This window comes from Nocardiopsis eucommiae (assembly GCF_965344335.1).
GTDB classification, from domain to species: Bacteria; Actinomycetota; Actinomycetes; order Streptosporangiales; family Streptosporangiaceae; genus Nocardiopsis; species Nocardiopsis eucommiae.
In genome coordinates this window covers 1-56,347 of the sequence record NZ_CBDRIY010000026.1, presented here as the reverse complement: position 1 = coordinate 56,347, position 56,347 = coordinate 1, and the positions used below count along the sequence as shown (strand labels likewise).

Below are 56,347 nucleotides of genomic sequence, written 5' to 3'. Positions count from 1 at the left end.
CCAGCAGGGGTAGGGCGTGAACGGCCCCGGAGCCACCGGGTCCACAGCAGGGCCTGGCCCACGGGCGCGGCCAGGGAGATGCCGAGCAGGGCCAGGGCGAACAGCCACTCGCGGGAGCCGTCCGGGCCGTACACGCGGTGCGCGGCACCCGCGTCCGTCGCGGGGACCGGCTCCCCCACCAGGCAGGTCCCGGCACCGGCGGCGTGCAGGTCGACGCTCCGGGGCGCACCACCGGAGTCCGGGACGAAGCTCCCGTGGCAGGCGCACGACGTGTGCCCGGGGTGCCGGACACAGGTGAGGTCGGCGGCGGTGAACACCCCCGGCGCCCCCTCGCCGCGCGCGGCCCTCAACCCCTGGTCGAGCGCGGACAGCCCCACGTGGGCCAGGGCCGCCGCCAGGAGCAGCAGGACCAGGGCGAACGGGACGGAGGGGCGCCGGGGCGCGTCCGTGACGGTGCTCGGCACGGTCATCCCTCCTCCCCGCGCGCGATCCGGAGGGCGAGCGGCACGGCCGTCGCGCACAGCGCCGCCGCGACCATCCACACCGCGCCGTAGCCGCCGGTCAGGTCCCGGGTGAGGCCGCCGAGGGCCGCCATGGCGCCCGCTCCCGCCTGGTGGGCCGCCCCCACCCACCCGAAGACGACCGCTCCGTCCACCCCGAAGATCCGGCGGCACAGCAGGATGGTCGGCGGCACGGTCGCCACGTCCAGGAGGCCGAAGACCACCACGAAGGCGACGATCGCGACCCCGGCCTCCGGGCCGAGGAGCGCGGGCAGCGCCACCAACAGCAGCGCGCGGCCGCCGTAGTAGAGGGCCAGCAGGTGGCGGGGGTCGACCCGGTCGGTGAGCCAGCCGGACAGCACGGTGCCCGCCAGGGAGAACACACCGACCAGCGAGACCAGCGCGGCGGCCGTCGTCACCGCCATGCCGTGGTCCCGAGCGGCGGGGACGAAGTGGGTCCACAGGAGTCCGTTGGTGCTGGCCCCGCACACCGCGAACGTCGCCGCGACCACCCAGAACCGGCGGTCCCGCACCGACGCGAACAGGACCCGGACCGTGCGCCGCGCGGCCCCGCGCTCCGGCTCGGGCCTGGGCACGTCCTCCGTGGCGCCGTAGGGGCGCAGCCCCAGGTCGGCGGGGTGGTCGCGCAGGACCAGGGCCACGAGGAGCGCCGTCGCGGCGGCGGTCAGGGTCAACGTCACCACGGCCGGACGCCACCCCTGGTGGTCCACGATCCACGCCAGCGCGGGCAGGAAGACCAGCTGACCGAAGGCGCTCGCCCCGGTCAGCGCGCCGACCACCAGGCCGCGCCGCTCCGTGAACCAGCGGTGCGTGACGGTCGCGGCGAAGGTCATCGCCAGCGAGCCGGTGCCCGCGCCGACGAGCAGCCCCCAGAGGAGGGTCAGTTGCCAGGGCGCGGTCATCACCGTGGTCAGCCCGGCGCCGACCACGACCGCGCCGAGCGCGGCCACGGCGACCCGGCGGAGGCCGAAGCGGTCCATCAGCGCCGCCGCGAACGGCGCCACCAGCCCGTAGAGGAGCATGTTGACCGAGGCGGCCAGCCCGATCGCGCCGCGCGACCACCGGTACTCGGTGTGCAGGGGTTCCACGAGGAGCCCCGGTACGGCCGCGAAGGACGCGGCGGCCACGATGGTCAGCCCCGCCACGAGGGCGATCACCCAGGCACGGTGGACGGGGGCGTGTCGGCGCGGGGTCCGGGCGGTGCGCGGACGGCGGGATGGGTCGGTCCTGGAAGCCATGACACCAGGCTCGCGTTCCAGATCGGAGCCGGACAGTGACCCGAAGGACAACAACCGAAAGAATCAGGCCATAGGATCGCGGCATGAGCGTCTTCGTCCGCCCCGGCCGCCACCGCGTGGCCGTGTTCGTCCGGCACGGGGTGCTGCCCATGGAGGCCGGGATCGTCCACCGCCTGTTCGGCCGGGCCCGAGGAGCGGACGGCCAGCCGCTCTACGAGGTGGTCACCTGCGCCCTGGAGGCCGGGGTGGTCACCACCGACACCGACCTCACCCTCAACGTCCGCCACGGCCCCGAGGCCCTCGACGACGCGGACACCGTGGTCCTGCCCGCGGCCGAGGAGGACTACGCCGAGCGACCGCACGACCCGATCCGTCCCGAACTGGCCGCCGCCCTCGCCCGCGTCGGAGCGCGCGCGAGGGTGGCCTCCGTCTGCTCGGCGGCGTTCGTGCTCGCCGCCGTGGGCCTCCTGGACGGCTGCCGGGTCACCACGCACTGGATGTCCGCCGGGTCCTTCCGCGCGATGTACCCGCACGTCGAACTCGACCCGGACGTGCTCTTCACCGACAACGGACGGGTGCTGACCTCCGCCGGGGTCGCCTCCGGCACCGACCTGTGCCTGCACATGGTCCGCACCGACCACGGCGCCTCCGTGGCCAACGAGGTGGCCCGCAACACCGTGGTGCCACCGCACAGGGACGGCGGCCAGGCCCAGTACGTCCGGCTGCCCGTGCCCGACCCGGAGCGGTCCGCCACCGCCCGCGCCCGCGCCTGGGCCCAGGAGCACCTGCACCTCCAGCCCCGTTTGGCCGACCTCGCGGAGCGGGAGTCGATGAGCGTGCGCACGTTCACGCGCCGGTTCCGGGAGGAGACCGGCCTGTCCCCGGGCCGGTGGATCGCCCTGCGCAGACTGGACCTGGCACGCGAGCTCCTGGAGGGGACGGACCTGCCGGTGGAGCGGGTCGCCGACCGCGCCGGGTTCGGCACCGCCGTCTCGCTGCGCCAGCACATGCACGCCGAACTCGGGGTCTCGCCCCGCGCCTACCGCCGCACCTTCCGGGGCCCTGGCACGGCTCCCGCGCACCCCTGAGGCCCGGGGCTCCGCCCACCCGGAGCCGCCGTCTTCGGGGCTGATTCGCGAAGACGTGCGGGGTTGCCGACGAGAGTGGGCATGATGCCGACATGGATCGACTCCTGCCCCCGACATGGCGTCCCGCCAGCGAAGCCGAACTCGAGGCCGCCCTGAACGAGGGCGCGTTCACCGAGACCCCCAAACGCGAGGCGAAGCAACAACTCCGCGGCTCCAAGGACCAGGCCAAGGACATGGCGTCCTTCGCGATCGACGGCGGGCTGATCGTGGTCGGCGTGCGGGAGGTCAAGACCGAGGGACGGTTCGAGCTCGCTCCCGTCGAGTGGGTCGACCAGATCCTGGAGACCCCGGCCCGGATCGCCGCGTCCTCCTGCGACCCGCCGCTCCAGGTGTCCGTCGAGTGGCTGGAGAGCGAGCGGCCCGGCCACGGGTACCTGCTCATCGAGGTGCCCGCCTCCCCGCTCGCCCCGCACATGGCGGGCGGCGCGTACTACGGGCGCGGCGACCGGGAGAAACGGCGCCTGCCCGACACCGAGGTGGAACGGCTCATCCGGGCCAGGGACACCTCGCTGGACGTGGTGCGCACCGCGCTGCGCGAACAGGTGGAGAAGGACCCGTTCCCGGAGGGGGCGCTGGCGCACCTGCACGTGGTCGCGCTGCCCTCGCGGCGCATCCCGGGCATGTTCAAGGCCTGGACCGCCGCCGAGGACGCGCGGCCGCTCCTGTTCGACCTGGTCCGGGACGGGGTCTCGCGGCTGACCCGGGAACGGGCCGGTGCGGCCGCCCGGGTGTCGCCGGTCTTCGGGGAGCTCGTCTCCGGCTTCCGCACCGCGGGCGGCGTGGGGATCGCCAGCCAGCTGTCCACGTCGTCGATGGTGGTACGGGAGGAACGGGACCTGCGCCTCGTCGTCCGTGAACGCGGTGAGGTGTCCCTGTACTGCGGGCGGGCGGCCGACCGGAGCGACGGCCGGTACCTGTTCTTCGACGGCGCCCTGGCCTTCCGGGTGCGGGCCTTCCTGGACCTGCTCGCGAGCCTGTCCGAGGACGCCGGGTACGGGGGCAGCTGGGACGTGGGGGTGGCGGTCACCAACACCCACGGGGTGTCCTCGTGGGACGGGGAGCGCGCCTCCTCACCGGGCACGGAGTACGACGCCGAGCGCTACGAGCAGGTCACCCGTGTCCCGCAGCTGGAGCTGGAGAAGCCCGGCAGCGCCACCGACCGCCTCGTGGGGGAGCTGCTGCGGTCCCTGGGCAACGCCTCGGCCCACACGGACCTCCTCGCTGATCCGGAGTGACCGGGGGTAGTGACATTCGTGGTGCGAAGTCATGACACTCCGTCACTGTCGGTCGGCCCGGACACGGTGAATCCTGGACGTGGACGCGCAGGCAGGGTCCGGCCCCCGGCACCCGGCCTCCCGAGACCAACGAGAGGAACGACATGGCCCCGCTCGCCACGGACCCCACCGAGACCACGTCCGACACCGTTGAGGAGAGGACCCCCGCCGCACCGCCCGTCGACCTCAGGCAGGAGGTGCTGAAGGGGGTCGGCGGTCCGGTCGGGATGCTGTGCTCCGTCCTGCCGGTCGTGGTCTTCGCGGTGCTCGTCCCCTTCCTCTCCCTGCTGGCCGCGATCGGGGGCGCGGTCGCGGTCGCCCTGGCACTGGCCGTGTTCCGGCTGTGGCGCGGTGAGAAGCTCATGCCCGCGCTGGGCGGGGTCTTCGGCGTCGCCGTGGCCGGTGGCCTGGCCGCCGCGACCGGGTCGGCCAACGACTTCTTCCTGATCGGGATCTGGGCGTCCCTGGTCGGGGCGGTCGTCCTGTTCGTCTCGCTCGTCGCCCGCCGACCGCTGACCGGGGTGGTCTGGAACGCCGTCCACGGAGGCGGCCACGCCTGGCGCGAGGACCGCTCCACACTGCTGGTGCACGACCTCGCCACCGCTGCGGTGACGCTCATGTTCGCGGGCCGGTTCGCCGTACGGCAGTGGCTCTACGTCGCCGACTCCACGACCGGGCTCGCGATCGCGGACACCGTGACGGGCCTCCCGCTGACGGCGCTGGCCGTCGTCGTGGTCGTCTGGGCGTTCCGCCGCTCCACCCGGCGTCTCCGTGGCCCCGGGACGCGGGCCTGACCGGACGCCGTTCAGACCTCCGACAGGGGCAGGGCGCGGGTGGCGGTGATGGTGGGCAGCGCCCCCGGGGAGGACCGCCGGACCTGCCCGTGCACGGCGAGCAGCTCCGAACCGAACACCGCGCCGGCGGAGCGCCGCTGGGCCTCGGAGAACAGGACCACCTCGATGACCCCGCTGCGGTCCTCGATGCTGGTGAAGACCACGCGCTTGCCCGAACGGGTGGGCGGGGTCTGGGTGCAGACCCGCACCCCGGCCACCAGGACCCGGGCACCGTCCGGGAAACGGTGCAGGTCCCTGGCCAGGACCAGGTTCCGGGTGGAGGCCAGCCTGGCGAAGTCCTCCGCGTGGGCGTCCAGCCGGTGCCCGGAGAGCTCGTAGCCGAGCGCGCGCAGCTCCTCGTTGACGCGGTCGGCGTGGGTCATCGGGGCGGCCACCCCGGCGGGCACGGTCTCGGGGGTCTCGTCCAGGGAGAGCTGCCCGGGGGCGTCCCCGTGCCGGTGCTGGGCCTGGGCCAGGGAGTGCGCGTGCACGAGGACGTCGCGCCGGTCCGGGGCGCCCGGGGCGCCGGTGACCCCGGCCAGGGAGTCCAGCCCCCCGGCCAGGACGAGGTTGTCCAGCGCCTCACGGGACAGCGACCCCCGCGCGAGGAGGTCCCGCAGACCGGTGAAGGGGCGCCGCGCCAGCAGGTGGTCGAGTTCGGCCCCGGTGACGGCGCCGAGGTCGGCCAGGGCCGGGCGCAGCCCCCAGCGCTCCCCGACCGGTTCCAGCCCCCAGTGCCGCTGGGAGGCGTTCAGGTCCAGGCCGAGTACCCGCACCCCCATGCGGCGGGCGTCGTTGAGGAGCACCCGGCGCGGGTACATGCCGGGGTCGTGGGTCATCACCCCGGCGAAGAACGCGGCGGGGAAGTGCCGCTTGAGCCAGGCGCTCTGGTACGTGGGCAGGGCGAACGCGGCCGCGTGGGCCTTGCAGAAGCCGAAGTTGCCGAACGCGGCCACCAGCCGCCAGGTGTCCTCGACGGTCCGGGCGTCGTACCCGCGCTCGGACATCAGGGAACGCACCTGCGTCTCCACCTCGCGACGGCCCTCCTCGGTGCCCAGGGCGCGCCGCATGGCCTCGGCGCGGTCCAGCCCGCACCCGGTCATGGTGTCGACGGCGTGCAGGAGCTGCTCGTGGAAGAGCAGCGCCCCGCCGGTCTCGGCCAGCACCGGCGCGAGGTCGGGGTGGGGGAGCCGGGGTGGCTCGGAGCCCTCCCGCGCCCCGAGGTAGGCCGCGACCATGTCGGTGCCCATGGGCCCGGGGCGGAACAGGGAGATGTCCGCGATGAGGTCGGGCACCCCGTCCGGGCGCAGCCTGGAGACCAGTTCCCGCTGCCCGGGGGACTCGATCTGGAAGCAGCCGAGGGTGTTCGAGGCCGCGACCATGTGCGCGGTGGCGGGGTCCCCGTCCGGGAGGGCCTCCAGGTCCGGGCGCCGCCCCGAGGTGCGGTCGATCTCGTCCAGGGTGTGCGCCAGGGCCGACTGCATACGCACCCCGAGGACGTCCAGCTTGAGCAGCCCGAGGTGTTCCACGTCCTCCTTGTCCGCCTGGACCATCGGGTACCCGGCGCCGGAGGGCTGGGTGGGGACCCGGTCGCCCATGGCGTGGTCCGACAGCACCAGCCCGCACGGGTGCATGGCCACGTGCCGGGGCAGGCCCGACAACCGCTCCGCGAGGGAGAAGAGCCTGCGCACGTGCTCGCTGTCCAGGCCGTCCAGGCTCCGCAGCTCCGGGAGCTCGCGCGCGGTCTCGCTGATGCGGGAGGCCCGCACCCGGGGGAAGACCGAGGCGATGCGGTCCACCTCCACCGAGGGCAGCGACAGCGCCGCCCCGGCGTCCCGCAGGGCGCTGCGGGCACGGTAGGTCTCCATCATGGCCACGGTCGCGCTGGCCCCGGGGTGGGAGGCGATGACCGCGTCGTAGGCCTCCAGCCGCCGGTCGGACTCCACGTCCAGGTCGATGTCGGGCAGTCCGGGGCGGCTCGGAGTGCAGAACCGTTCGAACAGCAGGCCGTGCTCCAGGGGGTTGATCGCGGAGATGCCCAGCAGGTGCACGACGAGGCTGCCCACCGCCGAACCCCGGGCGAAGCAGCGGATCTGCTTGTCCCGGATGGCCTGGGCGGCGTCGGCCACGGTCAGGAAGTAGCTCTCCAGCCCCAGACGGCCGATGACCTCCAGCTCGTGCCGGACCCGTTCGTCGACGCGGCGGTCCCCCTCCAACCCCAGCAGGGAGGCGCCCCCGGTGACCCGGCCGCGCAGGTCGGCGGCGGCCTGAGGGCGTTCCGGCAGGTGCAGGCGGCCCCAACCCAGGTCGGCGACGGGATCCAGCGCGCAGGAGCTGCCCAGGGCGAGGGTGTGCGCGACCAGACGGCGGGCGCGCGTACGGTCCCCGCCGCACACACCGACCGCGATCCGGAACATCTCCTCACCGGTGGCCAGGTGGGCGCTCTCGGTGCGCGGCGCGGGACGGTAGCCGCCGGGAGCGTGCTGGCGGATGCGGTCCAGGGCGAGGGCCACCCCCGCCGACTCGGAGGTGGGGTAGCGCACGGCGTTGGTCAGCACGGCCAGGAGGTGCTCCTCGTCGGCCAGACGCACCATGTCCCGGGCGGTGCGGCGCTGCCCGGAGGCGCCGTGGTCGTGCGGGGCCAGGGCGAGCTCCACACCCACCCCCCGCCAGGCGGTCACCAGGGTCCGGGCGTGCAGGGGGCGGTCCTGCGCGACGGCGCGCCCCACGTCGGAGTCGGGTCCCAACAGGACCACCAGACCCTCGTGGTGCTCGGCCAGCTGCTCGGGGAGCACGGCCACGGGACCGGGCGCGCGGTGGACGGCGGTGACCAGGCGGCACAGGCTGGTCCAGCCCCGCGCGCCCCGGGCCAGCACCACGATCCGTCCCCCCTCGGGGGAGGCGAGGGCGAGGTCCGTGCCCAGGGCGGGGCGCACCCCGGCCTGTTCACAGGTCCGGATGTGCTCGGCGACACCGAAGAGCCCGTCCCGGTCGGTGAGGGCCACCACGGGTTGGCCGTCGAGCGCGGCGCGCTCGACCAACGCGGCGGGAGGGGCGGTGCCGTGCCGGAAGGAGAACGACGAGGCGGCGCGCAGGTGCGTGAACACCGGTTCTCCCCTCTCTGCGTGTGTTCACAGCCGGAGGGGGAAGACACTGCGATCGAAACCTTGTTCGATAACTGTAGCCTGAACTGGGTGAACGATAAGTCAAGAGACTCCCGGAGGCGAACCTGGAAGGATGTCCGCGACAGCGAACGTCCCGTGAGACCGGAGGTCCCGGCATGGCCAGCAAGTTCACCGAGCTCGCGATCGACTGTGCCGACCCGCACCTGCTCGCCCGGTTCTGGTGCGCGGCCCTCGACTACGAGGTGAAGGACGACGACGAGGAGGAGGGGTTCGTCGCCATCGGCGCCCCCGGCGAGGCCGGGGCGGCCGGGGCGGGCCCGGTGGCCCCGGTACTGACCTTCGCGCGCGTGCCCGAGGGCAAGACCGTCAAGAACAGGCTGCACATCGACGTCAACCCCACCGACAGGGAGCAGGACCAGGAGGTTCGGCGGCTGCTCGACCTGGGCGCCCGGCGCGCCGACGTGCCCGGGGACGGCTTCAGCTGGGTCGTGCTCCTCGACCCGGAGGGCAACGAGTTCTGCGTCCTCTCGACCCGCCGTCCCTGAGACACGCGTCGGCCCTTCCCACGCCGTGTGGAAAGGGCCGACGGTTCGATGTCGTCCTCAGGCGGTCGGGGTCTCACCGCCCAGGGGAGCGCAGACTCCTGAGGGTGCCGCGGACGGAGTCCTTCCACCCCGCGGTGCGCGTGAGGGCGCGTCCCTTGAACATTTCGAAACGGCCCCGGTTGCGCAGCCGGTTGTTTCCGGTCGCCCTTCCGGCCATCTCCTTGACCCTGCCCGTGACCTGGGTGGTCCTGCCCCTGAGTTTCTCCGACTGGCCCATGAAGCCCTCCTCCTTGTGGGGATCGGTGGCGTCGCTGCCCGTCTGTACAAGCATTACTGCCACTTTTCGAGGGCCTTATTCATGATGGGCGGAAACAATCTCGGGTGGCATGGAACACACGCGCTTCGACGGGTTCCGGATGACGGTCCGTGATCTCCGTGGAAAGGGCTCGGAGAACGGACGACAAAGGCGGGGTCGCCGACCACACGATCCGGGTGCGCGTGCTCCGGGCCACGCGAGGGGACGGGGCCGGAAAGTGCCTCCGGACCCGGTCCCACGTCACCGTCGTCTAGGACCGTCCACCCAGGTGGCGGGCCAGGAAGCGTGCGAGCGTGCCGTACAGCTCGACGTTGCTGTCCGTGTTGACGAACCAGTGGCCCTCGGACTCGTTCAGCAGGTACTCGACCTCCGCGCCCCGGGCTCGGAGCGCGTCGACCACGCGGTCGGAGTGGCGGCGGTGGACGCGGACGTCGTTGGCACCGTGGACCAGCAGCACCGGCGCGGTGATGTCGTCGACCCGGCTGATGGGCGAGCGGGCGAGCATCTCGGCCTCCTGACGGGGGTCGTCCGGATCCCCGATGTAGCGCAGGTAGCTGTTCTCGACACTGCGACGGGCGAACGGGACGACCGACCGGACCAGGTCGACGAGATCCGACATCCCGGTGTAGCTCACCGCCGCCGCGAACCGGTCGGGGGTGAACGCGGCCCCGACGAGCGCCGCGTAGCCCCCGTAGGAGCAGCCGTAGACGGCGACCCGGTCCGGATCCGTGTGGCCCTGGTCGACCGCCCAGTCGAGCGCGTCGATCAGGTCGTCGTGCATGCGCCCGGCGAACTGCCCGATCGCGGCCTGGGTGTGGGCCTTGCCGTAACCGGTGGAGCCGCGGAAGTCGACCTGGAGGACCGCGTAGCCGCGGTTGGCCAGGAACTGGACCTCCGGGTCGTAGCCCCAGCTGTCCCGGTACCACGGTCCACCGTGCACCAGCAGCACGGTGGGCAGACCGCGCGGCTCGACCCCGACCGGCAGGGTGAGGTGGCAGGGCAGGGGCAGGCCGTCGCGGGCAGTCAGCGTGATCGGGGCGACCGGGGCGAGCCGGTCCGGGTCCAGGTGCGGGAACGGCCGGAACAGGCGGCGCGTCTCCCCGGTCAGGTGGTCGTGGAACCAGGTGACGCCGGGGTCGCGGTCGTGGGTGAAGTCCACCACCCAGCGCCGGGCCGTGGCGTCGCAGGACACGTGGGCCAGGTCCCCGTCGGAGAGCTCCTGGAGCCGGGACAGCACCGTGGCGAAGTACGGGTCGAGCGCGTGGATCTCCTGACGCGCACCGAGGTAGCGGGCTCCGAGGAGGTCCCCGGTGCCCGGGTGCAGGATGAGCGAGGACGGGAAGCGCGGATCCGCCTCGGGACGGGGGGTGTCCAGGTCGAACACGGGGTGGCTGTCCACCTCGGTCTCCGCACCGGTGCCCAGGTCGACCCGGACGAGGCGGGTGCGGTCCGATCCGCGTGCGGAACCGGTCCAGAGCCCTTCGCCGTCGGGGGTGAGCGCGGCGGGCAGGAGCCCGAAGGGCGCGTCGGTGCCGGAGAACCGTGCGATCGGGCGCCGGTCGCCTCCGGACCACTCCGAGAGCACGTGGTCGCCGCCCTCCTCCATGGTGAAGGCGAGCAACCGGTCCGGGGCGCGCAGCCAGCCCACGACGTCGCCGGGGTTCTCCGCCACGCCGGTCAGTTCGCCGGTGTCCAGATCGAGTTCGAAGAGGTCGATCAGGTCGGGGCGGCGCATATTGAGCTGGACGTGGGCCGTTCCGGGCCGATCCGGCGGGAGCTGAGTGCCGAGCAGCCGGACGCCCCCGTAGGGGGTCAGGTCCACCGGGGGCTCCTCGGGCCGGGCCATGTCGACACGGTGCAGGTGCCAGTTCTCGTCGCCGTCGGCGTCCTGCTGGAACAGCAGGTAGCGGCCGTCGGTGCTCCAGAAGAAGCTCTCGATGCTGCGCCGGGTGTCGGAGGTGACGCGCCGGACCCCCGGGGCGTCGGGGTTGTCCCAGTCCGAGTCCAGGTCACGGACGAACACGTTGAGCCGTTCCCGCCACGGGGCGAGGTAGGCGACCCTCGTGCCCTCCGGGGACAGGACGGCGCGGCTCCGGGACGGCGGGCCGAAGAAGTCCTCGACGGCCAACGGCTTCGGTGGGGTGGTCATGGCGGATCCCTGCGGTCGGGTGAGTGCGGACACCACCCAGTCCAGACCCCGACGTCGCGTCCGACTCAAGCCCTCCCGGAGTGACCCGGGTCACTTTCGGGGCTGGCCAGTCGAAGCTGGAGCTGGCGCAGCACGCGCCGCTGCACGGGCCCGAGGTTCTGCTCGTTCAGCTGTTCCAGGAGCTCTGAGGCCCGGGAGTCCAGCTGGGGCAGGTTCGCGAGTTCGGCCATGATCGGTTCGACGTGCGCGAGGAGTGCGTCGACCACGGACGCGACCTCGTCGTCGGGGGAGTCGGGTCCCAGCGCGTAGAAGCGCGCCGTGACGTGCGGGGGCACGGTCAGACCGCCGAACAGGGAGCGGAACGCCGCAGGGCCGAGCAGGTGCGCGGCCAGGACCAGCTGCTCGTGTTCGTGCCGGGCCATGTCCGTCGGCGTCCCGGCCTCGGGGGCGGGGTGCCACTCCGAGAGCTCCGGGGGCAGGTCCGGCGGGGTGCCGCCACGTCGCAGCGCGGCGATGTCGGCCCGGCGACGGGTGAGCCGTTCGATCTCCGCCGAGGCCCGGTCGTCGAGCTCGTCCAGGAGCTCCTCCGCGGCCGTGGGGTCGTCCAGCACCGAGGGCAGGACGGACAGGGGAACACCCAGCGAGGCCAGCCTCGTGACGCGCAGGAGGCGGACGAGGTGGCCCACCTCGTAGCGTCGGTAGCCCCCGCTCGATCGCGGCGGCTCGGGCAGCAGCCCGATCTGGTGGTAGTGCCGCAGCGTGCGGACGGTGACCCCGGCCAGCGCGGCGAGCTCGCTACTCAGCAACGGTCGGCTCCTTCGGCTTCCCCCGGGCCCCGAACACACGAGGACCTCCGTCAACCAACCAGAAACGTCCTCCCCGGTTCAAGGCCGCCACGTGGAGGCGGTGTTCACCCGTTCCTGGACCATGCTCGCGTTCTCCCGCCTGTTCGCGGTCAAGGGACCACGGCGCGGTGGGGCGGCGCGCCACCGCTCTCCCGGAGGCTCGGGTGTTCACCAGACCCGCGTGCACCGCCTTCCTCTCCCCGTCCTCGCACTCAACGGAACCGAGTGGTGGCGGCGGTGAGTGGCCGTGACCGGACGCCGCGACCGCCCGCCGCTGCGGTAGAGTTGTCCCGGCGACGGCCGGGGGCAGCCTCCAGGTCGAAGCGCGGGCCTCTAGCTCAATTGGCAGAGCAACGGACTTTTAATCCGTGGGTTCAGGGTTCGAGCCCCTGGGGGCCTACCGACAAACCTCGGGCCGAGCGTAGGTGTCCCGCTCGAACCCGGGGTTTTCCATTACCCGGGGCCTGTCAGAGGTGAATTGGCGCCGCGCCGTGGCCAGAACTCCCGTCCCGCGCGGAGGACTACTCGTCGTCCTGGGGCGTGTAGAGCATGATCCAGTGGTCACGCTCGGGATCATGGAGCATCTCGATCTCGAATCGGGCCCACCCGTGGGTCGGGTGGCGCATTTGTTTCATCTCGGATCTCGAAACGCTGACTTCCCCGTTCTCCCAATGGTCGCGAAAGCTCTGGCTGGTCGCGGTGAGCTCGGCGAACAACGAGCGAAGGTAGTCGTCATCGGGGTACCGGCCGAGCGCCGTGCGGAGTTCGGAGGCCGCGACCCGCAGGAACCGCTCCCCACCGTCGCCTCCGAGCAAGTCCGACAGCACGGTGGTCGTGAAGGCCTGGTGGGCGATGTTGCGCCCGAACCGACCGACGCCGGTCAGGGGGCCGAGCAGCTCCTCCGCGGCCTTGTTGCGTGCCAGGAGATCGAGTCGTCCGTCATGCACGGTGACCGGCATCGTGTCGTCGAGGCCACGCAGCAGACGCAGCAACCCGGGTCGAATGACCGAGGCGGGAGAGGGCGGCTCCGGCGGGGGCTCACCACCCAGCCGGAAGAGGTGGTCGCGTTCGGCGTCGGAGAGACCGAACGCCCGTGCCAACGAGGTGAGCGTCTCGCGCGACGGACGGGGCACCCTCCCCTGTTCGAGGCGTGTGTAGTACTCCACTGAGATACCCGCGATATCGGAGACCTCCTGGCGGCGAAGCCCCGGAACCCGCCGACGGGACGCCCGCACACTGCCCCGCGGCTCCGGCGGGCCCATCGCGGCCCTGCGCCGCCTCAGGTACTCCCCGAACCCGGTCCGATCGCTGCTCGACATACCGCCCATTGTCCCCGTCGTTCCGCCCTGTGTGGCGGTACAGCATGGCCCTGCCCGTACCAGCCTCAACGCGGCCTTCCTCCCCGGTTCGGTGCCCCGCATCATCGAGAGCGCGCCCGGTTCACACGGAACCCGCTCCTGAGTGGAACACCCTGATCGGAAATTCTCATGAATGACGAGACACGAGCACCCGCCACCCACACCGGGCTCGGCATCGCCCGGGAGTTCGTCCGCGCCGTCGAGGCCAAGGACATCGAAGCCGTGGCCCGAACCCTGGCCGACGACGCACGGCAGTTGTTCATGCACACCCGAAGTGCCACGACCCCCGACGGCGTCGCGGACGTCATCGCTGGTCGCACACGGGGCTTCTGCGTCGCGGACATGAAGGGCAAGAGGGAGGTTCTCGCTTACACGCGCGCCATTTTCGACAAGTTCACACCGCTCCTGTGGCGCGACCACACATGGCGCGTCTCACCCGACGGCGGCGAGCTGTTCTTCCACGGCATCGGCGACATGGTCGTCGCACGCACGGGCCAGCCCTACCGCAACACCTACGTGATCCGGTTCGACATCGAGAAAGGCCGGATCGTTCTCATGGCCGAGTACGGAAACGCCTTTATGTACGCCGGTCTGGGTGTCCGCCCCAACGGGGCCGAGTTCCGGGGCCTGCTGCGCGCGATGGGACGTATGGTCTCGCCACGGCTCTCTTCCCGGTCGGGCCGATGATCCTCCCGTCCTGAGCTCGGTGTCCCCCGCCCCAAGGAGGCCCTCGACCTTCAGCCCACACCCCTGACCAGCAAAGGCGCCGCCGCCGGGAGAAAACTCCTCCAAGGAAAGAAACCGTGTTGTCCCAGATCAGGTTCGGATTCCGCGCTCCAGGCAGAGGAATTGCCCGGAGCGGGGGCCTTTCGAGGCTGGAGAGTGGGCACAGGAGTGTCGGTGCCGATCGCTTCTACGAGAACTGACGACCTCCTGTAGATTTGACTCGAGTACCAGGATCACCGTGGGCCAGAGAGGAACGGCTGCTCCCTCACAGCGTCCGTCGGCGACGACGCGTCTCCATCCCCGACCAGCACCGCTGGAATGGCGAGTTCCACTCGAAGGACGAGGAAGAACGATCATGGCACGTATCAGCAGAGACAACTTCCACGGCGGGTACCGGGTCACCGGGCTGGAGCACGACATCGCCAGGGCGAGAGCGAACGCCCAGTACGAGCAGGATATGAGCGACATCGGTGGACGGGTGGTCAACGCCCCAGGCGACGCTTTTGTGGGCGCCGTACGAACGACCGGAGGCATTGCCGCCGGTGGTGTCGGTTTCGGCGTCAGAATGGTACGGGATCTGCGCTTCCGCTACATCATGCAGGCGGTGCTCCACTTCCCCATGGCGTTCATCGTGGTGCTCTTCCTCGCCAACACGAGGATGTCCCTGGCGTTCGGGCAGGGCGCCCTTGTCGCGTTGGCCGTGGCCGTGGTGTGGACCGCTGTGTACATCGTCCTGCGCACGCGTCCGAAGCTGCGCCGACTGAACCAGTACTGAGGTCCGGGGAGTCCCTCCGGATCGGCGCGGGGAGTACCGCGCCCGACGTGGAGCGTCCCAGTTCCTGGGCCGGTCCGCGGACCGCTCTTCGGGAGCGTTTTGGCGTGGGAGTTGTCGTCTTTCCTGCGCGGAAATCTCCTAGTGGCGAGAAGAGTGCCATCGGCGGCGATGAGCGCCGTGGAATATCGCTGGGAACAGAGCGAGCAGGCCCACGGGAATCCAATCCCGAACCCGCCGATCACAGGTCCGCTTCTCTGCCGTTGAGCCAGGGCCTCGTGGTGTGCCCCGAGCGCCGGCGGAACGTCACACGGGGCGACATGCCGGACACCGCAGGAGTCGTGGAGCAGTGGACTCGCCTGCTCGCCGCGTGGGTGGGGGCGCCTCGGCGGTCGCGCCCCCGGTCGCAGGGGGTGAGATGATCACCGGGCGTCGGCGGGCCGTGTCCCCGGGCGAACCCGGAGGGGTGCGTCCCTGAGGGGCCCTGGGGTGCGCGAAGATACACCTGAGGAAATATTGCGCGGGCTGCAAATGTTGTCCGTGTAACGGGAGGACCTATGGGGCTGCGAGAACGCAAGAAGCTGGCCACGAGCCGGGCTCTGCGGGAGGCCGCCGTGCGCCTCACCCTGGAGCGCGGTCTGGAGAACGTGACCGTGGAGGCGATCTCCGCCGAGGCCGAGGTCTCGCCCCGGACCTTCTTCAACTACTTCGCCACCAAGGAGGACGCGCTCCTCGACGGCGTCCCCGTCTCCCTCGACGAGGAGGCGCGCGCGGCGTTCGTGGCCGGAGGCCCCACCGGCGTGTTCACCGAGGACCTCGGCTCGCTGTTGATGGCCTCCCTCCTCGTCTCCGGCGACCTCGGCAGACAGCGCGCCGACATCGCCCTGCGCAGACAGCTCGTGGACCGCGAACCCCACCTCCTGCCCGGCCTGCTCGGCCGCTTCCACGACGTCGAGCGGAGCGTGGCCGCCGCGATGGCCGAACGCGAGGGGGTGCCCGCCGACGACACGCGCTCCCAGGTGGCGGCGGCCGCCGCCATGTCCGCCATGCGGCACGCCATGAGGGCGGTTCCGGAGCAGGACGAGGACGGGATCGACGCGTTGCGGGTCCACCTCGGAGCGGCCTTCCGGACGCTGGGTGAGGTCTTCGCCCCCGAGCGCTGATGTGCCCCACGTCTCGGGAACGCACCGGAGGCGGGTGCCGTCGGACCCTTCGGGGGCGGAAGTCAGGGACCACCCAGGGCTGTCCCCGATGGGAATCGTCGGCACCAGAGGGCAAGGTGGAGGTATGAACGAGAACTTCGCCACCAAGCGACTCCAGCGCAGCGAGACCGACCGCTTCCTGACCGGCGTCTGCGGGGGCATCGCCGCCTACACCGGTGTGGACTCCACGATCATCCGGATCGTCTTCGTGGTCCTGGCCCTGCTGGGTATGGCCGGTATCCCGATCTACGTCCTGGCCTGGCTGCTCATGCCGGCCGAGAGCGAGCGGCGTTCGCTGCTGGAGCAGATCATCCGTAACTTCCAGGGAAAGTCGAGTGAGAACTGATGTGGACCCTGCGCGCGCACCCGGGCTGGCAGCGGCGTGAGCTGTGTGCCCCACGGGACGAACGAGAGACCGACCAGGCCTGCGAACAGCCCGCGGAGCACCGCGCCGAACGCTAGGCGGACTCCGACTCGGTGGCCTCCATCCGCTCCGCGACCTCCCGGGACATCCGTGCCCACGGGACCGCGAGGCAGATCGCGGAGAGCAGGGCGAGCAGCCCCGCACCGGCGATGACCGTGCTGGTGCTGGTGAGCTCCACGAAGTAGCTGGACAGCAGGATGCCGATGCCCTGCGCGGCCTGGAGCCCTGAGGCGACCAGGCCGAAGGCCAGACCACGGCCCTCCTTGGGCACACAGAGGACGAAGGCCGCGTTGGCCACGAACTGATAGGAACCGGCAGCCCCGCAGAGGGTCAGGGCGGTGATCATCATCCACAGCGGCATCGGGAACACCCAGAGCAGCAGCGGCACGCAGGTGAGGATCGCCAGCGGGCCGAGCAGACGGGTGCGGGTCGGCGGGGGTATCAGCCGGGTGAGGACGAAACCGCCCACGAGCGCACCGATCGACTGGCCCGCCATGATGAACCCGGCCGCGGCGGGCCCCGCGCCCGCTTCGGTGGCCATGGGGTTGGCCAGCCCGTAGGGGATCGAGTACAGACCCGCGAGCCAGGCGAGCATCGCCAGGACGCGCAGCTTGGGGTCGCCGAAGACGAGCTTGGCGCCGTCCCTGGTCATCACCAGGAGGCCGGGGCGCTTCTCGCCGCCCTGCTCGCGCACCGGAGCGGGGCGGGCCCTCACGCCGAACCTCAGGATCAGCGCGGACAGGACGAAGAGCACTCCCGTGGACATCAGGGTGACGTTGGGGCTGACGAACGTGACGATCACACCGCCCGCGATCAGCCCGAGGAGCATCCCGATCTGCGCCGTCAGCTGGATGATCGCGGTACTGGCCACGTAGCGCTCACCCTGGACGATCTGGCTGAGCAGGGCCGCCCGCGCGGCGGCGAACGGGATCGACGGCAGGATCGAGACGAACAGCAGCGCCCAGACCGCCCAGACCGGCATGCCGGGTATGCCGACGACGACGATGACCACGGCCCTGATCACGTCGCAGGCCACCATCACCTGGCGGCGCGGCAGTATGTCCGCGAGCCCTGAGAAGAGCGGACCGGCGAGGATCGGCGGCAGGAACATCACGGCCAGCGTGATCCCGGCGGCGAAGGCCGAGTCCGTCAGTTGGTACACCAGGACGCTGGAAGTGATGTTCAGCAGGTTGGTGCCGATCATCGACAGTGCGTGGGCCAACCACATGGAACGGAACTCGGCTATCGCCATGACGTCGCGGTAACTGCTACGCCATTTGTTGTCCTGCCCCTTCGGAGATTCGTGGTCTCCGCCGTCAGCGGCCCTGTCGAGGCTCGGATTGCCCACCAGGCACTCCCTTACTGTCACAGGGGTGAATCACGCTGTGTCGTGCCCCCATGACCAACGGTTCCGGAAGAGCGTCGGGCTGGCAAGCGGGTTGGGGGAATTCGTGTCTGATTCGTTGCTCCGAGTAATGTCTCCCGATGTGATTCGGTATCGCCCCCGGAGCCTGCTGTCCGGATCGTTTTCCCAGGTGGGTGCCGATGTGGGGGAGTGTCGTGCGCTCTCCGGGGGTTCCGGTCGGGAGGGCGCTTCCGTTACTCGCCGGAATGGTGTCACGAATGTCTCGGATGCCGGAATTTATGGGATCTTCGGATCTCTATTTCTCCGGAATATCGCTCTGGGTGAGCGGATCAGCCCCAGCCGAGTTCGGTGAGGCGGGCGTCGTCGATGCCGAAGTGGTGCGCGATCTCGTGGATGACGGTGATCAGCACCTCCTCCACCACCTGGTCGGGGGTCTCGCACATCGCGCAGATGTTGCGCCGGTAGATGAAGATCTGGTCCGGGAGCACCCCGAAGTAGGAGTCCCCGCGCTCGGTCAGCGGGATCCCCTCGTACAGGCCGAGCAGGCCCTCCGGGGACTCCTCCGCCACCGTGATCACCACGTTGTCCATGAGTCGGGCCAGCTCCGGCGGGATCTGGTCCAGGGCGTCGGCCACCAGTTCCTCGAAGTCCCTGCGTGTCAGTTCAACCACGCCTGCCATTGTGCTGCCTTCACGGTGTGGCGAGGAAGAGACATAACACTCTGGACGGGAGGAAACATTGGGAACGGCTTCAGTCAACGGCATGATGGTGGTGTGTTGTCTTGGGGAGAGATCCGCGCGTACGACTACCGGGGGGCCCTCGAACGGTCCCGTGCGACCCTTCGCCGGTGGCGAGCCGGGCGTGCGTGGCGGTGGAGCTGTGTCGTCGTCGCGGGACTGGTCGGTGGCTGGCTCGGGCTGGCCCTCGGCGGCCAGGTGGTCACACCGATCGGCCCGGCCGACGTCACCTTCTCCCTGAGCCCCCAGTGGCACGGTGAGACCGTCGTCAACGTCGCGCCGCTGGGCCAGCTGGCGTTCGACACCCACACGGCGCCCCTGAGACTCGAGGCGACCATCACCGACATCCGGCTCTCGGCGGCCGAGGAGATGTTCGCGGACCCCGACGCCATCAACCGCATGGCCGCGGGGATCGGCGCCGACCTCACGAGCGGTGTGACCGCCCTGCTGCTGCGCTCCCTGCTCGTGGCGACCCTCGGCGCGGCCCTGATGGGCCTGCTGCTGTTCCGCAGCGGCTGGCGCGCCCTGGCGAGCGGCGCCACCTCGCTGCTCGTCCTCGTGGGCTTCGGCGGCCTGGCGGGGCTCACCTTCAACCCGAGCGCCATCGCGGAGCCGCGCTACACGGGCCTCATCGCGGGCGCCCCCCAGGTGGTGGGCAGCGCCGACGACGTCGTCAGCCGGTTCAGCGAGTACCAGGAGCAACTGGCCGGTCTCGTCGGCAACGTGTCGATGATCTACGAGGCCACGTCCTCGCTGCCGGTCTACGACGACGACGAGTCCGTCATCCGGGTGCTGCACGTGTCCGACATCCAGCTCAACCCGGCGTCGTGGAGCATCATCGCCACACTCCAGGAGCAGTACGGGGTGGACGTGATCGTGGACTCGGGCGACCTCACCGACCGCGGCAGCGCGGCGGAGGACGTCTTCGCGGAGGAGATCGGGAAGCTGGACGTGCCCTACGTGTGGGTGCGCGGCCAGCACGACTCCATGGGAACCCAGCGCGCGGTGGCGGCCCAGCCCAACGCGGTGGTCCTGGACGGGGACGTCGAGGAGGTCGGCGGCCTCACCTTCTACGGGGCGGGCGACCCCCGGTTCACCCCGGACGCCACCCGGCTCAACCCCGACGCGGCGGGGGTCGCCGCGCTGGGTGAGGAGCAGGCGGCGTCGGTCCGGGGCGGCGGAGAGGACGTGGACGTCGCGATCCTGCACACCCGGACCCAGGCGCGGCCGTTCGACGGAGTGGTGCCGTTGGTCCTGGCGGGCAACGAGCACCTGCGCTCCACCGAGCTCACGGACCTGGGCACCAGGTTCCTCGTCCAGGGTTCCACCGGCGGCGCCGGGCTGCGTGGCCTGGATCACGGTTCCGGTCGGCCGACCCCGTACCAGGCGTCGGTCCTGTACTTCGACGCCGAGACCGGTCGCCTCCAGGCCCGTGACGACATCGACCTCGGAGGGATCGGGCTCACGTCGGCGCAGGTCGAGCGGCACATCGAGGCCGACCCCGACCGGCGGATCGGTGAACCGGAGGACGAGGACGAGGAGGCGACGCCCACGGAGGGGGCCTCGTAGCCCCACGTCGTCGCAGGTCATGAAGGGTTTGGGTCGCTCGGGACATTCGCTTTGGTGTTGGTGGGAATCTCCCCTATGCTTAGGCTGTCTACACGGGCCCCCATCGTCTAGCGGCCCAGGACGCCGCCCTTTCAAGGCGGTAGCGCGGGTTCGAATCCCGTTGGGGGTACGAAGCGGTTCAGAGCACTGTCGGGCGTCTGGCAGAATGAGAACCGCAGCGACACACCGGGCCGCGAGGCCGGGTGTGACAACTGAACAAGGTCCTGTGGAGCAGTTAGGAGTGCTCGCCACCCTGTCAAGGTGGAGGCCGCGGGTTCAAATCCCGTCAGGACCGCGTGCGTCGCCGAGGGAATCGGCGCCGCGGCTAGGTAGCTCAGTTGGTACGAGCGTCCGCCTGAAAAGCGGAAGGTCGGCGGTTCGACCCCGCCCCTAGCCACAATCTCAAGACATGCAAAAGGCCCCGCCACCTGTGGAAACAGGTGGCGGGGCCTTTTCGTGCGTCGGTGGTTGTCGGTGGCCGGTGGTGGGCTTCGGTGGGGCCTACGGCCAATACGCGGCCACGTTCAGGAACGGCGCAGGGCCTCCTCGATCTGGCGCTCGGCGCGGCCCTCCTCCCCGACGAGACACTTCACGTGAATCCCCCTGAACTCGGCCACGCCGTGCCCCGACCACGGGCCGGGTGTCACCAGGTGACGCCGTGCCAGCTCACGTGGTGGTCGGTGTGGTCGGAGTCCTTCGTGCACCAGTAGGTGGTGCCGTCGCGCAGCAGGAAGCGGTCGCAGGCGATCCCGGTGGCGCGGTCCTCGGCCAGGGCCTCCAGCAGGTGCTCCGGACTCTCGGAGAGACGCCCCGGCTCCCCGAAGCTCTCCAGACCGTCCAGGAGGACCTCCTGGCGGGTCCGGTGCGGGGCCGGGTCCCGGGCCGCGAGGATCACCAGGGCGGTGGCGTTGTCGGTGCTCTCCGCCTCGCGGGCGGCGTCCACCAGGACCCGCGCCAGGGTGTCGGGGTCGTGCGCGTGGTCGGCCACCAGCTCGGCCATCAACCGTTCGTCCACGTAGTCGTGGACGCCGTCGCAGGTGAACAGCGTGAGGTCGGCGGAGGGCGCGATGGTGGTGCCGATGTCGTCGACCCCCGCTGTGGCCACCGAGGTGGTGACCGCGTGGTCGCACGTTCGGGCGAGGTCCTCCGAGGCCCACCGGTCGCGCAGCTCCTGGCCGCGCGTGTGGTCCCGCGTGTGCTGGCGCAGACCCTGGCCGGGGCTCCAGGTCCAGACACGGCAGTCACCGACCCACGCGATGTCTATGGGGTCGTCGGGGGCGTCCTGGCGGGCGTGGGCCATCACGCAGTCGGCTCCGGGGTGGGCGCGGGTGATCGCCCGTGCGGCGGCCAGGACGGCGTCCACGGCCTCCCCGGGCGCCGAGGTGGCGGTGTCGGCGGCGAGCTGCGCGGCCAGCGCGGTGTCGGGGTGGTCACCGAACCCGTCCGCCACCGCGGCCCGCCATCCGTCGGAGGCGGACTCGACCTGGTGGGCACAGGCGTCCTGTTGGCTCGGACGAGGGCCCTGGTCGGTGTCGGTGGCGATGACGGGGGAACTCATGCGCGCTCCTTCAACCGGTTCGGGTGGACCTCACCCCAGGACGAGGGGACCTGGGAAGATGCTCGCAGACGGGGGTTTGGTTCGCGGACGAAGGTCACGAACGGATGAGAGCCGGTCCCGTGACGGGATTGTCGGGTAGTGTCCGTTGACGTGAACCACGCGACCGCCGCAGACGGAACCCGAATCTGGTACGACGTCCACGGTGCGGGGGAGCCCCTGGTACTGATCCACGGGCAGTCCCTCGACCACGAGATGTGGGACGGGGTGTACGAGGACCTCGCCGAGCGCCACCGTGTGGTGCGCGTGGACCTCAGGGGCACCGGTGGCAGCGACGCCCCGCTGGACCGGCCGTACAGCATGGACCTGCTGGCCCGTGACGTCCTCGCGGTCCTGGACGACCTCGGGGTCGGGCGCGCGCACGTCTACGGTTTCTCCATGGGCGGCAAGGTCGCCCAGACCCTCGCCGCGATCGCCCCCGAGCGGGTCGGCGCCCTGGTGCTCGGTTCCACGGCCCCCGGCGGGGAGCACGAGGTGGAGCGCCCTCGGCACGCCTCCCTCGCGTTGCGCAAGGCCAGCGGTGACGAGGGGCGCGGGCTGATCGGTCCGTTGTTCTACACACCGGACTGGGCGCGGGAACACCCGGAGACGGTCACCCGCGTGCTGCCCCGCAACCCGCTGCGCGCGCAGCGCCGCCACTACGAGGCCAGTCTCAGGCACGACGGCTGGGACCTGCTCCCCCTGATCCAGGCGCCGACGCTGGTGGTGCACGGCGAGGACGACGAGCTCACCCCGGTGGGCAACGCCGAGCTGCTCGCCGAGCGAATCACCGGGGCGGAACTGCTGGTCCTGCCCGGGGCCCGTCACGGCTACCTGCACGAGGCCGCGCCGAAGGCCACCGAGGCCGTCCTGGCCTTCCTCGCCGCGCACCCCCTGGAGTCCCGGGAGGTGTGAGGGTCATCCCGGGTCCCTGTTCCGCTGTGCCTGTATGAGGGCGCTGACTGACTCCTGGGTGGGCTCCAGACCGAGGATGCGCAGTGCCGCCATCATGCGGAGGTTGTCGCCCTGTGTCGGGTCGTTGAGCGACGAGGTGATGTCCATGACCCGGTCGATCGCCTCCTCCAGTCTCAGCTCGTCGTGCACCTTCTGAGCCTGATCCGCGAGGTGCTTCCGGGACCTGTGGGAGTGAAGCGCCAGAGCCGTGCCCAGGGAGAGTATGGTGCCGCCCGTGACGCTTGAGGCGAGGACGGCGGTCACGGAACCCGCCCCGGTGGTGGAGAGTAGCGCGAGGATCAGGCTGAGCACCACGCCGATGGCGATGACCAACGCGCCCGTGCCCATGACCACCATGCTCATGCGGAACGAGTCGTCCGCGTGACGCAGCGCCTGTTCGTTGACGCTGACCAGGAAGTCCTGGGCGCGTCGTCGCTGATCCGGGCGTCCAGCGGGCGATCTCGTCTGGGGCAGGGCACCGCCCATCGCGGGAGCGTGGTTGATGACCTGGTAGAAGTTCCCCTGGATGTCACCGCTCACCTGGTTGTGGACGGTGTGACCCGGCCCTTGGAGCTGGTGCCCCTCGGGCCGTTGGGTGAGGTCGTTCTCCGGTAGGTCTTCGGGAGGGTTCTCGCTGTCCACGGTTCGTCTCCGCACGAAAGCCAAGGGGGGTCCCTTCCATCCTCGCTCAGGGAAGCGGTGGACGCCAGGGTTCGCGGACTCCGGGGTCAGGCGGGTGGGAACTCTGTGCGGAGCCGGTCCAGCTGGCGGCGGTCCCGCTTGGTGGGGCGGCCCGCGCCACGGTCCCGGCGGATCACCGGCGCGGTGGCCTGGGGCGGCTGCGCGGGGGTGCGGTCCACGTAGCAGCGGGCCGCGATCGGGGCGCCGACCCTCTTCACGATGACGTGGCTCACGTCGACGACGCGGGTGGTGCCGTGCAGGCGCACCCGGATCTGGTCGCCGACCTTCACCACCGTGGCCGGTTTCGCGGGGCGGTCGTTGACGCGCACGTGCCCTCCGCGACAGGCCTGAGCGGCGTCGGCGCGGGTCTTGGTGAGGCGTACCGCCCACAGCCAACGGTCGACCCGCGTGGAGTCGGGGCCGGAGGGAAGGGGGGCGGACGAGTCGCTCACGCGGTGGTCCTCTCACGGGTTGGGGTGCGTCGTGAGCCACTCTAGGTCGACCCCGGTACGAAGTGCTCCAAAGTCGCGCTAGAGTTGTTCTTGCAACGAGGTCCTGTGGAGCAGTTAGGAGTGCTCGCCACCCTGTCAAGGTGGAGGCCGCGGGTTCAAATCCCGTCAGGACCGCATCATCGAAGGCCCGGTGTCCCAGACACCGGGCCTTCGTCGTTGTCTGGGTGACAGGGGGGACAGTTGTGAGCTACCGGTACGCCACCGAGCGTACGGACCACTCGGCCTTGGCGAGCGGGCAGGTGTTGCGGTCCGCGCCCGGCTACCCGGGTTTCCCCGTGAGACTGGCGAGTGAGCTCCTCCAGCGGGCCATGGTGCACGTGGAGGGCGACCGGGTGCGGCTGTGGGACCCCTGCTGCGGCAGCGGGTACCTGGTGGCCGTGCTGGGGCTGCTCCACCGCGACCGGCTCACGCACGTGCGCGCCACGGACGTGGACGGGGACGCGGTGGCCATCGCCGCCCGCAACCTGGAGCTGCTGACCGCCGAGGGCCTGGCCGAACGGGAGCGCGAGCTGCGCCGTTCGGCAAGGGACTTCGGCCGGGTGGCGTTCGTGGAACGGGCCGAGTCCGCCCGCGACCTGGCCGCCGGGCTGGCCGCCATGGGCGGGGACCTCCCGCACGAGTCCGGGGTGGTCGACGTCTTCACGGCCACCGATCCGGTCGACGCCGACCTCGTGATCACGGATGTCCCCTACGGGGAGATGACCCACTGGGAGGGGAACGTCCCCGACGACCCGATCAGGGCGCTGCTCGCCTCGATGGGGCGGACCCTGCCCCGGAGCGCGGTGGTGGTCGTGACGGCGCGGACCCGCCGGGTGCCGCTGCCCGAGGGCGTGCGGGCGCTGGAACGGGTGAAGGTCGGCAACCGGTCGGCGGTCCTGGTCCGTGCCCGGGACCTCGCGGCGCTGTGAGCGCCGTGAACCTCAGGTGACGTCCCGGAAGGCCCGCGTGGTGTACAGGGCCACGATCAGCGCGACCACGGCGAGCAGGACGAAGCCCAGCGTGTACGCGCCCGTGGCCTGGTACACCACGCCCATGAGCAGCGGCGGGAAGTAGCCGCCCAGGCCACCGGCGGCGCCCACCAGACCGGTGACCGTACCCACGCGGGACGGGTCCACGAGCTTGGCGACCAGGGCGAACACCGCGCCGGTGCCCAGCCCCAGGGTCAGCGCGATCAGCACGAACGACAGCCCCGCCGGGAACTCCGCCGGGGGGTGCAGCGCGAGGACGACGGCGAACGCGCACGTGCCGAAGAAGGAGATCAGACAGACCTTCACCGGTCCGATCCGGTCCGACAGCACACCGCCGACCGGACGGGCGACGACCGCCGCCACGGCGAACCCGGCGGTGCGCATGCCCGCGTCGGTCTGCGCGAAGTCGTAGGCCGTGGTCAGCAGGGTCGGCAGGTAGGTGGAGAAGGCGACGAAGCCGCCGAAAACGAGCGCGTAGAGCGCCGAGGCCTGCCAGGTGGCGCGGAGGGCCAGTGCCTCGCGCAGGCGGGGAAGGGCGGGCTCGGTCCGCGGACTCCACTCGGGTGAGTTCCGGGCGAACAGCCACATGACCGCGCCCATCGCGGCGAGGGCCACGCACATGAGCAGGTGGGTGGTGAGCACGCCCATGGCCTCGACCAGGCGCGGGGTCAGGAAGGCCGACAGCGCCGTGCCGCCCATGCCCGCGCCGAACACGCCCGTGGCGAACCCGCGTCGCCCGGCCTGGTACCAGGCGTTGACGAACGGGATGCCGATGGCGAAGGAGGTGCCCGCGATCCCCAGGAAGAAGCCCCAGACCAGCAGCATCGGGTACGAGTTCGCGGACAGCCCGACCAGGAGGGTCGGCACGATGCTGAGCAGGCAGATGGCCGTGAACATCACCCGGCCGCCGTAGCGGTCGGTCAGGGTGCCCACCGGGATGCGCCCCAGCGAGCCGACCAGCACGGGGAAGGCCACCAGGATCGACGTCTGCGTGGGCGTCAGGCCCAGGTCCTCGCTGTAGCTCCGTGACAGCGGGCCGATCAGGTTCCAGGCCCAGAAGGTCAGCGCGAACGCCGCCGTGGCCAGGGCGAGGTTGCCGCCCGCGGTTCCGGAACGGGTCGTCCGCTCCCCAGCTTCCGCACGCATTACGGCTCCTTCGTCAGTCGGTCTGACGGCGATTGTCGCCTCTTGCGGTGTGGGAAACGTGACATCCGTGCCGGAACAGGCATATTCATTAACGGAATGTGGTCGGAGCTGGGCTTTCTCCCCGCGCTCCGGGCAACGGGCGGGCAAACGAGGTGTTTTCCTTATGGCGGCACGGAGTAAACGCACGGGAGCGGGCGACAGCCTTCTCCGTTTGGGAAACTACCTGACCCGTTCGGAGCCTCTCGACGGGGACCGTGCCCAGGTCAGGCACGGTGGACGCCAGGGTGACGTGTTCTATCGGGACCGGTGGAGCCACGACCGGGTGGTGCGTTCCACCCACGGGGTGAACTGCACGGGATCCTGTTCCTGGGATGTTTATGTCAAAGACGGAATCATCACCTGGGAAACTCAGGCGACGGATTATCCATCGGTCGGTCCGGACCGCCCCGAGTACGAACCCCGGGGGTGCCCGCGCGGCGCAGCCTTTTCCTGGTACACCTATTCTCCGACCCGGGTGCGCTATCCCTACGCGCGCGGCGTTCTCGTGGAGATGTACCGGGAGGCCCGCGAGCGGCTGGGTGACCCGGTCCTCGCGTGGGAGGAGATCACCACCGACCCCGAGCGGCGCCGCCGCTACCAGCGGGCGCGGGGCAAGGGTGGGCTGGTCCGCACCACCTGGGAGGAGGCCCTGGAGATTGCGGCGGCCGCGCACGTCCTGACCATCAGGGAGTACGGTCCCGACCGGATCGCCGGATTCTCCCCGATCCCCGCGATGTCGATGGTCTCGCACGGTGTGGGCGCCCGGTTCGTCAACCTGCTCGGCGGCTCGATGCTGTCGTTCTACGACTGGTACGCGGACCTGCCGGTGGCCTCCCCGCAGGTGTTCGGCGACCAGACCGACGTCCCCGAGTCCGGGGACTGGTGGGACGCCGCCTACCTCGTGCTGTGGGGTTCCAACGTCCCGGTGACCCGCACTCCGGACGCCCACTGGATGGCCGAGGCCCGCTACCGGGGCCAGAAGGTCGTGGTGGTCGCCCCGGACTTCAACGACGCCGCCAAGTTCGCCGACGAGTGGCTGGCGCCGCACCCGGGCACGGACGGCGCCCTGGCGATGGCCATGGGGCACGTGATCCTCAGGGAGCGCTTCGTCGAACGGCCCACGCCGCGCTTCACCGAGTACGCGCGCACCTACACGGACCTGCCCTTCCTCGTGACCCTGGACCGGCGGGACGGCCGGTTCGTGCCCGGCAAGTTCCTCACCGCCTCGGATCTGCCGGGCAACACGGACGAGGCCAACCCCGACTGGAAGCCCGTCTTCTGGCCGGAGGGGGAGGACGCGCCGGTCGCCCCCAACGGCACCGTCGGCCACCGCTGGGGAGCGGACGGCGAGGGGAAGTGGAACCTGGACCTGGAGGGCCGCGTCCCCGAACTCACCTTCTACGCCGAGGGCGCCGAGGCGGCGGAGATCTCCCTGCCCCGCTTCGACACCCCCGACGGCACGGCCGAGGTCGACACCCGGGGCGTGCCCGTCCGCAGGGTGGGTGACCGCCTGGTGACCACCGTGTTCGACCTGGTCCTGGCCCAGTACGGGGTGTCCCGCCCCGGTCTGCCCGGTGTCTGGCCGGACGGGTACGACGACCCGGGCGCCGCCTGCACCCCGGCCTGGCAGGAGGCCCTGACCTCCGTCCCCGCCGACCGCGCCGTGCGCATCGCCCGCGAGTTCGCCGACACCGCCGAGGCCAGCGGCGGCCGGGCCATGATCGTGCTGGGCGCAGGGACCAACCAGTGGTTCCACGGGGAGAACGCCTACCGCGCCTTCCTCTCCCTGCTGCTGCTCACCGGCTGCCAGGGGGTCAACGGCGGCGGATGGGCGCACTACGTGGGCCAGGAGAAGTGCCGTACGGCCACCGGCTGGGCCGCCTACGCCTCGGGCATGGACTGGTCGCGCCCGCCGCGCTTCATGGCCGGGACCTCCTACTGGTACTCCCACACCGACCAGTGGCGCTACGACACCTACCGGGCCGACGCCCTCATGTCCCCCCTCGGGCCCGGGCGGGTCCGCGGGCAGCACACCGCCGACCTCGTGGCGGCCTCGGCCCGGATGGGCTGGATGCCGTCCTACCCGACCTTCAACCGCAACCCGATCCAGCTCGGCAAGGAGGCGGTCGAACGGGACCGGGACCCCGCCGAGTACGTGGCCGACCAGCTCCAGGACGGCACGCTGCGGTTCGCCGCCGAGGACCCGGACGACCCGAAGAACTGGCCCCGCACCCTCACGCTGTGGCGGTCCAACCTGTTCGGTTCCTCCGCCAAGGGCAACGAGTACTTCCTGAAGCACCTGCTGGGCACGCACTCCAACCTGCGGTCGGAGCCCGCCGGACCGGACGACCGGCCCGAGGACGTGACCTGGCGGGATGAGGTCCCCGAGGGCAAACTCGACCTGCTGCTCACCCTGGACTTCCGGATGACCAGCTCCACGCTGCTGTCCGACATCGTGCTGCCCGCCGCCACCTGGTACGAGAAGCACGACCTCTCCACCACGGACATGCACCCCTTCGTGCACGCCTTCAACCCGGCGATCGACCCCCCGTGGGAGACCCGCACCGACTTCGACACCTTCCACGCGCTGGCGAAGGTGTTCAGCGAACTGGCCGCGGACCATCTGGGCGAGGTCACCGACCTGGTCGCGGTGCCCCACCAGCACGACACCGAGGGGGAGCTCGCCCAGCCGCACGGGGTGCCGACGGACTGGAAGGCGGCGGGGGAGCGGCCGGTCCCCGGGAGGACCATGCCGAACATCGTCCCGGTCCGCCGGAACTACTCGGCGGTGGCCCAGAAGCTCGCTGCGCTCGGCCCGCTGGCCGAGGGGAAGGGGCTCCCCGTCAAGGGTGTGTCGTTCACCCCGGACGAGGAGGTCGAGTGGCTGCGCCAGCGCAACGGCACCGTGCGCGGCGGGGTCGCTGACGGCCGCCCCTCCCTGGACACCGACGTCAAGGCCTGCGAGATGATCCTCGCCCTGTCCGGCACCAGCAACGGACGCCTCGCCGCGCAGGGGTTCGAACGCCTGGCCGCGCGCACCGGCACCGACATGGACGAGCTGATCCACCACGCCGAGGGGCGCCGGGTGGTCTTCGACGACGCGCGGCACGGCCCGACCCCGGTGGGAAGCAGCCCCGAGTGGTCCGGCAAGGAGGCCGCCGACCGCCGGTACTCGCCATTCACCATCAACGTCGAGCACGACAAGCCCTGGCACACGCTCACCGGTCGCCAGCACTTCTACCTGGACCACGACTGGATGCACGAGTTCGGTGAGGCCCTGCCGGTCTACCGGCCCCCGCTGGACATGGGCCGCCTGTTCGGGGAGCCCCGGATCGGCCCGACCGGACAGCGCGAGGTGGTCGTGCGCTACCTGACCCCGCACTCCAAGTGGTCGATCCACTCCGAGTACCAGGACAACCTGCTCATGCAGACCCTGTCCCGGGGCGGCCCCACGATCTGGATGAGCGTGGCCGACGCCGAGGCGATCGAGGCGGCCGACAACGACTGGGTCGAGGCGGTCAACCGGAACGGGGTCGTCGCCGCGCGCCTGGTGGTCTCGCACCGCATGCCGACCGGCACGGTGTACATGCACCACGCCCAGGAGCGGACCATCGACGTGCCGAAGACGGAGACCACCGGACGTCGCGGCGGCATCCACAACTCGCTCACCCGCCTGCTGGTCAAGCCGACCCACCTGATCGGCGGCTACGCCCAGTTCACCTACGCCTTCAACTACCTCGGCCCGACCGGGAACCAGCGCGACGAGGTCACGGTCGTGCGCAAGCGGACGACGGAGGTGCGGTACTGATGACGGAGCGGAGCCGGGAGCGGACGGGCGGAGCCACCCGGGACTCGGAAGGGAGGCCGATCGGCAGGGTCATGGCGCAGGTCGCCATGGTCATGAACCTCGACAAGTGCATCGGGTGCCACACCTGCTCGGTCACCTGCAAGCAGGCGTGGACCAACCGGAGCGGTGTCGAGTACGCGTGGTTCAACAACGTCGAGACCCGGCCCGGCCAGGGGTACCCCCGCACCTACGAGGACCAGGAGCGGTGGAAGGGCGGCTGGGTCCGTCGCCCCGACGGTCGGCTCGTGCCGCGCGCGGGCGGGCGGATCAAGCGGCTCGCGACCATCTTCGCCAACCCGGTCATGCCCTCCATCCAGGACTACTACGAACCCTGGACCTACGACTACGAGACCCTGACCAACGCGCCCCTGGGCGACGACTTCCCCGTGGCCAGCCCGCGTTCGGCGCTCACCGGCAAGCCCATGCGGGTGAGCTGGAGCGCCAACTGGGACGACGACCTGGGCGGCGGCCCCGAACTCGCCTCCCAGGACCCGATCGTGCGCAGGCTCGGGGACAAGGTGAAGCTCTCCTTCGAGGAGACCTTCATGTTCTACCTGCCGCGCATCTGCGAGCACTGCCTCAACCCCACCTGCGTGGCCGCCTGCCCGAGCGGGGCGCTGTACAAGCGGGTCGAGGACGGCATCGTGCTCGTGGACCAGGACCGCTGCCGGGGCTGGCGCATGTGCGTCACCGCCTGCCCGTACAAGAAGATCTACTTCAACCACAGGACGGGCAAGGCCGAGAAGTGCACCTTCTGCTACCCGCGCGTGGAGGTGGGCATGCCCACCATCTGCTCGGAGACGTGCGTGGGGCGCCTGCGGTACCTGGGGGTCGTGCTCTACGACGCCGACCGGGTGGGTGAGGCCGCGGCCGTCGAGGACGAGCGGGACCTCTACGAGGCGCAGCTGGACGTGTTCCTCGACCCCGCCGACCCGGCCGTGCGCGCGGCCGCCCGGCGCGACGGCGTCCCCGACCGCTGGGTGGAGTCCGCCGACAGGTCCCCGATCCTCGCCCTGGCCAAGCGCTTCCGAGTGGCCCTGCCGCTGCATCCGGAGTTCCGGACGATGCCGATGGTCTGGTACGTCCCGCCGCTGTCGCCGGTGGTGGACGCGCTCACCAGGACCGGCCACGACGGCGAGGAGGCCGACCACCTGTTCGGGGCCATCGACGCCCTGCGCATCCCGATCGAGTACCTGGCCGAACTGTTCACGGCGGGGGACACCGCGCCCGTGGACCTCGTGCTGCGGCGGTTGGCGGCCATGCGGTCGTACATGCGCCGGATCAACCTCGGCCAGGAGCGCGACGAGTCCATCGCCGAGGCGGTCGGGATGACCGGGGCGGAGATCGAGGACATGTACCGGCTGCTGGCGCTGGCCAGGTACGACGAGCGCTACGTGGTGCCGACGGCCTTCGGCGTGGACGAGGCCGACAAGGGGGTCATCGAGGAGGTCGGGTGCAGTCTCGACTTCGACGGCGGCCCGGGGATGGGCGGGATGGGCGACGTCCCCTTCGGGGAGGCCTCCGGGCGCCCGGACGCCGCCACCGTGGAGACCTTCCACGCCCTGCGCGACCGCCAGACCAGCGAGGGCGGGCCCGAGGGGTCCGCGACCGACGGCCGCGTCAACCTGCTGAACTGGGACGGCAACGGTCGTCCCGGAGGACTCTTCCCACCCCGACGGGGTGGCGGTACCGACGACGGCGGCGGGCGGGGCGCGGACCCCGGGCCGCCCGAAGGGGGTCGACCATGAGCACCAACACCAACACCGACGGCACGGGGGGCGTCTCCGGCGAGGGCCTCGGCGCCCGCCCGGTGATCCCGAGCCAGGACGGCCGCGACCCGGACGGCCCGGGGCGCACGGGCTGGCTCGGCGCCGGCCGGGAGGCACGCAGGGCGCACGCCCGGGCGGTCACCCACCAGGCGGCGTCCGTCCTGCTCGGCTACCCGGACGCCCTCTTCTTCGAACGGCTCCCGCTGGCCGCGCGCGCCGTCGCCGAACTGCCGAAGGGCCAGCCCCGGACCCTCCTGCTGGAGTTCTGCGAACACGCCTCCAGCACGCCCGAACTGGAACTGGCCGAACACTACGTGGACGTGTTCGACCTGCGCCGCCGCCGCGCGCTCCACATGACCTACTACACCGACGGCGACACCCGGCGCCGGGGCCACGCGCTGGCCGAGATCAAGCGGGTCTACCGCGAGGCGGGGTGGCGGGTGCACGCCCGCGAGCTGCCGGACCACCTGGCGGTCATGCTGGAGTTCGCGGCCCGGGGGGACGCCGAGGCCGGGCAGGAGCTGCTGGTTGACTTCCGCTCGGGCCTGGACCTGCTCTCCCGGTCCCTGGAGGAGCACGGCACGCCCTACGCGCGGGTGGTCGACGCGGTCCGGCACACGCTGCCGGCGCCCCGCCGCGCGGACGAGGAGCGCGTGCGCCTGCTGGCCCAGCAGGGGCCTCCCGCCGAGGACGTGGGCATGGAGCCCTACGGCGCGCGCCCCCGGGTCCCGCTGCCCCTGACCGACGTGACCAGGCGACCGCGGTGAGCTCCGGGTCGACGGGGCCGGTCGACCTCGTCCTGTGGGGCGTGCTGCCGTACGTGGTGCTGGTGCTCGTGGTGGGAGGGCTGGTGTGGCGCTACCGCTACGACCGGTTCGGCTGGACCACCCGTTCCTCGGAGCTGTACGAGTCCCGCCTGCTGCGGATCGGCAGCCCGCTCTTCCACTTCGGCCTGCTCGTGGTGATCGTCGGGCACGTGGTGGGCCTGCTGGTCCCGGACACGTGGACCAGGGCGCTGGGCGTCTCCGACACCGCGTACCACGTCGTCGCGCTGTCGATGGGGATCGTGGCGGGCGTGTGCACGCTCGCCGGGATCACCCTGCTCATCTGGCGCAGGCGCACCACCGGACCGGTCTTCAGCGCCACCACCCGCAACGACAAGCTCATGTACGTGGTCCTGGTGCTGGCCATCGTGACCGGCCTGGGCATGACCGTCTACTTCGCCGGGGTGGCGCTCGCGGGCGGGCACTCCGGCGACTACCGGGAGACGGTGTCGCCGTGGTTCCGGTCGATCTGGATCCTGCGACCGGACGTGGCCGCGATGGCGGCCGCCGAGGCTCCCTACAAGCTGCACGCGCTCATGGGCCTGGCCCTGTTCGCGCTGCTGCCGTTCACCCGGCTCGTGCACGCGTTCAGCGCGCCGATCGGCTACCTGTTCCGTCCCTACGTCCTCTACCGCACGCGTGACCCGCACTCGCCCGCCTCCGGACAGGCGGTGCGTACCGCCCGCCGGGGCTGGTGAACCGGCCGGTCCACGACGCGCCCGGGCGCCGCGCGAACGCGCCGCCACGTGACCAGACCAGGAGAACCGTCACCATGGAGCTGTTCCCCGCGTTGCCGCTCGACGAGTGGTACGACACCAAGCAGACCCTGCACCGCTTCGAGCAGATCGTCGGCAAGGTCCGGCTGGCCCACAGTCCCCGCCGCAACCACTGGTGGCACGTGCCCTTCCACCTGACCGGCACGGGCGTGACGTCCCGCCCGATGGGGCTGGTGGACGGCAACCCGGTCTTCACGGTGGACTTCGACTTCGTCCGTCACGAGCTGGTGGCGTCGAACCTGGAGGGGCACACCGCGAGCTTCCCGCTCCAGGGGCACACCGTGTCCTCGTTCTACCTCCAGTTCCAGTCGGCCCTGGACAGCCTGGGCGTGGACGGCAGCGTCCCGCTGGCCACCCCCTTCGACCTCCCGGACACCGGCCGCCCCTTCGCGGAGGACGTCCAGCACGCCACCTACGTGCCCGAGCACGCCAACCGGTACTGGCGGATCCTGAGCCAGGTGAACCTCGTGCTGGAGGAGTTCGCGTCCTCCTTCTCCGGCAAGACCAGCCCGGTGCACCACTTCTGGCACACGTTCGACATCGCCGTCACCCGCTTCTCACCGCACCCGATCGACCAGCCGAGGCAGGCGGGCGCACTGGTGCGCGAGGCCTACTCGCGCGAGGTGGTCAGCTTCGGTTTCTGGTTCGGTGACGACGACGTCCCCGAACCCTGCTTCTACGCCTACGCGGCCCCCGAACCGGAGGGGCTCACCCAGGAGCCGCTCAGCCCCGTCGAGGCGGAGTGGCGGCCCAGCGGCCACGGACACCTGGCACTGCTGCGCTACGCCGACGCCCGTGAGCACCCCGATCCCCGTGCGGCGGTCCTCGGGTTCCTGGAGAGCGCCTACCGGGCCGGGGCGGGGAGGCTGGGGTGGGACATCGACGCCCTGGCGTGCCCCGGCGGCGTCACCGACCCCCACCTCGGGGGGCACTGAACCCCGGAGGGGTGTGCGTGGGCGGGTCCGGCAGGGAACATGACATCCTGTGGGGCCCACGACGCGCGCGCCACGCGCGTGCGACACGCACGAGTCAGGGGAAGTGGCCATGGAGTTGTCCGTCGTCGACGTGCCGGAACGATCGCGCTACGAGGTGAGCGCCGACGGCAGGGTGGTCGGCTTCTCCGCCTACCACCTCATCTCCGAGGGGGTCCTGGCCCTGCCGCACGTGGAGGTGGAGTCCGCCGTCGAGGGGCGGGGGGTGGCCAGCGAGCTGATGCGCCGGTCCCTGGACGAGATCCGGGAGCGGGGGCTGCGGATCGTGCCCGTCTGCCCCTTCGCCCGCGCCTTCCTCGAGCGCAACCCGGAGTACGCGGACCTCGTTCACGAGGGGTGACGCGGTCGGGACGACCGAATAACGGAAGAGTCACCATCCGGGTACAGTGCGCTCCGGATGGTGTTCCGTGCCCGTTTCGGGGCATGGGTCGGCGGTTGTCCCTGTTTGGAGCGAAGGAGCCCCACCGCCGTGCTACTGGCAGACGCAGTACCCACCCTCGACGCCCGCGTCACGGACGCGATCGGCACCTTCAACGACGACTTCTTCTGGGCGTGGGTCCTGATCCCGCTCCTGATCGTGGTGAGCGTGTACATCACCGTCCGGAGCGGGCTCGTGCAGTTCCGACTGTTCCCGGAGATGTTCCGGGTGCTGAAGAGCAAGCCCGAGGTCGCGCCCGACGGCAAGAAGGCGGTCTCCTCGCTCCAGGCCTTCTTCATCTCGGCCGCGGCCCGGATCGGCACGGGCAACATCATCGGCGTCTCGATCGCCATCTCCCTGGGAGGTCCCGGAGCGGTCTTCTGGATGTGGGCGATGGCGCTGGTGGTCTGTGGCGCGAGCTTCGTGGAGTCCACGCTCGCGCAGCTGTACAAGGTCCGCCACTCGGCGGGGTACCGGGGCGGGCCCGCCTACTACATCGAGCGCGGCCTGGGGCAGCGCTGGCTCGCCGTGGTCTTCGCGATCATCCTCATCATCACCTTCCCGATGGTGTTCAACGCGGTGCAGAGCAACACCATCACCAACACGATCGCCAACTCCGCCGGTGAGCTCGGTGCCGAGACCAACCTGCTGTTCTCCGCGATCGTGGGTGCCCTGCTGGTGGTCCTCACCGCCCTGGTGATCTTCGGCGGCGTCCGACGGATCGCCAACACCGCGCAGGCGCTCATCCCCTTCTTCGCCGGGCTGTACATCGTCATCGGTCTGATCGTCATGGCGCTGAACTGGCAGCTCGTGCCGGGCATGTTCGCCTCGATCATCCAGAACGCGTTCGGCCTGGGCGAGTTCGCGGCGGCCGCTCTGGGTGTGGTGATCATCCAGGGCGTGCGGCGGGGCATGTTCTCCAACGAGGCCGGTCTCGGTTCCGCGCCGAACGCGGCGGCCAGCGCCTCGGTCTCGCACCCGGTCAAGCAGGGCCTGGTGCAGACCCTCGGCGTCTACCTGGACACCCTGGTGGTCTGCTCGGTGACCGCCTTCATCGTCCTGCTCGGCTACCAGGGGACGCTCGACGGCACCCTGGAGGGCGACCTCACCCAGATGGCCCTGATGTCCATGCTCGGGCCCTGGGCGCTGCACCTCATGACCCTCATCATCTTCCTGGTCGCGTTCACCTCGGTGCTCGGCAACTACTACTACGGCGAGTCCAACATCGAGTACCTGACCGGCAACGGGAACGTGCTGTTCGGCTACAAGGTCGTCTTCCTCGTCGCCACCTTCCTGGGGTCGCTGGGTTCGATCGACCTGATCTGGACCCTGGCGGACACCACGATGGGCATGATGGCGCTGGTCAACCTGATCGCCATCACCCCGCTGACGGTGATCGCCTGCCGTCTGCTCAAGGACTACACGGACCAGCGCAAGCAGGGCCTGGACCCGGTCTTCACCAGGGACCGGATGCCGGACGTGCGCGGGGTGGAGTGCTGGGAGCCGGCCGAGGACGCCGAGGTCCGGGAGAAGGAGGGGCTCTCCTCCTGACCGAGGGCCGACGGGGGCGCGTCCGAGCGGTTCGGGCGTGCCCCCGTGTGCTTCCCAGGGGTCCCCGACGGCTCAGGCGGCGCTGGGTTCACTTCCGAAAGCACACAAATCCCTAACGGTAGGAGCTTTCAGGCATCCGTGTTCTTTCGGTCACCGCGGATCATCGCTAGTGTGCTGGATCACAGTTGTGGCGGTCAGAGTTGTGTCTCGCGAGGGAGTCCGATGTCCATCGTCTCAATCGAGCCCGCCACCGCCGAGCGGTGGGATGACCTGGAGAACCTGTTCGGACCGACCGGAGCGTACGGGCACTGTTGGTGCACGTTCTTCCGAAGACGCGCCAAGGACCACACGGCGAGCGTGTCCTGCGACCGGTCCACGCGGGGTCTGGACAACAAGGAGGAGTTGCGTCGACTGACCCAGGACGGTCGTGTCCCCGGGCTGATCGCCTATGACGGGGACGGCCCCTGCGGCTGGGTCTCTGTGGCGCCGCGGGAGGACTTCATCCGCCTGTCCCGCTCGCGGACGCTGCGCCCGGCCGATCCCGACGAACCCGGGGTGTGGTCCCTGGTGTGCTTCTGGCTGCCGCCGCGCAGACGCAAGCGCGGAATGGGCAGCCGCCTGCTGGACGGTGCGATCGAGTACGCCCGTGCGGGCGGGGGGAGGGTCCTGGAGGCCTACCCCGTGGACACGGCGGGCGGGCGCGCCCCCAGCGCCGAGGTCTACACCGGCACGGTCGAGATGTTCCGCAGGGCCGGGTTCACGCTGGAGGGGCACCATCTGAGTGAGCGTGTGGTGGCCCGGCTGGAGCTCAAGGCCGAGTAGCCCACCCCCGCGGCCGAGTCCCCGATCCCCCAGTCCCCCGTCACCCCCTTCCGCTCCTCCCTCCTCCGGCCGCCCGGACGGTGTCCGACAAACGGGGGGAGGGTATCCGGAACACGACTTCTCCCGGTCAGCGCGGGTACGTCGCCAGAACGGCGGCCCCGGGGTGTCCGATGATCCAAGGGGTCCCCGCGCGCGTCGCGGGGGCCCCTTCTCGTGCGCCCGTCCGCTCCTGCCAGGGGTTCCATCGACTCCTGGTACCCCCCTGGGGTACGCTGGGCCGCGTGTTCCGCGTCGAGGTGGCGCCGGTGTTTGACAGGCATATACCCCAGGGGGGTATATTGGGCCTCGTAGGAACGCGAGGCCGCGCACCTGCGCGGCAGAACCACCAGGAGGCAGCAATGGCCAGCACCGCCGTCTACACCGTCGAGGGCATGAGCTGCGGACACTGCGTCAACTCGGTCACCGAGGAGGTCAGCGGGATCACCGGCGTCACCGACGTCAAGGTCGACCTGGAGAGCAGGAGCGTCACCGTCACCGCCGAGAGCCGGATCGACGACGCGGCCGTGCGCGCCGCGATCGACGAGGCCGGGTACGAGGTGGCGAGCTGACATGGGTGTGACCGCGAAGCTCGCGCTGTACGCGGTGGGTCTCGTGGTCGTGTTCGTCGCGGCGTTCGGGGTCGGCACGCTCGTCGGCCCCGTCCTGCCGGACCAGACCGGAGGGTCCACGGAGAGCGTGGAGTACCCGGCCCCCGCCGAACAGGACCACGACGGCACCGAGCGGGACCACGCCGACGACGGCGTCGACCACTGACCATCCTGGAGCGGCATATGAGTAGCAGCAAGACGGCGTCCGCCGCGGTGGAGCCGGTGGAACTGGCGATCGGCGGGATGACCTGCGCGGCCTGTGCCAACCGGGTGGAGAAGCGCCTCAACAAGGTGGAGGGTGTCACCGCCACCGTCAACTTCGCGACGGAGAAGGCCCGTGTCACCTTCGAGGGCGCGGCGGTCCCGGTCGAGGACCTGGTCGCCCAGGTCGAGAGGGCGGGCTACACCGCCACCGTGCCACGGACCGAACCCGAGACCACCGGCGGCGCGGCCGACCCGGCCGACCCCACCCAGGCCCTGTGGAACCGCGCCCTGGTCTCCCTCGTGCTGTCCGTCCCCGTCATCGCGATGGCGATGGTCCCGGCACTCCAGTTCACCTACTGGCAGTGGGCCTCGCTCGCCCTGGCCGCGCCGGTCGTGGTCTGGGGCGCACTGCCCTTCCACGTCGCCGCGTGGAAGAACCTCAGGCTGGGCACCGCCACCATGGACACCCTGGTCTCCCTGGGTGTCACCTCGGCCTTCCTGTGGTCCCTCTACGCCCTCTTCCTGGGCACGGCGGGAACCCCGGGCATGACCCACCCCTTCGAGTTCACCATCGCCCGCACCGACGGGTCCGGCAACGTCTACCTGGAGGTCGCGGCGGGCGTCACCTCCTTCATCCTCCTCGGGAAGTTCTTCGAGGCGCGCTCCAAGCGCCGCGCCGGGGCGGCCCTGCGCGCGCTCCTGGAGATGGGCGCCAAGGAGGTCGCCGTCCTGCGCGGTACCGGCGGCGCGGCCCGCGAGGAGCTGGTCCCCGTGGACCAGCTCGCGGTCGGTGACCGCTTCGTGGTCCGCCCCGGCGAGAAGATCGCCACGGACGGCACCGTGGAGGAGGGCACCTCCGCCGTCGACATGAGCATGCTCACCGGCGAGTCCGTCCCGGTCGAGGTCGCACCCGGCTCCGCCGTGGTCGGGGCCACCGTCAACGCGGGCGGCCGACTGGTCGTGCGGGCCTCCCGGGTCGGCTCCGACACCCAGCTCGCGCAGATGGCGCGCCTGGTCGAGGACGCCCAGAACGGCAAGGCCGCGGTGCAGCGGCTCGCCGACCGGGTCTCGGGGGTGTTCGTGCCCGTCGCCATCATGATCGCCGTCGCCTCGCTCGGGTTCTGGCTCGGCACCGGCGACCCGGTCGGGGCGGCCTTCACCGCCGCCGTGGCCGTGCTGATCATCGCCTGCCCCTGCGCCCTCGGACTGGCCACCCCGATGGCCCTGATGGTGGGCACCGGGCGCGGCGCCCAGCTCGGCATCCTGATCAAGGGCCCCGAGGTGCTGGAGAGCACCCGGCGGGTGGACACCGTGGTGCTGGACAAGACCGGCACCGTCACCACCGGAAGGATGGCCCTGGCCGGTGTCACCGTCGCCGAGGGGGAGGACGAGGACGAGGTCCTGCGCCTGGCGGGCGCCCTGGAGAACGCCTCCGAGCACCCCATCGCCCGCGCCGTCGCCACGGGGGCCGTGGTGCGGGTCGGGGACCTGCCCACCCCGGAGGACTTCGGCAACGTCGAGGGCCTGGGCGTCCAGGGCGTCGTGGAGGGCCACGCCGTCCTCGTGGGACGGGCCGCGCTCCTGGACGAGTGGTCCCAGCCCCTGACCGACGACCTGACCCGGGCCATGCGGGCCGCCGAGTCCGAGGGCCGCACCGCCGTCGCGGTCGGCTGGGACGGCCGGGCCCGGGGCGTCCTGGTGGTGTCCGACACCGTCAAGCCGACCAGCGCCGAGGCGGTCCGCCAGTTCCGCGACCTCGGGCTCACCCCGATCCTGCTGACCGGCGACAACGAGGCGGTGGCCCGCTCGGTCGCCGCCGAGGTGGGCATCGACGAGGTCGTCGCGGAGGTTCTGCCCAAGGACAAGGTGGACGTGGTCACCCGGCTCCAGTCCGAGGGCCGCACGGTCGCCATGGTCGGTGACGGCGTCAACGACGCCGCCGCGCTCGCCCAGGCCGACCTCGGGCTCTCCATGGGCACCGGCACCGACGTGGCCATCGAGGCCAGCGATCTCACCCTGGTCCGGGGGGACCTCCGGGCGGCCGCCGACGCGGTCCGGCTGTCCCGGCGCACGCTCGGCACCATCAAGGGCAACCTGTTCTGGGCCTTCGCCTACAACACCGCGGCGCTGCCCCTGGCCGCGATGGGCCTGCTCAACCCGATGCTCGCCGGTGCGGCGATGGCGTTGTCGAGCGTGTTCGTGGTGACCAACAGTCAGCGGTTGCGCCGGTTCCGCCCACTGGCCGGAACCGGTCAGATCGACACGTAGTAGTGGCAATGTGACTCAGGTCTCGCCTCCTTCGCGGGCGGGCCGCTAGGGTTGCGCGGAACCCCACCCCCGTGGGGCTCCGCGTCGATCCGGGCGGCCCGCCCGCGAAGCGTCGTCCACGACACGAGCACGAGAGAGGACGTCAGCTCCGCAGCCGCCCCCCGCACAGCCGAGGTCCCTTCCGTGACATCTGGATGCCCCCGCGCGAAGCTGTACCACCACGAAGCGCGACCCGACCCCTACGCCGTGTACGAACGCATGCGCGCCGAGCACGGCCCGGTGGTCCCGGTGGAGCTCGAACCCGGTGTGCACGGGTGGCTCGTCACCGACTACACCACCCTCATCTCGTGGTCGCGGGACACCACCACGTTCGGGCACGACGCCCGCCTTTGGAAGGACTTCCACGAGGGGCGCGTCAGCGCCGACGCGGCGGTCCTGCCCATGATGGCTCCCCGCCCCAACGCCCTCTTCGTGGACGGCACCGAGCACCAGCGCTACCGCAGGGCGATCACCGACAGCCTCGGCGCGATCGGCTCCGACCGCTGGGTCGAGGTCACCGCACGCTACGCGAACGGGCTCATCGACCAGTTCTGCGAGCGCGGCCGGGCCGACGCCCTCAACGAGTACGCCCGGATGCTTCCCCTGCTCGTCATCAACGAGCTGTTCGGGTTCGACCGCGACCAGGGCGTGCGCTTCGTGGAGGCCATGCGCAACCTGTGGCTGGGCGTCGACACGGAGCGGTCCAACGCCCAGGCGGAACGGGCGCTGTCCGAGGTGGTCACCGCCAAGCACCGCTACCCCGGCGACGACGTCACCACCCGCCTCATCCGGCACCGCGCCGCGCTCACCGACGAGGAGGTGATCATGCAGCTCCTGCTGGTGGTCGCCGCCGCCAACGAGCCGACCGCCAACCTCATCAACGCGGGCGTGCGCGAGGTCCTGGCCGACCCCAACGCGCCGACCGACCGCGCGCCCTCCCCGACGATGCTGGCCGACATCGTCGACCGGGTGCTGTGGCGCGACCCGCCCATCACCAACTACCCCGTCATCTACCCGCGCGTGGACGTGCCGCTCGACGGCGGCCGCACCATCGAGGCGGGTTCCCCGATCCTGCTGGGCTTCGCGGCGGCCAACCGCTTCTACGTGGAGGAGAACGCGGAGCGGATGGAGGAGTCCCGCAACCGGGCCCACGTGGCCTGGGGCGCCGGACCGCACCGCTGCCCGGCACGCGAGGAGGCCACCACGATCACGATGGTCGCGCTGCGCACCCTCCTCGACCGCCTGCCGGGGCTCAGGGTGGAGGTGCCGCCGGAGGACCTGCGCTGGCAGCTGTCCGCCCTGTCCTGGATCCCCGTCACCCTTCCCGTGCGCTTCACCCCCCAGATCCCCCCGCCCCCCACCCCCGTCGAAGGAACTCCATGGAACGCGTCGGACTCGCGCCCGGAAACCTCCGCGCGCAGAGCACCCACCTCCGGAAGATCGCCCCTGTCGTCCCTGTCCAGCTTCCTGGTGAGGTTGACGCGTGGGTCGTGACCACCCACGAGGCCGTCAGCGCGGCCTTGGCCGACCCGCGTGTGCAGAAGGACAAGAAGTACTGGACGGCCTTCAACGCCGGGGAGATCCCGGCGGACTGGCCGCTGATCTCGTGGATCATCAACGAGAACATGCTCTCCAAGGACGGTGAGGACCACACCCGTCTGCGCCGACTCGTCTCCAAGGCCTTCACCCCGCGCCGGGTCGAACTGCTGCGCGGGGGAGTCGTCGCCATCGTGGAGTCGCTCCTGGACGACCTGGAGCGGGCGGCAGAGGAGAGCCCGGACGGGGTCGTGGACCTCCGGGCCGTCGTCTCCCAGCCGCTGCCGCTCACCGTGATCAGCGAGCTGTTCGGGGTGGACGAGGCGACGCGGCCCCGCCTGCACGGGCCGGTCGGCGTCTTCTTCGACCAGAGCGTCACCCCCGAGGAGGCGATGTCCACCTTCCTCGAACTGTGGGGCGTGCTCACCGAACTGGTGGAGACCAAGCGCGCCGCACCCGGCGACGACCTCACCAGCGCCCTCATCGCCGCCCGCGACGAGGAGGACCGGCTCACCGAGGACGAGCTCATCTGGAACCTGGTGCTGTTCGTCAGCGCCGGCTACGAGACCACGATGAACCTGATCTCCAACGCGGTGCGGGCGCTCACGCACCACCGCGACCAGCTCGACCTGGTCGTGGCGGGGAAGGTCGAGTGGTCCAAGGCCGTCGAGGAGGTGCTGCGCTGGGACCCGCCCGGCCAGTACGTGCCGATGCGCTACACCACGGAGGACATGGAACTGGCGGGGGTGGCGATCCCCAAGGGCGAACCGCTTCTGCTGGGCTACGGTTCGGCCAGCCGGGACGACGCCCGCCACGGGCCCACCTCCGAGGAGTTCGACGTCACCCGTGAGGACAGCTCACACCTGTCCTTCTCCCACGGCCGCCACTACTGCCTGGGGGCGAGCCTGGCCCGGATGGAGGTGAACGAGGTGCTGCCGCGCCTGTTCGCGCGCTTCCCCGACCTGGCCGTGGCCGTGGACGACGCCGACCTGGTCCCGGCGCCGTCGATCATCGCCTCCGGGGTCGACGCCCTCCCGGTCCGACTGCGCTGACCGACGCCCCCGTCCCGCCGGAGGTCACACCGACGACCTCCGGCGGGATTCGTGCACCTCAGGGAGGGTTGCGGGCGGTTCGTGCCCTGCGGGAACGGGGTTGGCACCTTCGGGAGAGCACCAAGGAGCGGGGCGGCATCCTAGACTCGGCACGGTCCCCCGGCCCTCTCGACCCCTGCCCTGTCCCGCCCTCCTCCCACGGAAGGGCACCTCCCCCGAAGAGGATCGCGCGCACATGAACAGTTCGGAATCCGACCCCGGCCGTGTCCTGGTCAACCGGTACCGCCTGGACGAGGTCATCGGCGCGGGCGGCATGGGACGGGTCTGGCGCGGCACGGACACCCTGCTCGACCGCCCGGTCGCGGTCAAGGAGCTGACCACGCCGCCGAACCTGCCTCCGCACGAGGTCGACGTCCTGCGCACCCGCATGATCCGCGAGGCCCGCAGCGCCGCCCAGCTCAGCCACCCCTCCATCATCACGGTGTTCGACGTGGCCGAGGAGGACGGCCGCCCGTGGATCGTGATGGAGCTCGTCCGGGGGCCCTCCCTCGGGGACCTCATCAAGGACGAGGGCGCGCTGGAGGTCCCCCGTGCGGCCAACGTCGGTGAGCAGATGGCCGCCGGGCTGGCCGAGGCGCACGACCGCGGCATCGTGCACCGCGACATCAAGCCCGGCAACGTGCTCATCGCTGGGAACGACCGCGCCGTCCTCACCGACTTCGGCATCGCCCACCTGGACGGTTCCACCCACCTGACCAGCACCGGACTGCTGATCGGCTCACCGAGCTACCTCGCCCCGGAGATCGCGCACGGCCGCGCGGCCACGCCCGCCTCCGACATGTGGGCGCTCGGCATCACCCTCTACCAGGCGGTGGAGGGCTCGCTGCCGTTCGACCGCCCCACCCCGATGGCGACCCTGACCGCCATCGTCACGCAGGACCTGCCGGAGACCCCCAACGCGGGAGCGCTCCGACCGGTCCTGGAGGCACTCACGGAGAAGCGTCCCGAGGACCGGCCGTCGGTCCTCGAGGTGCGGGCCCTCCTGCGGGAGATCCGGGACTCCGGTTCGACCAGCACCACCATGCTGGCTCCCTCCCTGGAACCGGCCCCGGAGGACCCCTCCGACCGGAACCGGGTGACCGACCAGGGCACCGTGCACCGCGCGGTCAGCGCCGCCGAGGCCGCGCCCGCCCCGGCTCCGCCGCCCGCCGCCGTCCCCCGACGGCCCCGGGAGCGCACGGCCGGATCGCGGAGCCGGACGCTGTTGGTCGCGGCCGCCGCCGTCGCCCTGCTGCTGGTGGTCGGCGCGACCACGCTGTTCGTCAGCATGAACCGCTCGGACGACGCCGACGCCGGGCTCGCCGGTTCCAGCGAGGAACAGGCCGCCGGAGGCGCCCCGGAGGAGGCCGCCACCGAGGAGGGGACCGAGGACACCGCCGAGGGCGACGCGGGAGCGGACGAGGAGGAGGCGCCGGAGGACGAGGAGGAGGCCGACGACCAGTGGGACTTCCTCGACCGCCACGAGGACTCCAGCGGCTTCTCCGTCGACGTTCCCGGGAACTGGGAGGTCGACCGCCAGGGCCACATGGTCTACTTCCGCAACCCGGACGGCGGGTACCTGCTGGTGGACCAGACGGACAACCCCAACGACGACGCCGGTGACGACTGGCGCGACTTCGAGCCGACCGGCCGCCAGAACTTCTCCGGCTACTCGCTGATCGGCATCGAGGACGTGGACGGCGGCTGGGCCGACGACTACGTCAGCGCCGCCGACTGGGAGTTCACCTTCAGCGGGCGCGACGGCGAGATGCACGCCATCAACCGCGGCTTCCACACCGAGGACGTCGGCTACGCCCTCTTCCTCGTCAGCGCCGACGAGCAGGACTACAACCACGAGCTCCTCGACCGCATCTCCGAGTCCTTCGAACCCGCCTCCTAGGTTCCCGGAGGGAGGACGGTCGATCCGGCGCCGTGGTTGAAGCCGCCCGCCTCGTCCCGCGTGAGCGAGGGCGTGGGCGGGTGGCCGCGCAGGTGTTCGATCGCGCGCTCCAGGTCGTTCAGGAACAGGTCGGCCATGTCGTGGCTGAACCCGTGCCGCACCAGCACGCGCTGGATGACCTCGTCCTGGCGGTCGGCGGGCAGCGGGTAGGCCGGGACCAGCCAGCCCCGGGTCCGCAGGCGGTCGGCCAGGTCGTACAGGGTGAAGGGTTCGTCACCGACCATCCGCCACGCCACGGCGCTGATGCCCCGGTCCGGGTCGCCGCCGTGGATGATCTCGAACGGGCCCATCGCGGCCACCCGCGAGGCCAGGTGCCGGGCGGTCTCCAGCTGGGCGCCGTGCACGCGCCGGTAGCCCTCGCGGCCCAGGCGGACGAAGTCGTAGTACTGCGAGATCACCTGCCCGCCGGGGCGCGAGAAGTTCAGGCTGAAGGTGGCCTCGGTCCCGCCCAGGTAGCTGACCTGGAACACGAGCTCCTCCGGCAGGTCCTCGGGGGTGCGCCAGACCGCCCACCCCGCGCCGAGCGGGGCCAGGCCGGTCTTGTGCCCGGAGGCGTTGATCGAGCGGACCCGGGGCAGCCGGAAGTCCCACACGAGGTCGGGAGTGGAGAACGGGGCGACGAAGGCGCCGTTCGCGCCGTCCACGTGGATGCGGATGTCGTGGCCGGTGCGCTCCTCGAACCGGTCGAGGGCGGCGGCGATACCCCGGACGTCCTCGAACAGCCCCGTGAAGGTCTGACCGAAGTTGCAGACCACCATGATGGTGTTCTCGTCGCAGTGGCGGTCGACGTCGTCCGGTTCCATCAGGTACCGGTCGCCCCGCAGGGGGACCTGGCGGAGCTCGACGTCGAAGTAGCGGGCGAACTTCTCCCAGCAGACCTGGACCGGGCCGCAGACGAGGTTGGGCCGGTCGGTGGGCTTCCCCTCCGCAGCGCGGCGCCGCCGCCAGGCGAACTTGGCGGCGAGCCCGCCGAGCATGGCGGCCTCGCTGGAACCGGTGGTGGAGGTGCCCGGGGCCGCGACGGGGTCGGGGGAGTGCCACAGGTCGGCCAGCATGCGCACGCAGCGCTTCTCCAGCTCCGCCGTCTGCGGGTACTCGTCCTTGTCGATCATGTTCTTGTCGAGCGACTCGTCCATGAGCCGGTGCACCTCGGGCTCCACCCAGGTGGTGCAGAAGGTGGCGAGGTTCATCCGGGAGACGCCGTCGAGCATGAGCTCGTCGTGGACCAGCTGGTAGGCCACGCGCGCCTCGGTGCCCCGTTGGGGGAAGCCCTCCTTGGGCGCGCCGCGGCGCATCAGCCGCTCCGCGTAGACGTCGGCGTCGTCGTGCTCGCCCATGGACCCCCCTCGTCCCCGTGACCGGTCACCACCAGTATGCGATCCGGAGCCCCGCTGAGCTGGGAGGACCCGCGCGGGTCAGCCCTCGTCGAGGAGCCTGGCGTCGTGCACGAGGAGGGCGATCTGCACGCGGTTGTTCAGGTCCAGCTTGGTCAGGACGCTGGACACGTGGGTCTTGACCGTCGGCACGCTCAGGAACAGCCGCGCGGCGATGTCCGCGTTGGAACGCCCCTCGCCCACCGCCACCGCCACCTCGGTCTCCCGCGCGTTCAGCAGGGACAGGCGGGCCCGGGCCCGGTCCGCGCGCCCGCCCTGGTCGCTCTGGGCGACCCGGTCCATGAGCCGCCGCGTGACGTTCGGGGACAGCACGGGGAACCCCCGCGCCACCCGCCGGACCGACTCCACGATCTCCTCCGGCGGGGTGTCCTTGAGCAGGAACCCGGCCGCCCCCGCGCGCAGGGCCCGCAGCACGTGCTCGTCGGCGTCGAAGGTGGTGAGCACCAGCACCTCAGGCGGGTCGGGGAGCGCGCGCAGCCTCTCGGTGGCGGTCAGCCCGTCCACCGTGGGCATGCGGATGTCCATCAGGACCACGTCCGGCGCGTGCCGCTCGACCAGCTCCTGGACCGCGGACCCGTCCTCGGCCTCCGCGAGCACCCGCACGTCCGGGGCGCCGCCCATCATCATCACCAGGCCGACCCGCACCAGGGCGTCGTCGTCGACGATCACCACACCGATCCGACGGTCCACGTCCCGCTCCGTTTCGCTCATGAGGGCCACGGTAGCCAGGCGGACAGGCGCCAGCCACCATCGGCGGTCGCGCCGTACTCCAGGCGGCCGGAGGCGAGGGAGACCCGCTCGGTCAGGCCGACCATGCCCTGGCCGCCGCCGGGTGCCTCCGGTGTGCGGACGGCGGGTCCGTTGCCCACCTCCACGTTCAGCCCCCGGCCCGGGGAGCCCGAGATCCGCACGGACGTGCGGGCGCCGGGCGCGTGCTTGCGGGCGTTGGTCAGCCCCTCCTGGACGATCCGGTACGCCGTGCGCCCGGTGCGTTCGGGGACCTCACCGGAGTACTCCTCCACGAAGTCCACCCCCGCACCGGTGTCCCCGGCCTCCGCCACCAGCTGGGCGAGGTCGGCCATCGTGGGCTGGGGGAGCTCGCCCACCGGCGCGCGCAGCACGCCGATCACCTCGCGCAGGTCCTGGAGGGCCTGGTGGGCGCTCTCCCGGATCACCCCGGCGGACCGGGCGACCTCCTCGGCGGGGGCGTCCGGCCGGTACTCCAGGGCTCCCGCGTGCACGCTGAGCAGGGACAGACGGTGCCCGAGGACGTCGTGGATCTCCCGGGCGATGGACTCGCGGACCCGGTGCTGGGCCTGTTCGGCGCGCAGCTGCGCCTCGGCCTCGGCGTGCGCGGCCCGCTCCCGCAGGGAGTCGAGCAGCTGGCGGCGGTGCTGCACCGACAGGCCCCACCCGGCCGCCGCTCCCTGGAACACCGCGCTCAGCAGGAACGTGGTCACCACCGGGGTCCCGTACGGGTCGGGGTGGACCAGGGCGCCCACGTAGGAGGCCAGGAAGCTCAGTCCGAGCACCGTGAGCCCCACCCTCGGAGGGCGGTGGACGCACAGGGAGAACAGGGCGACCAGCATCGCCCCACCGGCCAGCGGGAACACCCCGGAGACCGCGACCAGGGCCACCGCGATCCCCACCGGCCAGCGGCGCCGCCACCACAGGGAGGCGCAGCAGGCCAGGGCGACCAGCTGCTCGGTGACGCGCAGGGGGTCGGGCGGGGCCGGCGGCGGGGGTTCGCCGGGCAGGGTCACCGCGCCGAGGAGTCCGAAGCCCAGGGCGGTCAGGAACATCAGGGTGTCCACGACCCAGTCCCGCGCGCCGCGCCGGTACCGGTGCCGGGAGGAGGTCGTCTCGTTCATCGTCTCGGAGTCTAGGGAGTGGACGCCGCGCAGGTGGGCGGACGGGGCGGAGTCGATACCGAAGGCCGCGAGGGACGCTACTTTGGTCGTGGGGCGACCACCCTGTGCCCGATCCGCCGGAGGGGTCCCGCTTCCTAGGCTCGTGCCATGCGCAAACCACTTCGGGCCCTGGGTGTCCTCCTCGTCCTCATGGGAGTCAGCGGGGCCGTCGACCACCTCTGGACCCAGCCGATCCTCGGGATCGTGCTCAACTCCTTCCACCGCCTGGTCGTCCAGAACGTCGCGGCGCTCCAGGAGAACGCCCTGCTCGCCAACCTGGGCCTGGCCGCCCTCGGTCTCGTCCTCGTCGTCGCCGTGGAGTCGCTGGCCGCCTCCCGTGGTCGCGGCTGAGGGACGGTGCGTCCGGGCCGTTCCACCGTTCGCGCTCGTTCCGCCCCCGGGAGTGGGTACCGTCAGCAGGCGGAGCACCCGCGCGTGAACCTGGGGGATCACCCGATGAGCACACTGGTCACCGGCGCCACCGGACAGGTGGGTCGACGTGTCCTGACCGAACTGCGCAGACGCGGCCTGCCCGCCGCCGGTGCCTCCAGGGACGGTGAGGTGCGGCTGGACTGGACCGACACCACCAGCTGGGAACCGGCGCTGGAGGGGGTGGAGAGCCTCTTCGTGACCGTTCCCATGGCCAGCGGGCTGGCCGACCGGGCCGGGGCCTTCCTGGAGAGGGCGGCCGGGTCCGGGGTCCGGACGGCGGTGCTGACCACCGCGATGGGGAGTGAGAACGGGCCGCCCGACTCCGAACAGCGCGTGTTGGAGCGCCGGGTCCGCGAGCTGTTCGACCACTGGACGGTGGTCCGCCCCAACTGGCTGGACCAGGACTTCACCGAGGGCCTCTTCGCCCGGCTGGCGCGCTCGCGCAACGGGCGTCTGGAACTTCCGCTGAGCAAGCGCGCGGAGGTCAGCTTCGTGGACGCGCGCGACGTCGCCCACACCGTCGTCGCGGCTCTGACGGACGACTCCCTGCACGGCCGCGAGTACACGCTCACCGGACCCGCCCCCGTGTCCTTCCGCGACGTCGTGCGGATGACCAAGGGGACGGAGAGTCCGGTGTGGCGGTACAAGAAGGTCGACGAGGCCGGGTTCTACTTCCGGGCCACCAACATGGGCTGGTCGGACCGGTACGTGGACACCCTCAACGAGCGGTTCCGAGCCGTCGCCGACGGCCGGGCCGCCGTGGTCACCGAGGACGTCCGCCGCGCCCTGGGGCGCGACCCCGTGCCCGTGGCCAAGTTCGTGCGGGAGTCCGTGCACTGACGGGACGCCCGCCTCCCCGGGACGGGAGGCGGGCGTCCGAACGAGGCCCCTACTTCAGGAGCTGGCGGGCCATCACCATGCGCTGGATCTGGTTGGTGCCCTCGTAGATCTGGGTGATCTTGGCGTCGCGCATCATGCGCTCCAGCGGGAAGTCCTTCACGTAGCCGGCGCCGCCCAGCAGCTGCACGGCGTCGGTGGTGATCTCCATGGCGGCGTCGGAGGCGTAGCACTTGGCGGCGGCGCCGTAGAAGGCGAGGTCGTCGTCGCCGCGCTCGGACTTGGCGGCGGCCACGTAGACCATCTGCCGGGCGGTCTCCAGCTTCATGGCCATGTCCGCGAGCATGAACTGGATGCCCTGGAAGTCCGCGATCGACTTCCCGAACTGCTTGCGCTCCTTCACGTAGGCCACCGCGTGGTCCAGGGCGCCCTGGGCGATGCCGACGGCCTGCGCGCCGATGGTGACACGGGTGTGGTCCAGGGTGCGCAGGGCGATCTTGAGGCCCTCGCCCGGGGCGCCGACCATACGGTCGCCGGGGATGTGGACGTCGTCGAAGAACAGCTCGCGGGTGGGGGAGCCCTTGATGCCGAGCTTGCGCTCGGGCTCGCCCAGGGTGAACCCGGCGTCGTCGGCGTGGACCACGAACGCGGAGATGTTGCGGCCTCGCCTCCCCTCGGGGTCGGTGACGGCCAGGACGGTGTAGTACTCGCTGACACCGGCGTTGGTGATCCAGGACTTCTGGCCGTTCAGGACCCAGTCGTCGCCCTTGGGGGTGGCCAGGCTGCGCATGGCGGCGGTGTCGGAACCGGCCTCGCGCTCGGAGAGGCCGTAGGAGAACATCGCCTCGCCGCGCGCCACCGGCGGCAGGTAGCGCTGCTTGACCTCCTCGGAGGCGCCGAGGATGAGCGGCATGGTGCCGAGCTTGTTCACCGCCGGGATGAGGGAGGAGGAGGCGCACACACGGGCGACCTCCTCGATGATGACGCAGGTGGCGAGCGCGTCGGCGCCCACGCCCTCGTAGTCCTCGGAGATGTGCGCGGCGTGGAAGTCGGTGGCGATCAGGGCGTCCAGCGCGTCCTGCGGGAAGGCGGAGCGCTCGTCCACCTCGGCGGCGTGCGGGGCGATCTTGTCCTCGGCCACGGAGCGGACCGCCGCCCGCAGCTCCTCGTGCTCCTCGTTGGTCTTGAACAGGTCGAAGTCGCCCATCACGCTCTCCTCGTACTGGCACCGCGTGCCTGAATATGGCATTCGGTGCCAGAGTAGGAGATGATCGGGACGAAGTACACAGACGGGGTCGGATACCTTGGCGCCGGAACGGGAGGTGGACATGGCGACGACACGTGTGTCGACCCGCGAGGCCGTGCTGGCGGCGGTGCGCCTGTTCACCGACGAGGGGTTCGACGGCACCACCATGGACGGCATCGCCGCCGCCACGGGCGTGAGCCGCCGCAGCCTCTTCCGCAGGTTCGGCTCCAAGGAGGACCTCCTCTTCGCTGAGCACGACGAACTCTTCGAGACGGTCGTGCGCTACATGGACGCCTCCCCCGATCCCCCCGCGGACACGGTGGTCGCCGCCGCGCGCCTGGTCTTCCAGGGCTACGTGCGCGACCCCGAGATCACCGTCCCCCGGTACCGGCTGGTCCGCGCCCACCCCCGCCTGCGCGACCGGGAGGTGGCGATGACCGCGCGCTACCAGGCCGCGTTCAGCCGCCACCTGGCCCACAGCGCCGGGCACGACCGACCGTCCCTGGAGGACGAGATGGTCGCGGCGGCCGTCATCGCCGCCCACAACCACGTGCTGCGCGGCTGGCTGCGCGAGCCCGACGGCGGGCGGGTCTGGGAACGCTTCGACCAGGCGATGACCAGGGTCACCGACCTCGCCGCGCCCCTGCTCGGCGGCCCGGACGACGCGCCCGAGCGGGGCGGCGAGGCCCACGGCGAACGGGTCCTGGTGGCGGTCTATCCGCGGGGGGCGGACACCTCCGACCTGCTGCGACGCGTCTCGGAAGCGGTCGAGCGGGAGCGCTAGCCCGATCGGGTCCCAGCCACGTCCGTGCGCGCGTAGGCTGGACGGGGCCGAAAGCAGGGCAGCGAACGAGGCGGGGCGGACAGCGCAGATGAGCGTGGACACGGCGGGAGCGACCAAGCAGGAGTCCGAGGTCGCCCATGAGGCGGAGCGGCGGCGGACCTTCGCGGTCATCTCCCACCCCGACGCCGGTAAGTCGACGCTGACCGAGGCGCTGGCACTGCACGCCGCGGCGATCTCCTCCGCCGGCGCGGTGCACGGCAAGGGCGACCGCAAGGGCGTCACCTCGGACTGGATGGACATGGAGCAGGACCGGGGGATCTCCATCACCTCGGCCGCGCTGCGCATCGACTACGACGACCGTGTCCTCAACCTGCTGGACACCCCCGGTCACGCCGACTTCTCCGAGGACACCTACCGGGTGCTCTCGGCGGTCGACTGCGCGATCATGCTGCTGGACTCGGCCAAGGGCCTGGAGCCGCAGACCCTCAAGCTCTTCGACGTGTGCCGTGCCCGGAAGATGCCGGTCATCACGTTCGTCAACAAGTGGGACCGTCCGGGCCGAGAGCCGCTGGAGCTCCTGGACGAGATCGAGCAGCGCATCGGCCTGCGCCCGACCCCGTTGAACTGGCCGGTCGGCATCGCGGGCGACTTCCGCGGCCTGGTCGACCGCACCAGCGGCACGTACACCAAGATGACCCGGACCCCCGGCGGCGCCCAGAAGGCGATCGAGGAGGTCCTGGACGCGGACCGCGCCGCCGAGGTCGAGCTCGACGCCTGGACGCAGGCCCAGGAGGAGATCGAGCTCCTGGAGGCGCTCGGCGCCGACTTCGACCACGAGTCCTTCATGGCGGGCGAGTCCTCCCCGGTGCTCTTCGGCGCCGCGCTCTCCAACTTCGGGGTGGGCCAGCTGCTGGACACGGTCGTGGGCCTGGCCCCCGCGCCGTCGGCCAAGGTCGACGACAAGGACCGGCCGCGCCGGGTGGAGCAGCCCTTCTCCGGCCAGGTCTTCAAGATGCAGGCCAACATGGACAAGAACCACCGGGACCGGATGGCGTTCGTGCGGGTCAGCTCGGGCCGGTTCGACCGGGGCATGGTGCTCACGCACGCGCCCACCGGTCGCCCCTTCGCCACCAAGTACACCCAGGCGGTGTTCGGCTCGGACCGCTCCACCATCGACACGGCCTACCCGGGTGACGTGATCGCCCTGGTCAACGCGCACGCGCTGGCGGTGGGGGACACCCTCTTCGACGGTCCGAAGGTCGCCTTCCCGCCGATCCCCAGCTTCGCGCCCGAGCACTTCGTGGTGGCGCGCGCGGTGGACGCGGGCAAGTACAAGCAGTTCCAGCGGGGTATCGCCCAGCTCGACGCCGAGGGCGTGGTGCAGGTGCTCACCTCGGACGTGCGAGGCGAGCAGGCCCCGGTGCTGGCGGCGGTCGGCCCGCTCCAGTTCGACGTGGTCAGGCACCGGATGGAGCAGGAGTTCCGCAGCCCGATCGAGGCCTCCCCCCTGGAGTACTCGGTGGCGCGGCGCACCGACGAGGAGTCCGCGCCGACCCTGCACTCGCTGTCCGGGGCCGAGGTCCTGCGCCGCCGCTCGGACGGTGAACTGCTGGTGCTGGTCCACAACAAGTGGCGTCTGCGCGTGATCGAGCGGGACCACCCGTCGCTGTTCATGCAGGCGTTGCTCGCTGGTGGTGTCGACGAGGGCGAGTAGCCCCCGGTCACCGGCTGTCAACGCGGGGGTCGGATTTTCCGGCATTGTGCGAGGACATTGTTTACCGGCGGTGAATGCCGGTCACCCGTTGTCGACTTCGGTCACGTTCGGTGTGCCATTCACTGCCCCGTTCGGGCCCCTCGGCCCGGACGTGACGAGGGGGACGAACACCACGTCGCGGACGCGTGTGAACTCTCGTGCCCTGGGCACATACTCAGGTCCCCGGAGCGCCGGGGAAGGCGCCCGACGCGTCGCCGCCGCACCCCGACCGGGCGCGGCAGAGGCCAAGATCACCGAGTCGGGGGTGCCCCGCCTCAGCCCTTGTGATCAGGGCGAAGGTACTCTGATAGCAGGCCGCTAGGGCGTGTTCGAACACCTGGCCGCACCGAGTTCTGTTCGGGTCTGTCCGCATCTGTGAAGCGCGGGCCGAAGGACGGGCCCACGTGCGTCCCACGTGGGGTTCGGTGCGCCCAGGGGACCGGTTCAGGAGACCAGGGGCGGGTGGCGGGAGAACCCCGTCGGCGTCCGTGAAGTCTCAGGGCGATCACGACGTTATCGACGTTCGGCAAAGTCTGTAAATCTTCACTCGGTGGTAATTCTGATCACGTCTGGGTATGTGTTGCATGTCACCTGTTCGTGAATCGGTGAAACTTATATGATTTTGCTTAACCGTCGTTTAACAAAACAGAACAATAACGAGTGAACAAGATCGCGGCGGCGGATCGCCTCGCGTCTGACGCACCTCACGTATCCCCCGCCTGGAAAGGTTGACCTCGGGCATGAGCGATGACAAAGAGCGCACGGTGGAGCTCCACTACGAGGGCGGCGTGCTGAAGCTGCCGGTTTTCACCGGTACCGAGGGTGAGAGCACCATCGAGCTGAAGACCCTGCTGGGGTCGACCGGTATGACGACCCTGGATCCCGGGTTCGGCAACACCGCTTCGTGTAGCTCGAAGATCACCTACATCGATGGGGCCGCGGGCATCCTGCGTTATCGCGGGTACCCGATCGAGGACCTCGCGGTACACAGCACCTTCCTTGAGACCGCCTACCTGGTGATCTACGGCGAGCTGCCGGAACCCGGCCAGCTCAAGGAGTTCTCCGAGAAGCTGCGCGACAACGCCGACATCCCGGCCGAGATGGGCGCGTTCATCGACGCGATGCCCCGCAACGGGCACCCCATGGCGCTGATCGCCAGCGCCGTGAACACCCTCGCCGCGTACTACGACGACAGCGTCGACCCGGACGACGAGGACCAGGTCGAGCTCGCCACGATCCGGCTGATGGCCAAGCTGCCGACGATCGCGGCCCGCATCTACCGCAACTCCATCGGTGAGACCCCGATCGAGCCGGACGCCTCGCTCGACTACGTCGACAACTTCATCCGGATGACCTTCGGGGACAAGGCCCCCACCGGTGAGCTCGGCGAGCTGTTCAACAAGGCCGTCGGCATGCTGCTGGTGCTGCACGCCGACCACGAGCTGAACTGCTCCACCGCCACCGTGCGGGTGGTCGGTTCCTCCAAGGCCGACATCTACGCCAGCGTCGCCTCGGGTGTGAACGCCCTGTCCGGCCCGTCCCACGGCGGCGCCAACCAGGCCGTCCTGGAGATGCTGGAGGAGATCCGCGACTCCGGTATCTCGATCGAGGACTTCCTGGAGAAGGTCAAGGCCCGCGAGATGCGTCTCATGGGCTTCGGCCACCGGGTCTACAAGAACTTCGACCCGCGCAGCAAGGAGATCAAGGTTCTGGCCAGCCAGATCCTCGACAGCCACGACAACCCCGACGAGCTCTTCGCGCTGGCCCTCAAGCTCGAGGCCGCCGCGCTCCAGGACTCGTACTTCACGGAGCGCAAGCTCTACCCGAACGTCGACTTCTACACCGGCGTCATCTACCGCACCATGGGCTTCCCGAGCAACATGTTCACCGTGCTGTTCGCCATCGGCCGCCTGCCCGGCTGGGTCGCCCACTACCGCGAGCAGCTGCACGACCCGGCCTTCCGGATCGCCCGCCCGCGTCAGCACTACGTCGGCTCCGACGAGCGCCGTTACCCCGGCCAGGGCTAGCTCCCGCCGCAGTGCCCCGACCGCCCGCCCACGTCACCGACGAGGGCGGGCGTTCGAGCGTCCCGGCCCCGTGCGACCAGCGCCCGCCCCAGCCGGTACCAGGTGAAGAACTTCCCTTTCCGTGTATTTTGCGCACTTTCTGTCATCCGTATGCGACGTTGAGGGAAGTGGCAGAGCGTGACCCCGTAACGAGCGGGACCACACGAGGAAGGGGGCCTGGTCATGGTCCGGTACGCGTTGACAGGCAACATACTCGGAGATCTGAGCCGACACTGGTGGGTCCTGGTCGTACGCGGTGTGGTCGCGGTGGTCTTCGGTCTGGTGGCCCTGGTCTGGCCCGGCGCGAGCCTGCTGGCCCTGGCGATCATCTTCGGTGCCTTCGCGCTGGTGGACGGGGTCGCGCTCGCGTTCACCGCCTACCGTGCCGCCCCGGGGACCCGCATGCCGCTGGGCGTCCAGGCCGGACTGAGCATCGTCCTGGGTCTGCTCGCCCTCACCTGGCCCATGGCGGCGGTCCTCGCCATCGTCTTCCTGATCGGTGCCTGGGCGATCGTCACCGGTGTCGCGGAGATCGTCACCGCCGTGCGCCTGCGCGCCCACGTCAGCTCCGAGTGGCTGCTGATCTTCGTCGGCGCCCTCTCGGTGATCTTCGGTCTCCTGGTGTGGTTCTGGCCGCTGGCGGGCGCCGAGGCGATCATGCTGGTCGTCGGTGTCTACGCCATCGTGTTCGGTGTGGTCATGGCGGTCGCGGGCTTCCAGCTGCGCGGCGCGGCGGACGGCGCGGTGCCGACCGGTGAGCAGGACACCGTGGCCGACGCCGGCCTCGACGGGGCCGACGACGGGACGGAGGCCGCCGAGCGGCCCGGCACGGAGACCTCCGGGGACGCCGACCGGCCGGTGAGCGCGTTCGACGAGGGGTACGCGGGCGGTTACACCGACGGTTACCGGGGCGAGGGGCGTGACGCGGAGCCCGACCCCGGGGACGACGGGACGGCCACGCCCCGCACGGGACGCCACCGGGCCCCGAAGGACGGGCCGAACAACCCCGGGACCCCGTAGGAGGGGCAGGAGGGGCTCAGCCGCCGCTGACGAGGAGGGGGGGGGGGGGGGGGGGGGGGGGGGGGGGGGGGGGGGGGGGG

The 56,347-nt window shown here is 71.1% G+C and carries 48 protein-coding genes and 5 tRNA genes (1 of these 53 cut by a window edge); 36 read left to right on the top strand and 17 right to left on the bottom strand.

Features of this window, described 5'->3' with window-relative positions; all coding sequences use genetic code 11:
- Both ACRWK8_RS17470 and ACRWK8_RS17465 read right to left on the bottom strand, forming a co-directional pair.
- On the bottom strand, positions 1 to 470 hold the 5' portion of the coding sequence (locus ACRWK8_RS17470) for a hypothetical protein (RefSeq protein WP_431871544.1). 19 nt of this gene lie to the left of the window's left edge; only the first 470 of its 489 coding nucleotides appear in the window; the start codon lies at positions 468 to 470; its stop codon lies off the left edge, out of view.
- On the bottom strand, positions 467 to 1,759 hold the full coding sequence (locus ACRWK8_RS17465) for an MFS transporter (protein ID WP_431871542.1): 1,293 nt from the start codon (positions 1,757 to 1,759) through the stop codon (positions 467 to 469). The genes ACRWK8_RS17470 and ACRWK8_RS17465 overlap by 4 nt, the downstream gene beginning before the upstream one ends.
- Before the next feature lie 83 nt (positions 1,760 to 1,842).
- Here ACRWK8_RS17465 and ACRWK8_RS17460 point away from each other — a divergent pair, with 83 nt between their 5' ends.
- The 3 genes from ACRWK8_RS17460 (at position 1,843) to ACRWK8_RS17450 (ending at position 4,975) form a co-directional block, all read left to right on the top strand.
- The gene (locus tag ACRWK8_RS17460) at positions 1,843 to 2,847 is read left to right on the top strand and encodes a GlxA family transcriptional regulator (RefSeq protein ID WP_431871539.1); all 1,005 of its coding nucleotides are present in this window, start codon (positions 1,843 to 1,845) and stop codon (positions 2,845 to 2,847) included.
- 92 nt (positions 2,848 to 2,939) lie between these two features.
- Complete coding sequence (locus ACRWK8_RS17455) at positions 2,940 to 4,142, top strand: AlbA family DNA-binding domain-containing protein (RefSeq protein ID WP_431871537.1); 1,203 nt, start codon at positions 2,940 to 2,942, stop codon at positions 4,140 to 4,142.
- A 143-nt stretch (positions 4,143 to 4,285) separates the two neighbouring features.
- Complete coding sequence (locus ACRWK8_RS17450; protein WP_378736050.1) at positions 4,286 to 4,975, top strand: DUF3159 domain-containing protein; 690 nt, start codon at positions 4,286 to 4,288, stop codon at positions 4,973 to 4,975.
- A gap of 11 nt (positions 4,976 to 4,986) precedes the next feature.
- On the opposite strand, the gene dnaE is transcribed toward ACRWK8_RS17450, so the two are convergent.
- Entirely contained in the window at positions 4,987 to 8,121 is a 3,135-nt protein-coding gene (dnaE, locus tag ACRWK8_RS17445) for a DNA polymerase III subunit alpha (RefSeq protein ID WP_431871535.1), read from the bottom strand.
- Positions 8,122 to 8,294: 173 nt separating this feature from the next.
- On the opposite strand from dnaE, the gene ACRWK8_RS17440 reads away from it, so the two are divergent.
- Entirely contained in the window at positions 8,295 to 8,684 is a 390-nt protein-coding gene (locus ACRWK8_RS17440) for a VOC family protein (RefSeq protein ID WP_431871533.1), read from the top strand.
- Between the two features lie 73 nt (positions 8,685 to 8,757).
- On the opposite strand, the gene ACRWK8_RS17435 is transcribed toward ACRWK8_RS17440, so the two are convergent.
- The 3 genes from ACRWK8_RS17435 to ACRWK8_RS17425 all read right to left on the bottom strand — a co-directional run bounded on the left by ACRWK8_RS17435 (position 8,758) and on the right by ACRWK8_RS17425 (position 11,955).
- Positions 8,758 to 9,015: a CsbD family protein gene (locus ACRWK8_RS17435; RefSeq protein WP_378736056.1), complete on the bottom strand. Its 258-nt coding sequence runs from the start codon at positions 9,013 to 9,015 to the stop codon at positions 8,758 to 8,760.
- Between the two features lie 235 nt (positions 9,016 to 9,250).
- Entirely contained in the window at positions 9,251 to 11,149 is a 1,899-nt protein-coding gene (locus ACRWK8_RS17430) for a S9 family peptidase (RefSeq protein WP_431871531.1), read from the bottom strand.
- A gap of 65 nt (positions 11,150 to 11,214) precedes the next feature.
- A complete protein-coding gene (locus ACRWK8_RS17425) occupies positions 11,215 to 11,955 on the bottom strand; it encodes a MerR family transcriptional regulator (protein ID WP_431871529.1) in 741 nt (246 codons plus the stop codon).
- Between the two features lie 366 nt (positions 11,956 to 12,321).
- On the opposite strand from ACRWK8_RS17425, the gene ACRWK8_RS17420 reads away from it, so the two are divergent.
- Positions 12,322 to 12,394, top strand: a tRNA-Lys gene (locus tag ACRWK8_RS17420).
- A gap of 121 nt (positions 12,395 to 12,515) precedes the next feature.
- On the opposite strand, the gene ACRWK8_RS17415 is transcribed toward ACRWK8_RS17420, so the two are convergent.
- Positions 12,516 to 13,313 (bottom strand): helix-turn-helix transcriptional regulator, encoded by a 798-nt coding sequence (locus ACRWK8_RS17415; RefSeq protein ID WP_431871527.1) that lies wholly within the window; start codon positions 13,311 to 13,313, stop codon positions 12,516 to 12,518.
- 168 nt (positions 13,314 to 13,481) lie between these two features.
- Between ACRWK8_RS17415 and ACRWK8_RS17410 the strand changes: the two genes are divergently transcribed.
- The 4 genes from ACRWK8_RS17410 (at position 13,482) to ACRWK8_RS17395 (ending at position 16,398) form a co-directional block, all read left to right on the top strand.
- A complete protein-coding gene (locus tag ACRWK8_RS17410) occupies positions 13,482 to 14,039 on the top strand; it encodes a nuclear transport factor 2 family protein (protein ID WP_378736085.1) in 558 nt (185 codons plus the stop codon).
- A 394-nt stretch (positions 14,040 to 14,433) separates the two neighbouring features.
- Complete coding sequence (locus ACRWK8_RS17405) at positions 14,434 to 14,853, top strand: hypothetical protein (protein ID WP_431871525.1); 420 nt, start codon at positions 14,434 to 14,436, stop codon at positions 14,851 to 14,853.
- 554 nt (positions 14,854 to 15,407) lie between these two features.
- Positions 15,408 to 16,013, top strand: a complete 606-nt coding sequence (locus ACRWK8_RS17400) for a TetR/AcrR family transcriptional regulator (protein WP_378736089.1) — start codon at positions 15,408 to 15,410, stop codon at positions 16,011 to 16,013.
- 124 nt (positions 16,014 to 16,137) lie between these two features.
- Positions 16,138 to 16,398, top strand: coding sequence for a PspC domain-containing protein (locus tag ACRWK8_RS17395; RefSeq protein WP_378736091.1), 261 nt, complete (start codon positions 16,138 to 16,140; stop codon positions 16,396 to 16,398).
- Between the two features lie 112 nt (positions 16,399 to 16,510).
- On the opposite strand, the gene ACRWK8_RS17390 is transcribed toward ACRWK8_RS17395, so the two are convergent.
- Together ACRWK8_RS17390 and ACRWK8_RS17385 are read right to left on the bottom strand one after the other, a co-directional pair.
- Entirely contained in the window at positions 16,511 to 17,824 is a 1,314-nt protein-coding gene (locus tag ACRWK8_RS17390; protein ID WP_431871522.1) for an MFS transporter, read from the bottom strand.
- 347 nt (positions 17,825 to 18,171) lie between these two features.
- On the bottom strand, positions 18,172 to 18,522 hold the full coding sequence (locus ACRWK8_RS17385) for a metallopeptidase family protein (RefSeq protein WP_378736093.1): 351 nt from the start codon (positions 18,520 to 18,522) through the stop codon (positions 18,172 to 18,174).
- Between the two features lie 96 nt (positions 18,523 to 18,618).
- On the opposite strand from ACRWK8_RS17385, the gene ACRWK8_RS17380 reads away from it, so the two are divergent.
- The 4 genes from ACRWK8_RS17380 to ACRWK8_RS17365 all read left to right on the top strand — a co-directional run bounded on the left by ACRWK8_RS17380 (position 18,619) and on the right by ACRWK8_RS17365 (position 20,584).
- A complete protein-coding gene (locus ACRWK8_RS17380; protein WP_378736194.1) occupies positions 18,619 to 20,148 on the top strand; it encodes a metallophosphoesterase family protein in 1,530 nt (509 codons plus the stop codon).
- A gap of 96 nt (positions 20,149 to 20,244) precedes the next feature.
- Positions 20,245 to 20,317, top strand: a tRNA-Glu gene (locus ACRWK8_RS17375).
- 90 nt (positions 20,318 to 20,407) lie between these two features.
- Positions 20,408 to 20,482 (top strand) — tRNA-Asp (locus ACRWK8_RS17370).
- A 28-nt stretch (positions 20,483 to 20,510) separates the two neighbouring features.
- Positions 20,511 to 20,584, top strand: a tRNA-Phe gene (locus ACRWK8_RS17365).
- A gap of 246 nt (positions 20,585 to 20,830) precedes the next feature.
- Here ACRWK8_RS17365 and ACRWK8_RS17360 read toward each other — a convergent pair.
- Entirely contained in the window at positions 20,831 to 21,745 is a 915-nt protein-coding gene (locus ACRWK8_RS17360; protein ID WP_431871520.1) for a PP2C family protein-serine/threonine phosphatase, read from the bottom strand.
- A 150-nt stretch (positions 21,746 to 21,895) separates the two neighbouring features.
- Between ACRWK8_RS17360 and ACRWK8_RS17355 the strand changes: the two genes are divergently transcribed.
- On the top strand, positions 21,896 to 22,696 hold the full coding sequence (locus ACRWK8_RS17355; RefSeq protein ID WP_431871518.1) for an alpha/beta fold hydrolase: 801 nt from the start codon (positions 21,896 to 21,898) through the stop codon (positions 22,694 to 22,696).
- A 3-nt stretch (positions 22,697 to 22,699) separates the two neighbouring features.
- Here the strand turns inward: ACRWK8_RS17355 and ACRWK8_RS17350 are convergent, their stop codons facing one another.
- Both ACRWK8_RS17350 and ACRWK8_RS17345 read right to left on the bottom strand, forming a co-directional pair.
- Positions 22,700 to 23,377 carry a TRADD-N-associated membrane domain-containing protein gene (locus tag ACRWK8_RS17350; protein ID WP_431871516.1) on the bottom strand — a complete coding sequence of 226 codons (678 nt, stop codon included), beginning with the start codon at positions 23,375 to 23,377 and terminating at the stop codon, positions 22,700 to 22,702.
- A gap of 86 nt (positions 23,378 to 23,463) precedes the next feature.
- Positions 23,464 to 23,868, bottom strand: coding sequence for an RNA-binding S4 domain-containing protein (locus ACRWK8_RS17345; RefSeq protein ID WP_378736103.1), 405 nt, complete (start codon positions 23,866 to 23,868; stop codon positions 23,464 to 23,466).
- A gap of 99 nt (positions 23,869 to 23,967) precedes the next feature.
- On the opposite strand from ACRWK8_RS17345, the gene ACRWK8_RS17340 reads away from it, so the two are divergent.
- Together ACRWK8_RS17340 and ACRWK8_RS17335 are read left to right on the top strand one after the other, a co-directional pair.
- A tRNA-Asp gene (locus ACRWK8_RS17340) sits at positions 23,968 to 24,042 on the top strand.
- A 68-nt stretch (positions 24,043 to 24,110) separates the two neighbouring features.
- Positions 24,111 to 24,836 (top strand): rRNA methyltransferase, encoded by a 726-nt coding sequence (locus tag ACRWK8_RS17335; RefSeq protein WP_378736105.1) that lies wholly within the window; start codon positions 24,111 to 24,113, stop codon positions 24,834 to 24,836.
- Between the two features lie 12 nt (positions 24,837 to 24,848).
- Here ACRWK8_RS17335 and ACRWK8_RS17330 read toward each other — a convergent pair whose 3' ends face one another.
- The gene (locus tag ACRWK8_RS17330; protein ID WP_378736107.1) at positions 24,849 to 26,042 is read right to left on the bottom strand and encodes an MFS transporter; all 1,194 of its coding nucleotides are present in this window, start codon (positions 26,040 to 26,042) and stop codon (positions 24,849 to 24,851) included.
- Positions 26,043 to 26,205: 163 nt separating this feature from the next.
- On the opposite strand from ACRWK8_RS17330, the gene ACRWK8_RS17325 reads away from it, so the two are divergent.
- The 14 genes from ACRWK8_RS17325 (at position 26,206) to ACRWK8_RS17260 (ending at position 44,765) form a co-directional block, all read left to right on the top strand.
- On the top strand, positions 26,206 to 29,889 hold the full coding sequence (locus tag ACRWK8_RS17325) for a nitrate reductase subunit alpha (protein WP_431871513.1): 3,684 nt from the start codon (positions 26,206 to 26,208) through the stop codon (positions 29,887 to 29,889).
- Complete coding sequence (gene narH, locus ACRWK8_RS17320) at positions 29,889 to 31,676, top strand: nitrate reductase subunit beta (RefSeq protein ID WP_431871511.1); 1,788 nt, start codon at positions 29,889 to 29,891, stop codon at positions 31,674 to 31,676. The genes ACRWK8_RS17325 and narH overlap by 1 nt, the downstream gene beginning before the upstream one ends.
- Positions 31,673 to 32,464: a nitrate reductase molybdenum cofactor assembly chaperone gene (narJ, locus tag ACRWK8_RS17315; protein ID WP_378736113.1), complete on the top strand. Its 792-nt coding sequence runs from the start codon at positions 31,673 to 31,675 to the stop codon at positions 32,462 to 32,464. Before narH ends, narJ begins: the two co-directional genes overlap by 4 nt.
- Positions 32,461 to 33,219, top strand: coding sequence for a respiratory nitrate reductase subunit gamma (gene narI, locus ACRWK8_RS17310; RefSeq protein ID WP_378736115.1), 759 nt, complete (start codon positions 32,461 to 32,463; stop codon positions 33,217 to 33,219). Before narJ ends, narI begins: the two co-directional genes overlap by 4 nt.
- 74 nt (positions 33,220 to 33,293) lie before the next feature.
- On the top strand, positions 33,294 to 34,232 hold the full coding sequence (locus tag ACRWK8_RS17305) for a DUF5996 family protein (protein ID WP_378736117.1): 939 nt from the start codon (positions 33,294 to 33,296) through the stop codon (positions 34,230 to 34,232).
- A 109-nt stretch (positions 34,233 to 34,341) separates the two neighbouring features.
- Entirely contained in the window at positions 34,342 to 34,629 is a 288-nt protein-coding gene (locus ACRWK8_RS17300) for a GNAT family N-acetyltransferase (RefSeq protein ID WP_378736119.1), read from the top strand.
- Positions 34,630 to 34,758: 129 nt separating this feature from the next.
- Positions 34,759 to 36,258, top strand: a complete 1,500-nt coding sequence (locus ACRWK8_RS17295) for an alanine/glycine:cation symporter family protein (protein WP_378736121.1) — start codon at positions 34,759 to 34,761, stop codon at positions 36,256 to 36,258.
- Positions 36,259 to 36,480: 222 nt separating this feature from the next.
- Positions 36,481 to 37,080: a GNAT family N-acetyltransferase gene (locus ACRWK8_RS17290; RefSeq protein WP_378736123.1), complete on the top strand. Its 600-nt coding sequence runs from the start codon at positions 36,481 to 36,483 to the stop codon at positions 37,078 to 37,080.
- 398 nt (positions 37,081 to 37,478) lie between these two features.
- Complete coding sequence (locus ACRWK8_RS17285) at positions 37,479 to 37,688, top strand: heavy-metal-associated domain-containing protein (protein ID WP_352388309.1); 210 nt, start codon at positions 37,479 to 37,481, stop codon at positions 37,686 to 37,688.
- A 1-nt stretch (position 37,689) separates the two neighbouring features.
- The gene (locus tag ACRWK8_RS17280) at positions 37,690 to 37,893 is read left to right on the top strand and encodes a hypothetical protein (protein WP_378736126.1); all 204 of its coding nucleotides are present in this window, start codon (positions 37,690 to 37,692) and stop codon (positions 37,891 to 37,893) included.
- Between the two features lie 17 nt (positions 37,894 to 37,910).
- On the top strand, positions 37,911 to 40,199 hold the full coding sequence (locus ACRWK8_RS17275; RefSeq protein ID WP_431871506.1) for a heavy metal translocating P-type ATPase: 2,289 nt from the start codon (positions 37,911 to 37,913) through the stop codon (positions 40,197 to 40,199).
- Positions 40,200 to 40,445: 246 nt separating this feature from the next.
- A complete protein-coding gene (locus ACRWK8_RS17270; protein WP_431871584.1) occupies positions 40,446 to 41,732 on the top strand; it encodes a cytochrome P450 family protein in 1,287 nt (428 codons plus the stop codon).
- The gene (locus ACRWK8_RS17265; protein ID WP_378736130.1) at positions 41,729 to 42,826 is read left to right on the top strand and encodes a cytochrome P450 family protein; all 1,098 of its coding nucleotides are present in this window, start codon (positions 41,729 to 41,731) and stop codon (positions 42,824 to 42,826) included. Before ACRWK8_RS17270 ends, ACRWK8_RS17265 begins: the two co-directional genes overlap by 4 nt.
- A gap of 235 nt (positions 42,827 to 43,061) precedes the next feature.
- Entirely contained in the window at positions 43,062 to 44,765 is a 1,704-nt protein-coding gene (locus ACRWK8_RS17260) for a serine/threonine-protein kinase (RefSeq protein WP_431871504.1), read from the top strand.
- Here the strand turns inward: ACRWK8_RS17260 and gad are convergent.
- The 3 genes from gad to ACRWK8_RS17245 all read right to left on the bottom strand — a co-directional run bounded on the left by gad (position 44,762) and on the right by ACRWK8_RS17245 (position 48,090).
- Complete coding sequence (gene gad, locus ACRWK8_RS17255; RefSeq protein ID WP_378736134.1) at positions 44,762 to 46,162, bottom strand: glutamate decarboxylase; 1,401 nt, start codon at positions 46,160 to 46,162, stop codon at positions 44,762 to 44,764. The genes ACRWK8_RS17260 and gad overlap by 4 nt on opposite strands.
- A 78-nt stretch (positions 46,163 to 46,240) precedes the next feature.
- The gene (locus ACRWK8_RS17250) at positions 46,241 to 46,930 is read right to left on the bottom strand and encodes a response regulator transcription factor (RefSeq protein ID WP_378736136.1); all 690 of its coding nucleotides are present in this window, start codon (positions 46,928 to 46,930) and stop codon (positions 46,241 to 46,243) included.
- Complete coding sequence (locus tag ACRWK8_RS17245) at positions 46,927 to 48,090, bottom strand: sensor histidine kinase (RefSeq protein ID WP_378736138.1); 1,164 nt, start codon at positions 48,088 to 48,090, stop codon at positions 46,927 to 46,929. Before ACRWK8_RS17245 ends, ACRWK8_RS17250 begins: the two co-directional genes overlap by 4 nt.
- 147 nt (positions 48,091 to 48,237) lie before the next feature.
- Here ACRWK8_RS17245 and ACRWK8_RS17240 point away from each other — a divergent pair, with 147 nt between their 5' ends.
- Positions 48,238 to 48,480 (top strand): hypothetical protein, encoded by a 243-nt coding sequence (locus tag ACRWK8_RS17240; protein WP_378736140.1) that lies wholly within the window; start codon positions 48,238 to 48,240, stop codon positions 48,478 to 48,480.
- 105 nt (positions 48,481 to 48,585) lie between these two features.
- Positions 48,586 to 49,401 carry an NAD(P)H-binding protein gene (locus ACRWK8_RS17235; RefSeq protein WP_378736142.1) on the top strand — a complete coding sequence of 272 codons (816 nt, stop codon included), beginning with the start codon at positions 48,586 to 48,588 and terminating at the stop codon, positions 49,399 to 49,401.
- 49 nt (positions 49,402 to 49,450) lie between these two features.
- Here the strand turns inward: ACRWK8_RS17235 and ACRWK8_RS17230 are convergent, their stop codons facing one another.
- On the bottom strand, positions 49,451 to 50,605 hold the full coding sequence (locus ACRWK8_RS17230; RefSeq protein ID WP_431871582.1) for an acyl-CoA dehydrogenase family protein: 1,155 nt from the start codon (positions 50,603 to 50,605) through the stop codon (positions 49,451 to 49,453).
- Between the two features lie 121 nt (positions 50,606 to 50,726).
- Here ACRWK8_RS17230 and ACRWK8_RS17225 point away from each other — a divergent pair, with 121 nt between their 5' ends.
- From ACRWK8_RS17225 to ACRWK8_RS17210, 4 genes are all read left to right on the top strand, one after another.
- Positions 50,727 to 51,428 carry a TetR/AcrR family transcriptional regulator gene (locus tag ACRWK8_RS17225; protein WP_378736144.1) on the top strand — a complete coding sequence of 234 codons (702 nt, stop codon included), beginning with the start codon at positions 50,727 to 50,729 and terminating at the stop codon, positions 51,426 to 51,428.
- 88 nt (positions 51,429 to 51,516) lie between these two features.
- Positions 51,517 to 53,142, top strand: a complete 1,626-nt coding sequence (locus ACRWK8_RS17220; protein ID WP_378736146.1) for a peptide chain release factor 3 — start codon at positions 51,517 to 51,519, stop codon at positions 53,140 to 53,142.
- A gap of 779 nt (positions 53,143 to 53,921) precedes the next feature.
- Positions 53,922 to 55,208, top strand: coding sequence for a citrate synthase (locus ACRWK8_RS17215; protein ID WP_378736148.1), 1,287 nt, complete (start codon positions 53,922 to 53,924; stop codon positions 55,206 to 55,208).
- A gap of 222 nt (positions 55,209 to 55,430) precedes the next feature.
- On the top strand, positions 55,431 to 56,267 hold the full coding sequence (locus tag ACRWK8_RS17210; RefSeq protein WP_431871500.1) for an HdeD family acid-resistance protein: 837 nt from the start codon (positions 55,431 to 55,433) through the stop codon (positions 56,265 to 56,267).
- Positions 56,268 to 56,347 lie beyond the last annotated feature (80 nt).

Bases quoted from the DNA above. Each gene is read 5' to 3' on its own strand.
- ACRWK8_RS17435 (WP_378736056.1), bottom strand. From the start codon at position 9,015: ATGCTTGTACAGACGGGCAGCGACGCCACCGATCCCCACAAGGAGGAG.
- ACRWK8_RS17395 (WP_378736091.1), top strand. From the start codon at position 16,138: ATGAACGAGAACTTCGCCACCAAGCGACTCCAGCGCAGCGAGACCGAC.
- ACRWK8_RS17440 (WP_431871533.1), top strand. From the start codon at position 8,295: ATGGCCAGCAAGTTCACCGAGCTCGCGATCGACTGTGCCGACCCGCAC.
- ACRWK8_RS17430 (WP_431871531.1), bottom strand. From the start codon at position 11,149: ATGACCACCCCACCGAAGCCGTTGGCCGTCGAGGACTTCTTCGGCCCG.
- ACRWK8_RS17460 (WP_431871539.1), top strand. From the start codon at position 1,843: ATGAGCGTCTTCGTCCGCCCCGGCCGCCACCGCGTGGCCGTGTTCGTC.
- ACRWK8_RS17250 (WP_378736136.1), bottom strand. From the start codon at position 46,930: ATGAGCGAAACGGAGCGGGACGTGGACCGTCGGATCGGTGTGGTGATC.
- ACRWK8_RS17360 (WP_431871520.1), bottom strand. From the start codon at position 21,745: ATGAGTTCCCCCGTCATCGCCACCGACACCGACCAGGGCCCTCGTCCG.
- ACRWK8_RS17450 (WP_378736050.1), top strand. From the start codon at position 4,286: ATGGCCCCGCTCGCCACGGACCCCACCGAGACCACGTCCGACACCGTT.
- ACRWK8_RS17405 (WP_431871525.1), top strand. From the start codon at position 14,434: ATGGCACGTATCAGCAGAGACAACTTCCACGGCGGGTACCGGGTCACC.
- ACRWK8_RS17290 (WP_378736123.1), top strand. From the start codon at position 36,481: ATGTCCATCGTCTCAATCGAGCCCGCCACCGCCGAGCGGTGGGATGAC.
- ACRWK8_RS17325 (WP_431871513.1), top strand. From the start codon at position 26,206: ATGGCGGCACGGAGTAAACGCACGGGAGCGGGCGACAGCCTTCTCCGT.
- ACRWK8_RS17455 (WP_431871537.1), top strand. From the start codon at position 2,940: ATGGATCGACTCCTGCCCCCGACATGGCGTCCCGCCAGCGAAGCCGAA.
- ACRWK8_RS17385 (WP_378736093.1), bottom strand. From the start codon at position 18,522: ATGGCAGGCGTGGTTGAACTGACACGCAGGGACTTCGAGGAACTGGTG.
- ACRWK8_RS17285 (WP_352388309.1), top strand. From the start codon at position 37,479: ATGGCCAGCACCGCCGTCTACACCGTCGAGGGCATGAGCTGCGGACAC.
- ACRWK8_RS17305 (WP_378736117.1), top strand. From the start codon at position 33,294: ATGGAGCTGTTCCCCGCGTTGCCGCTCGACGAGTGGTACGACACCAAG.
- ACRWK8_RS17245 (WP_378736138.1), bottom strand. From the start codon at position 48,090: ATGAACGAGACGACCTCCTCCCGGCACCGGTACCGGCGCGGCGCGCGG.
- ACRWK8_RS17300 (WP_378736119.1), top strand. From the start codon at position 34,342: ATGGAGTTGTCCGTCGTCGACGTGCCGGAACGATCGCGCTACGAGGTG.
- ACRWK8_RS17415 (WP_431871527.1), bottom strand. From the start codon at position 13,313: ATGTCGAGCAGCGATCGGACCGGGTTCGGGGAGTACCTGAGGCGGCGC.
- ACRWK8_RS17225 (WP_378736144.1), top strand. From the start codon at position 50,727: ATGGCGACGACACGTGTGTCGACCCGCGAGGCCGTGCTGGCGGCGGTG.
- ACRWK8_RS17220 (WP_378736146.1), top strand. From the start codon at position 51,517: ATGAGCGTGGACACGGCGGGAGCGACCAAGCAGGAGTCCGAGGTCGCC.
- gad (WP_378736134.1), bottom strand. From the start codon at position 46,162: ATGGGCGAGCACGACGACGCCGACGTCTACGCGGAGCGGCTGATGCGC.
- ACRWK8_RS17280 (WP_378736126.1), top strand. From the start codon at position 37,690: ATGGGTGTGACCGCGAAGCTCGCGCTGTACGCGGTGGGTCTCGTGGTC.
- ACRWK8_RS17210 (WP_431871500.1), top strand. From the start codon at position 55,431: ATGGTCCGGTACGCGTTGACAGGCAACATACTCGGAGATCTGAGCCGA.
- narH (WP_431871511.1), top strand. From the start codon at position 29,889: ATGACGGAGCGGAGCCGGGAGCGGACGGGCGGAGCCACCCGGGACTCG.
- ACRWK8_RS17230 (WP_431871582.1), bottom strand. From the start codon at position 50,605: ATGGGCGACTTCGACCTGTTCAAGACCAACGAGGAGCACGAGGAGCTG.
- ACRWK8_RS17275 (WP_431871506.1), top strand. From the start codon at position 37,911: ATGAGTAGCAGCAAGACGGCGTCCGCCGCGGTGGAGCCGGTGGAACTG.
- ACRWK8_RS17400 (WP_378736089.1), top strand. From the start codon at position 15,408: ATGGGGCTGCGAGAACGCAAGAAGCTGGCCACGAGCCGGGCTCTGCGG.
- ACRWK8_RS17235 (WP_378736142.1), top strand. From the start codon at position 48,586: ATGAGCACACTGGTCACCGGCGCCACCGGACAGGTGGGTCGACGTGTC.
- ACRWK8_RS17410 (WP_378736085.1), top strand. From the start codon at position 13,482: ATGAATGACGAGACACGAGCACCCGCCACCCACACCGGGCTCGGCATC.
- narJ (WP_378736113.1), top strand. From the start codon at position 31,673: ATGAGCACCAACACCAACACCGACGGCACGGGGGGCGTCTCCGGCGAG.
- ACRWK8_RS17215 (WP_378736148.1), top strand. From the start codon at position 53,922: ATGAGCGATGACAAAGAGCGCACGGTGGAGCTCCACTACGAGGGCGGC.
- ACRWK8_RS17330 (WP_378736107.1), bottom strand. From the start codon at position 26,042: ATGCGTGCGGAAGCTGGGGAGCGGACGACCCGTTCCGGAACCGCGGGC.
- ACRWK8_RS17260 (WP_431871504.1), top strand. From the start codon at position 43,062: ATGAACAGTTCGGAATCCGACCCCGGCCGTGTCCTGGTCAACCGGTAC.
- ACRWK8_RS17240 (WP_378736140.1), top strand. From the start codon at position 48,238: ATGCGCAAACCACTTCGGGCCCTGGGTGTCCTCCTCGTCCTCATGGGA.
- ACRWK8_RS17465 (WP_431871542.1), bottom strand. From the start codon at position 1,759: ATGGCTTCCAGGACCGACCCATCCCGCCGTCCGCGCACCGCCCGGACC.